This window comes from Paracoccus aminophilus JCM 7686 (assembly GCF_000444995.1).
Classification (GTDB): domain Bacteria; phylum Pseudomonadota; class Alphaproteobacteria; order Rhodobacterales; family Rhodobacteraceae; genus Paracoccus; species Paracoccus aminophilus.
Map to the genome: position 1 here is coordinate 2399877 of NC_022041.1, position 56645 is coordinate 2456521.

The window sequence follows — 56645 nt, forward strand, 5'->3', positions numbered from 1 at the left end:
CGAGACCAGACGCCGGGTATTGCCCTCGCTGTTTTGCGGCGCATAGCCAAAGCGCGCGGCGAATTCCGCGGTTTCCTCGGGGGTTTCGGTCAGGATCGTCACCGCCCGCACCCGCGTCGGCGCGATCGGATCGGGCAGAGGCGCCGCGGCAGGCAGATCGACGCCCACCAGCTTGACGATCACCCCATCGGGGTCGTGAAGACGCAGCACGGTCTCGCCGAATTCATGGCTCGGGCCTTCGACCGGGACATGGGCGCTCATCGCGCGGGTGAGCCAGGTGCCGATGCTGTCGGCGGGCACGGCCAGCGCGATCTCGCCGACCTGACCATGGCCAGTCCGCCCGGGCGCGCCGTCCTCCCAGACCAGAAAGGTCACGAGAGAGCCCGGGCTGCCCAGCTGGTCGCCATAGAAGAGATGCAATTGCTCGGCATCTTCATAACCGCCGGTCTGCTTGACCAGCCGCAGGCCCAAAAAGCCCGCATAGAAATCGACATTGGCCTGAACCTTGCGGGTGATCAGGGTCACATGATGGATGCCGGTGGTCATTGTGCTTTGCCTAGCTGTTCGCGGTTCGGGGCGGCGTTCCAGTCAAGGACCGGGCCGGTCGGCACGATGCCGCTGGGATTGATCGTCGGGTGGCTGCGGTAATAATGGTGGGTGATATGGCCGAAATCCACGGTCTCGGCGATGCCCGGCCATTGGTAAAGCGCGCGCGCCCATGCCCAGAGATTGGGATAATCGCGGATTTGATAGCGGTTGCATTTGAAATGGGTGTGATAGACCGCATCATAGCGCAGGATCGTGGTGAAGAGGCGCCAATCGGCCTCGCTCACCTGGTCTCCCGCCAGATAGAGCTTGCGCGACAGGATGTTCTCGATCCAGTCGAGGCTGTCGTAAAGCGGCGCGATCGCCTCGTCATAGGCGGTCTGGCTGGTCGCGAAACCGGCCTTGTAGACGCCATTGTTCACGGTCTCGTAGATGCGGGCATTCAGCGCGTCGATCTCGGGGCGCAGGGCTCTGGGATAGAAATCCGCGCGATTGCCAGTCAGCCCGTCGAAGGCCGAATTGAACATGCGGATGATCTCGGCGGATTCGTTTGAGACAATGGTCTCGCGTGCCTTGTCCCACAGGACCGGCACCGTGACCCGGCCCGAGGCGCGGGGATCGGCGCGCAGATAGAGGTCGCGCAGATAGGGCAGTCCGTAAAGCCCGTCTCCGGTCGCGCCGGGAAAGCCGGTGGCAAAGCTCCAGCCGTTTTCCAGCATGATCGGATCGACTACCGAGACCGAGATATGCGGCGCCAGCCCCTTGAGCGCGCGAAAGATCAGCGTGCGATGAGCCCAGGGACAGGCGAGGCTGACATAGAGATGATAGCGCCCGCTTTCGGCGGCAAAGCCGCCCTGCCCGCTTGGCCCGGCGCTGCCATCGGGCGTGACCCAGTTGCGCCAAGCCGTGACCGAGCGCTCGAACCGGCCGCCGCTCGCCTTGGTGTCATACCATTTGTCCTGCCATTGGCCGTCGACAAGAAGCCCCATCTTTCCTCTCCTCTGGCCGGAATGGCTCTCGCCCAATCTAGTCGGCCTTTCCGACCGGTCCAAGGCTGCGGCGACAAATGCGGCGTTCGCACGCGGCGAACAGCGCCCATGACGAAAGGCTCGAACTGGTCTATCCTGATGCCTGCGCGCCGCTACGTGACGCGGCCCGCTTCGAAAGGAGTGCAGCATGGCCAAGAACACCATCTGCTTGTGGTTTGACAAAGAGGCCGAAGCGGCCGCCCGCTTCTATGCCCAGACCTTCCCCGACAGCGCGGTCTCGGCCGTCCACCGCGCGCCCACCGATTTTCCCGGAGGCAAGGCCGGCGATGTGCTGACGGTTGAATTCACCGTCCTGGGCCTGGCCTGCCTTGGGCTGAACGGCGGGCCGATCTTCCCGCCATCCGAGGCCTTTTCCTTCCAGATCGCCACCGAGGATCAGGCCGAGACCGATCGTTATTGGGATGCGATCGTCGGCAATGGCGGACAGGAAAGCGCCTGTGGTTGGTGCAAGGATCGCTGGGGGCTCTCGTGGCAGATCACTCCGCGCGCGCTGACCGAGGGCATGGCAGCAGGCGGCGAAGAGGCCAAACGCGTCTTCACCGCCATGATGTCCATGCGCAAGATCGACATCGCGACCATCGAGGCCGCCCGTCGCGGCGGCTGATGATCGCCTGCGTGATGGGCGCGGGGCCTGATTACAGCCAGCCCCGCCGCTTGAAGTAGAGATAGGGCATCGCCGCCGACAGGATCATCAGGCAGATCGCCAGCGGATAGCCGAAGGAGAGCTTCAGCTCGGGCATGATCTCGAAGTTCATGCCATAGATCGAGGCAACCAGCGTCGGCGGCAGGAAGACCACGGCGGCGACCGAGAAGATCTTGATGATCTGGTTCTGCTCGAGGTTGATCAGCCCCAAAGTCGCATCGAGCAGGAAGTTGATCTTGCCCGACAGGAAATTCGCGTGCTCGCCCAACGAGGCTGCATCGCGCTGGATCAGCTTGATGCGCTGCTTGTTTTCCTTGTTGCCGCGCTCATTGCTGGTGGGGGCCGCGTGATAGGCGATCAGCCGCGAGATCGAGACAAGGCTTTCGCGCGTCGCCGTCAGCAAATCACCGCGCCGCCCGATCTGCTCGATCAGCGATTGCAGGTCGCGGGTCTTTTTCGTGACATTCGAGGTCTTCGAGCGGAAGACCTCACGCGAAACCCCATCGACATCATTGCCCACACGCTCGAGCACATCGGCCATGCGGTCGATAAAGGCCTCGAGCAGCCCGAGCATCACGCTTTCGCCCTGCTGACAGGCGAAGCTGCCGGGCTTTTGCGCCCGTGCCAGAAAAGCCGCGAAGGGTTTGGGCTCGGCATGGCGCACGGTGACCAGAAGCGGGCCCTTCAGGATGAAGGTCACCGGCAGCTTGATCGGATCCTCGCCGTCAAGCGCGGTCAGCGTGGTCGCGGTCATGAACTCGGCGCCGTCTTCGTTGTAAAGCCGGGCGGACAGTTCGATTTCGTCCATCTCGGCGCGGGTCGGGATCTCGATCCCGGTCATCTTGCGCACCAGCTCGCCCTCTTCGGGCGTCGGGTCCAGCAGATCGACCCAGACGATCCGGCCCGGATCGACCGCACCACCCGAGGTGAAAGGCTTGCCACGCACCGAAACCGGGGCGGGCGCGGGCGGCACAGCGGGATCGTCCTCAACCTCTGTCGAGTCGGTCCGGGACAGGGTGACCGAGGCAAGCCGGTTGGCGTGCCAGACATAGCTGTGCAGCATCTTTCTTCTCCTTTGGCAAACGCATCGCCGCCAAAGCGGAAAACTCAGGCGATGATCCGGTCTTTGTGCTGTGACGTCGAACTTCGACAGTCGGGGTTCATCTCTGGTTTCCTTGGTTCGCGTGACAGACGGGTGACGCGCCGCTGTCTTGCCCATTCTGCCGAAAGTTTCGGGCTGTCAAGCGCAATTGGATCAACATCCCGGGGCCGATTGCAGAGTGGGAAAATCCGCGCTTCCGTGGCATGATACCCGTAATCCACCACCCCTTTGCGGGAGGACATGATGCAGGAAGCGCCCGCCCGTCCCGAGCCTCAGGCAGAGGGCTACGCCACCCATGAGGTGACGAATCAACCCGGTGATCTGATCGGCTATAATGCCTATGCGCAGGACCCCGCGCTCTGTGCCGCGATGCGCGCCTTTGGCGGCGATTGGGCCGAGGACCGGCTGCGAGATTTGGGCGAAACCGTGGGCTCTGCGCGCATGGTCGCGCTTGCGCGCGAGGCCAATCGCCAGACGCCCGAGCTGCTCAGCCATGACCGGTTCGGCAATCGCATCGACCAGATTGCCTTCCATCCGGCCTGGCACGAGTTGATGGCAATCGCGCGGGGCTCGGGCGCGCATAGCCTCGCCTGGAGCGCGGATCGTCCGGGCGCGCAGGTCGCGCGGGCGGGGCTCTCCTATCTGCTCAATCAGGGCGAAAATGGGGTCTGCTGCCCGATCACCATGACCTTCGCCTCCCGCGCCGCCTTGAGCCAGGCCCCCGCCCTTTGGGCAGAGCTCGGCCCCGGCATTCTCAGCGAGGATTACGACCCGAGCCCCCGCCCCGCCGCCCAAAAGACCGCCCTCAGTGTCGCCATGGCAATGACCGAGAAACAGGGCGGCTCGGATCTGCGCCAGATCACGACCCAAGCGCGTCCGGGCGGCGGCGACCTTTGGCTGTTGACCGGGCATAAATGGTTCTTTTCGGTGCCGCAGTCCGATCTTGTCCTGACGCTGGCGCAGGCGCCCAAGGGCGTGACCTGCTTTCTCGCGCGCGGCTGGCTGGCTGACGGCAGACGCAATCACTTCCTTCTTCAGCAGCTCAAGGACAAATGCGGCAATCGCTCGAATGCCTCGGCCGAGGTCGAGTTTCGCGATCTTGAGGCCGAGATGGTCGGCGAGGAGGGCCGCGGCATTGCCACGATCCTTGGCATGGCCCATCTCACGCGGCTCGATTGCGCGATCAGCTCGGGCGCGATCATGCGGCAGGCTTTGCGGCAGGCGATCCATCACGCGAGCCACCGGCAGGCCTTCCAGCGCAGGCTGATCGACCAGCCGCTGATGGCCAATGTCCTGACCGATCTGGCGCTCGATGCCGAGGCGTTTCTGTGGTCGGGCCTGCGCATGGCTCAGACGCAAGACGGCGGTGAGGCCGAGCATCTTCTGGGCCGTCTGGTCATCCCGATGGGCAAATATCTCGCCTGCAAACGCGCGAGTGCTTTCGTCGCCGAGGCGCTCGAATGCCATGGCGGCAACGGCTATGTCGAAACCCATCTCATGGCTCGGCTCTATCGCGAGGCGCCGCTGAACGGGGTCTGGGAGGGTTCGGGCAATGTCATCTGTCTGGATGTGCTGCGCTCGATCGCGCAGCGGCCTGAAAGCCTGACGCTCTGGCGCGACGAGGTCGCTCTGGCACGCGGCCAATCGCGGGTCTTTGACGCCGCGCTTGAAGATTTGACTGCGCGGCTGCGCGACGCTCAAGGCATTGAAAGCCGCGCCCGCCAACTGGTCGAACACATGGCGCGGCTCTTTCAGGCGAGCCTATTGCTGCGCCATGCGCCAAATGACATGGCCGATCTCTTTTGCCGCGCCCGGTTGGGCGGCGAGGCCGGGCAGGATTACGGCACCCTGCCCGATCTGACCCACAGCCGCGCAATCCTTGCGCGGGCAGCTGTGGGCGAGATCTGAGCAGAGCCGCCGCAGAACCCGCGCTTACGGCAAAGGCGTCAGATCGTCATAGCTCAGAAGCGCCAGAACCGGGCGGTCCTCGTCATTGCGGATGATGCGCGCGACGATTTCGTAATCGTGGCCCGCGCGGAAGGCGACGGGCATCAGCTCGCGCACCTGACGCGCGACATAGACCACCAGATCATTGCCGTCCGAGGCGCGCAGAAGCATCGGCTGACCATAGGCCGAAGCCTCGTCGAGCCGCACGCCCGCAAGCCCCGCCGCTGCAGCGGGCCCGATGAGCTGGCCGCGCAGGCGCACGATCTTGCCCAGAAGCGCGTCCTTGGCCGGATCATAGGCCTCGCTTTTGGCCGCACGCTGCGCGGTTGCGGTCGCGCGCAGATCCATCAGCGCCTCGAAGCTTTGCGCCCGGATCGTCCAATCGGCATCGGCAAAGGAGGGTTTGCGCATGATGGCATGGGTCGCCTCGGTCAGCCCCATCGCCACCATCGGCTGTTTGGGATCGTCACCCTTGCTGATCGACTTGGTAAAGGCAGCCGCACGTTTGCCGAACTCATCCGCGCCGCTCGCCGCATCCGGCAGGCTGGTCAGCCCCGGCCCCAAAGCCGCGCCCCATTCGCCGCGCCCCGGCGCGATCACCAAAACCGCGCCATTGCCGAGCTCGAGCTGGCCAACCCGGCGCTCGCGCAGGATCTTTTGGGCATAGGCCTCGGCCGAGAGCCCGCCCAGATCGTTGCGCACCACCGTCAACACCTCGACCCCCGGCTTCTGGGCATAGGAAACCGCATCGCGTTCAAGCGAGGCCACTTCCTTTTCATTGATCAGCGCCGCCGGATCCTCGACGAAACGGTCGAATTTCAAGGGGATCGCCGCCGCGCGGCCAAGCTCGGCAGAGACTTCGCTGGCTTCTTCCGAGGGGGGCGGCGCGTGACCGCTCTGGCTGTGGCTGGCGATCTCGGCCTGAAGCGCGGCCAGCACCGGCTGGCGGGCGTTCTGCAACGGATTGGGCAGCGGATGCTCTTCCCCACCCGGCTGGGGCGCAGAATCGGGCGAGCAAGCCTTGACCTCGACACAGGCCGCAAGCCAGCCCGAGGCCAGCGCGGCAAGGCGCTCTGCCCGGCCCGGCACGGCGCCCGTCTGCTGTTCGGGCCACAGCGCGGCGGCGGTCTCGGAGACCGTCTTGAAATCCGCCCCAAGCCGCCCAAGCATCGCGCCCGCAAACTTATCCGCCGCCAGCGTCTGCGGCCCCCGGCTGCTTTCCGACAGCAGCGAATGGCCGCTCAGATGATGGCCGATGCCTTGCGAGAGCAGCAAGAGCGAGCTCCAATCTCCGCGCTCGATCGCGCCCGGCAGGCCCGACAGAAAGGCCGGATTGACCGCAAGCACCCGCTGCGCACCGCCATTTGGCAAAGCCACGATCACCGCGCGAACATCGCGCACCGGCGCTTCGGCCACGACGAAATCCTGCGGCAGACCGGCTTTCTTCATCAGCTGATCGAAAACCGGCTGGACCTCTTTGCCCAATGGCTTCTGCAAGGCCTCGGCACTCAGCGAAAGCGGCTCATCCTCATCCGAAAGCAGCGGCAAAGCGGCGGGCTGGGGGCGGTGCGGTCCCTTGGGCAAGGTCTCGGGCAGATGGGGCTGCTGGACGGCGGGAACCAGGGTCTCGGGAGCCGCCATGGGAGCCGCCGCAGGAACCTCTGTCACGGCTTGGGCGGAGACATATCCCGCAAGGGACAGGACGGCCACGATTGCAGCGACCGAAGTGGCCACCGTCGCGGTCACCAAGCTGGTCGTGCCGGCGACCCCGGCTTTGAATTTCGGCATGAGTAGTCTTTCTGTCGGTTCGCCCTGCTCTGGCGAAATTTTCTTGAATTTCTGCACGCTTGACCGGCAAGTTCAAACGCTTTCTGTCCCTTTTTGATGCCATTTTCGCGAGCAGGCCCCGACCGTTCCGGATGTCTCAACCTGCGGTCGCGCGAGCGCCCGTCCCTTCCCCCTTTCGCCACCGGCAGCCGCACCGATGAACACCCTTCGGGAAATATTTCTGACTTCGCGTCAGACAAGGACTCGCGCCCCTGTTTTTTGCATTCAGGCGGAATGTCAGAGGCTTTTTTGCACAGCACTGAAGAAGGATAGTTTTAATTTTCAGCATTCGCCGCAAAAGCTTGAATTCGGAGCAAAGTCCTGAGACCCTTTGCGCAACCCGGATCTGCGGGCCCTGAATTCTGACTGGCTCCGGAGGTTTTCGATGAGCTCGCTGCTGACCCGCCGTTTCTTCCTTGGTTCCTCGCTTGGCGCGACCGCCGCATTGCTGGTTTCGACCGCCTTGCCGCGCATGGCCATGGCCGCGGGCGCAGGAGGCAGGCTGGTCGTCGCCAATGACAGCGAGCCGCGCCAGCTCAACCCCGCGATCGCCGCCTCGAACGGCGTGTTCTTCATCGCCTCGAAAGTGATCGAGACTCTGGGCCAAGCCACTTTCGAAGGCGTCAAGCCGCTGCTCGCCGCCAGCTGGGCTGGGGGCGAGGACGGGCTGTCGATCACCTTCCGTCTGCGCGACGGGATCAAATGGCATGACGGCAAGCCCTTCACTTCGGAAGATGTCGCCTTCTCGGCGATGGAGGTGTGGAAGCCCCTGCAAAACATCGGACGCGAGCTTTTCGCCAATCTCGAAAAGGTCGAGACCCCCAGCCCCGACACCGCCGTCTTCCGCTTCTCGAAACCGACGCCCTTGCAGCTCATCGAAAACGCGCTGCCCGTGGTGTCGAGCGTGCTGCCCAAACATCTCTATGAAGGCACGGATATTGCGGCCAATCCCGCGAATAGCGCGCTGGTCGGCACCGGCCCCTTCACCTTCGCCGAATACAAGCCCGGCCAGTATTACCTGCTGAAAAAGAACCCGGATTACTGGCAAAAGGGCCAACCCCTGCTCGACGAGATCGTCTTTCAGGTCCTGCCCGACAGGGCCGCGGCGGCAAGCTCGCTCGAGGCGGGCGAGGTCCAGCTGGCCTGCTTCTCGGCGGTGCCGCTCAGCGATCTCGACCGGATCAAAAGCGTCGATGGGCTGGAGGTCGTCACCAAAGGCTATGAGGATCTGACCTATCAGCTCACCGTCGAGATCAACCACCGCACGAAAGAGCTTCAGGATCTGAAGGTGCGTCAGGCGATTGCTTTTGCCATCGACCGGAAATTCGTGCTCGATACGATCTTTCTGGGCTACGGCACGATTGCGACCGGCCCGGTGCCGGAAAGCGCCAAGACCTTCTACACCGCCGATGTCACGCGCTATGATTTCGACACCGATAAGGCCAATGCCCTGTTAGATGAGGCGGGCTACAAGAAGGGCGCGGATGGGGTGCGCTTCAAGCTGCGCCTGCTGCCCGCGCCTTATTTCAACGAAACCAAGCAGTTCGGCGACTATCTGCGTCAGGCGCTGAGCAAGATTGGCATCGACGCGACCATCGTCTCGAATGACAGCGCCGGGCATCAGAAGGCGGTCTATACCGATCACGCTTTCGATCTGGCGATTGCCCCGACCGTCTTCCGCGCCGATCCCGCGATCTCGACCACGATCCTCGTGCGCTCGGGCATTCCAGACGGCGTGCCCTTCTCGAACCAGGGCGGCTACAAGAACGCGGCGCTCGATCAGATCATCGACGAGGCGCTGGTCACGCTTGATCCGGCCAAACGCGTGGCGCTTTATCAGGACTTCCAGCGCAAGGTGACCGAGGATCTGCCGCTGATCAATGTCGTCGACTGGACCTTCACCTCGGTCGCCAGCACTGCGGTCAAGAATATCGCCAATACGCCGCGTTGGGCGGTCTCGTCCTGGGCCGATACGGAGCTTGACGGCTGATCCCATGCCGGTTCTGCGCCTGATCTCGCGGCGCCTGCTGACCAGCATTCCGGTGCTGGTCATCGTCATCGCCGGGACCTTCTTCCTGCTCAATGCCGCCAGCGGCGATGCGGTCGATGCCTATCTTGGCTCGATCGGCGGCGGCAGCGCCACGCTCGCGGCAGAGCTGCGCGCGCAATATGGGCTCGATGGTTCGGCCTGGGCGCGGCTGGGCTTCTACCTCGGCCAATTGGCGCAGGGCGATCTCGGCTATTCGGTGGCGCTGAACCGCCCGATTGGTGCGGTCATCTGGGAGCGCCTGCCGCCGACGCTCTGGCTGATGGGCAGCGCCGTGGCTTTGTCGTTTCTGCTTGGCTCGAGCCTTGGCATTGTCGCGGGGCGCCGCCCCGGCAGTCTGGCCGACCGCCTGCTCTCGACCGGCTCGCTCGCACTTTACTCGGTGCCGAGCTTCTGGCTTGGGCTGGTGCTCTCGATCCTGTTCGCGGTCAAATTGCGCTGGTTCCCGGTCTCTGGGTTGGAAACCATCGCCTCGGGCAAGACCGGCCTTGCGCGCGCAAGCGACATCGGCTGGCATCTGGCCCTTCCGGTTGCAGCCCTCGGCATGATCTATCTCGCGCTTTTCCTGCGGATGATGCGCGCGGGCATGGCCGAGGTCTGGGGCGAGGATTATGTGTTGGCCGCCCGCGCCCGTGGCCTGTCCGAGCGCCGGATCACGCTGAACCATGTCGCCCGAAACGCGCTTTTGCCGCTGATCACCATGCTGGGGCTGCAAGCGGCGGGAATGCTCGGCGGCAGCGTGGTCATCGAAAGCGTCTTCGCCATTCCGGGCTTTGGCCGGCTGGCGCAAGAGGCCGTCGCGGGGCGCGATTCCGCGCTGTTGATGGGGATCATCCTGACGAGCGCGCTTCTGGTCATCGCCGCCAATCTTCTGGTCGATCTGGCCTATGGCCTGCTTGACCCTCGCGTCGGCTCGGGCGCGGGAGGGCGCGATGCTTAGGCGGCTTCTGACCACGCCCGAGGGGATCGCGGGCACGCTTTTGCTGGCCCTGCTGATCGGCATGGCGCTTAGCGCCCCCCTGCTCTTTCCCGGAGACCCGCAGGCGATTGTCGCGAAACCGCTGATCCGCCCCTTCACCGATGCCGCCTTTCCCTTCGGCACCGACCGGCTTGGCCGCGACCTTCTGGCCGGGATCTTTCACGGCGCGCGCACCTCGCTTCTGGTCGGGCTGGCGGCGGCGCTGACGGCGATCGCGGCGGGGATGGTGGTCGGGACGCTCGCGGGTTTTGCCGGGGGGCTGGTCGATGAGGCGCTGATGCGTCTGGTCGATGCCTTCCAGATCGTGCCGGGCTTTTTGCTGGCGCTGGCCTTCGTCTCGGCGATGGGGCCCTCGCTTGGCGGGGTGATCCTTGCCATCGCGCTTGGCGCCTGGACCGGCCCCGCCCGGCTGGCGCGCGCGCAGGTGCTGCGGCTGCGCGAGGCCGAATTCGTCGCCGCCGCCCGCGTCATGGGCATGCATCCCGCCGAAATCGCCTTCCGCCAGATCATGCCGCTGGCGCTCGGCCCGGTGCTGGCGCTGATCTCGGTCATTGTCGCGGGCGCGGTTCTGACCGAAAGCGCGCTCTCCTTCCTCGGGCTCGGCGATCCCAATGCCGTCACTTGGGGCGGGATGATCGCCGAGGGGCGCAACCAGATCCGCTCGGCGGCTTACCTCTCGGTGATCCCGGGGCTCGCGCTGGTCGCGACCGTGATCGCGGTCTATCTCTTTGGCGAGGCGCTGTCGCAGGCGTTGATGGGACGGCGCAGATGAGCGCGCCTTTCGCCCAGATCGAGGCGCTGTCGGTGCGCTATCCGGGCGCGACGCGGCCCGCGCTCGACCGGCTGTCGCTGACCATTGCGCAGGGCGAAAGGCTCGCCGTGATCGGGGAAAGCGGCTCTGGCAAAAGCACTTTCGCGCGGGCGCTGGCCGGGCTTTTGCCGCAGGGCAGCCGTCAGTCCGGCGAGATCCATTGGACGCCTGAGCGCCCGCGCCCCGGTGCGGGCTATGGCTATGTCTTCCAAGATCCCGGCGGCAGTCTGAACCCGGTCCTGTCGATCGGGACCCAGCTGGTCGAGGTCATCCGCACGCATCTGCGCCTCTCCCGCGCCGAGGCCCGCGACCGTGCCGAGGCGCTGCTCGCGCGTGTCCAACTGCCCGATCCGCAGGCCGCGCTGGCCCGCTATCCGCATCAATTCTCGGGCGGGCAACGTCAACGCATCGCCATCGCTTTGGCGATTGCCGCCGGTCCCGCGCTGCTCATCGCCGATGAGGCGACCTCGGCGCTGGATATGCTGGTGCAGGCAGAGATCATGCGCCTCTTGGACGATCTCGTCCGCGAGATGGGGATGACGCTGATCTTCATCACCCATGACATGGCGCTGGCCGCCAGCCTCGCCGACCGGATCGCGGTCCTGCGCGATGCCCGGCTGGTCGAGACCGGCCCCGCGCGCCAGGTCATCGACGCTCCGCGCGAACCCTATACGCGCGAACTGCTGGCCGCCCATGTCGATCTGCGCTCGCCGGTGCTGATCGGCCAGACCTCCGGAGGGCGGGAATGAACCTTCTGAACGCCCAAGGCCTGTCCAAAACCTTTCCCGGCCCGCGTCCGGTCAAGGGGCTCGACAATGTCTCGATCTCGATTGCGGCGGGTGAGACGCTTGGCCTTGTCGGTCCCTCGGGATCGGGGAAATCGACGCTGGCGCGGGTGGTGGCGCGGCTGACACCGCCTGATCAGGGCGAGATCCGCTTTGCCGGGCAGGATTGGCTGGCGTTGAAAGGTGCCGCGCTGCGGCGCGCGCGGGCGGGGATGCAGATGGTCTTTCAAGACCCCGCCGCCGCCTTCCACCCCCGCGCAACTGTCGACGGGGCGATTGCCGAGGCCTTGCGCATCCACCGCATCGCGCCCCGCGCCGACTGGCCCGAGCGGATCGCCGCGCTTCTGGAGCAGGTCGGCCTGCCGCCCGATCTGACCCATCGCCGCCTGACCGAGATCTCGGGCGGGCAGCGTCAGCGCGTGGCTTTGGCCCGCGCCTTGGCCTGCGCACCCAAGCTCATCATTCTCGACGAGGCGGTCTCGGCGCTTGATGCCTCGGTGCGGGCGCGGATCGTCGAACTGCTGGTGCGGGTTCAAAATCAGACCGGGGTCGCTTATCTTTTCGTTTCCCATGATCTGGCCCTGATGCGCCAGATTGCCCATCGCACGGCGGTGATGGAGGCGGGCCGGATCATCGAGACCGGGCCGACGCTTGATTTGATCGCCGCGCCCCAAACCGAACTGACCCGGCGGCTGATCGCCGCCATCCCCGAACTGCACAAGGTGCCCTGATGCCCGACTGGTCCCCCCTTCCCGACGCGCCGCTCTTTCCGCCCGAGGGCTACGCGCCTTTGGCCGATGCGATTGCGGGACTGCTTGGGACGAAAAACGATGTCTTGCTGGTGCAGGGCGAGGCTGTGGTTGCCCTTGAGGCCGCCGCGAGCTCGCTTGGCCGCCCGGGGCTGCGCGCACTGAATATCGTGACGAGCCTTTATGGGCGCTGGTTTGGCGGCTGGCTGCGCCGCGCTGGGGCAGAGGTCGTCGATCTGACCGCGCCCCCCGGCCTGCCGATCGGGCTTGAGGCGGTCGAGGCGGCTCTGGCTCAGGGAAAATTCGATCTGGTCGCGGTCGTCCATGCCGAATCCGCAACCGGCATTCTGAACCCTCTCGCGGGGATTCTGGCGCTGGCGCAAGCGACAGGTGCGCTGACCGTGGTCGATGTCGTGGCCTCGCTTGGCGGCCATGCGGTCGAGGTCGATGATCTTGGCATCGACATTGCCGTGATGGGGCCGCAGAAATCGCTTGGCGGTCAGGCCGGGGTTTCGGCACTGTCGGTCTCGCCGCGGGCTTGGGCCGCGGTCCACCCGGGTGGCGAGGCGCCCTCGATCCTCTCGCTGGCCGATCAGAAAACGCTCTGGCTCGATCAGGGCCGCCACGCCCTGCCCGGCACGCCTTCGGCGCTGGAATTCCACGCCCTTGCCGCGGCCCTCGACCGGGTCCGGGCAGAGGGGCTTTCCGCGATCGAGCGCCGCCATGCCCGCGCCGCGAATGCCGCGCGCGCAGGGGTGCTGGCGCTCGTCGGGCGCAATTGGGTCGCCGAGGATCAGGCGTCCAATCTGGTGACCCCGCTGCCTGTGCCCGACAGCATGTCTGCCGACGATCTGCTGGCCGAGCTGCCCGAGGGCCATGCGCTAAGCGCTGGCGTCGGCCCCGCGGGCGACCGGCTTTTGCGGCTGAACCACACCGGCCCACGCGCAGCACTTGAGCCGGTGCTGAGCGATCTCAACGCCATCGCCCATGGGCTGCACCGGCTGGGCGTGCCCGCCGATCCCGGTCAGGCGCTTGGCGCGGCGGCAGAGGCCTTTGGCTGAGATGCTCTTTCCGCGCGCGATCATCTTCGACCTCGACGACACTTTGCTGACCGCCTATCGCACACCGGAAAAGACTTGGGGCGCGATCATCGCCGAACATGCCGAGGCTCTGGGCGAGCATGACAGCCGCTGGGTCACGGCTGAGGTGCTGGCCCGCGTGCTCGACTTTCTCGCCGAGGAAGAGCACCGCAAACTTTGGCGGCTCGAGGGTGACGAGACGCGGCGCCGGGTCGTGCGCTCGGCCTTTCACCGGCTCAATCTGCAACGCCCGCCCTCCTCCGAGCCCTTGCATGGCGTCGATGCCGACCGCATTGCCGACCGCTTCGAAAGCTTCCTCGAAGAGACGATCACGCTGAAACCCGACGCCCATGAGATGCTCGACGCGCTTGGCGCACTGGGGATCCGGCTGGGTCTGTTGACCAATGGCTCGGGGCCGCGCCAGCGCGGTAAAATCGCGCGGTTCGACCTCGCCCGCCATTTCGCGGCGATCCAGATCGAAGAGGAATTCGGCGAAGGCAAGCCCGACCCCCGCGTCTATGAAGCCATTTTGTCGGATCTGGAGAGCCCGGCACAGGACAGCTGGATGATCGGCGATGATCCGAATTGGGATATTGCCGCGCCAAAGGCTCTGGGTCTGGCCACGGTCTTTTATTCCGAAGATCCCACCGCCCCGACCCCGCCCGAGGCCGATGCGCGGGTCGCCAGCCTGAGCGCGATCTTGCCCTTGGTGCGCGCCGCCGCCTGAGCGCGCTCTGCCCGCCACCAACGCGCGACCGTCAGGGCACCCCCTCGCCTCTCTCGGGCAAAGAATCGAACGCTTGCTTTCCCTAAGGGCAGCCTTCACAAAGCCCGCTCGCGCCTCCTGCGGCAAATGCGCGCCTTCGGGCGATTTGCAGTCCTTGCCCCTCTCTTTTTCGTCATTTTGCGTGATGGAACCCGCCATTTTAACGAAACCAACGCTCACGCTACTTGACCCGTGGCGCGGATTGGGTTGCATCAGAGAGAGAAGAAACTTCAGACCTGGGAGGCCTTATGTCTTTTCTCTCGAAGCGGTTCCTCGCGACCACCGCTCTGGCCGTGATGGCCGCTGCGCCGCTCCACGCCAAAACCTTCGTTTATTGCTCGGAAGGCTCGCCCGAGGGCTTTGATCCCGCGCCCTATACCGCCGGCACGACCTTCGATGCCTCGGCCCATGCCGTTTATAACCGTCTGGCCCAGTTCAAGCCCGGCACGACCGAGGTCGAGCCCGCTCTGGCGGAAAGCTGGGACGTGTCCGAAGATGGCAAGGAATACACCTTCCATCTGCGCAAGGGCGTGAAATTCCAGTCGAATGACAAATTCACCCCGACCCGCGACTTCAATGCCGATGACGTGATCTTCAGCTTTGAGCGTCAGGGCAAGGCCGATAACCCGTGGCATGAATATATTCCGGGCCTGACCTTCGAGTATTACAGCTCGATGGAAATGGACAAGCTCATCAAGAGCATCGAGAAAATCGACGACAACACCGTCAAATTCACGCTGAACCAGCCTGAAGCGCCCTTCATGGCCAATATCGCCATGCCCTTCCTGTCGATCGTGTCGAAAGAATATGCCGATACGCTTGAAAAGGCCGGGACCAAGGAAGATCTGAACAACGCGCCGATCGGCACGGGCCCGTTCAAATTCGTCGCCTATCAGAAAGATGCGGTCATCCGCTATCAGAAGAACGCCGATTACTGGGGCGAAGCGCCGAAGATCGACGATCTCGTGTTTGCAATCACGCCCGATGCCGCCGTGCGTCTGCAAAAGCTCAAGGCCAATGAATGCCAGCTGATGCCCTTCCCGGCACCCGCCGACATCGCCGCGATCAAGGCCGATCCGAACCTCAAACTGGACGAACAAGCCGGTCTGAACGTCGGCTATCTCGCCTATAACACCACGATCGCGCCCTTCGACAAGCCGGAAGTCCGCAAGGCGCTGAACATGGCGATGGACAAGAAAGCGCTGGTCGAAGCGGTTTATCAGGGCTCGGGCGAAGTCGCCAAGAACCCGATCCCGCCGACCATGTGGAGCTATAACGACGCGATCAAGGACGACGAATACAACCCCGAAGCCGCGAAAAAGCTGCTCGAGGAAGCAGGCGTCAAGGATCTCTCGATGGAGATCTGGGCGATGCCGGTGCAGCGTCCCTATATGCCGAACGCCCGTCGTGCGGCCGAGATGATGCAGGCCGATTTCGCCAAGATCGGCGTCAAGGTCGAGATCGTCTCCTATGAATGGGGCGAGTATCTCAAGAAGTCGATGGACCCGACCCGCAAGGGCGCGGTGATCTTGGGCTGGACCGGCGACAATGGCGACCCGGACAACTTCCTCTCGGTTCTGCTCTCCTGCGCGGCGGCCAATGATGCCGGTGCGAACCGCGCCTTCTGGTGCAACAAGGAGTTCTCGGATCTGCTGGCCAAAGCCAAGGTCGCCAATGATCACGACGAGCGTGTGAAGCTTTACGAAGAGGCTCAGGTCATCTTCAAGGATCAGGCGCCTTGGGCCACGCTGGCTCACTCGACCCAATATGTCCCGATGGCGAAGAACGTGACGGGCTTTGTGCAGTCTCCGCTTGGCGACTACGCTTTCGATAATGTAGATCTCACTGAATAACAGACGAAATCGACATTTACACTGAACGGGCCGCGCGAGGGAGTCCCCCTTTGCGCGGCCCATCGGGCTAGGGTTCGATGCTCACATTCATCCTCAAGAAAATCCTCTATCTGATCCCGACCTTTCTCGGGATTACGATTGTCGCTTTCGGTTTCATCCGGCTGTTGCCCGGCGATCCCGTCCTGCTGATGGCCGGCGAACGCGGCGTCTCGGCCGAGCGTTACGCGGTGATTTCGGCACAACTCGGCTATGACAAGCCGATCTGGCAGCAATATCTGCTCTATCTGAACAACCTCTTCCACGGCGATTTCGGCAATTCGCTTGTCACGAAAAAGCCGGTCCTGACCGAGTTTTTCGCGCTCTTTCCCGCCACGATCGAGCTTGGTCTGGTCGCGATCATCCTCGCGACGGCGATTGGCGTGCCGATTGGCGTGATCGCGGCGATCAAGCGCGGCTCGTGGTTTGACCAGCTGTCGATGACCGGGGCGCTGATCGGCTTTTCGATGCCGATCTTCTGGTGGGGGCTGCTGCTCATCATCTTCTTCTCGGGCACGCTTGGCTGGACCCCGGTGTCGGGGCGCATCTCGCTGATGTATTTCTTCCCGCCCGTGACCGGCTTCATGCTGATCGACAGCGTGCTGTCGGGCCAGAAAGGCGCCTTCGCCTCGGCGGTCAGACACCTGATCCTGCCCTCTGTGGTGTTGGCCACGATCCCGCTTGCGGTGATCGCGCGCCAGACGCGCTCGGCCATGCTCGAAGTCATGGGCGAGGATTATGTCCGCACCGCCAAGGCCAAGGGCCTGAGCCCGACCCGTGTGATCGGCGTCCATGCTTTGCGCAATGCGATGATCCCGGTCATCACCACCATCGGCCTGCAAATCGGCGTGCTGATGGCGGGCGCGATCCTGACCGAGACGATTTTCTCTTGGCCGGGGATCGGCAAATGGATGATCGACTCGATCTCGCGGCGTGACTATCCGGTCGTGCAATCAGGCCTTCTGCTGATCGCCGCCATCGTGATGATCGTGAACCTGATCGTCGACCTGACCTATGGTCTCATCAACCCGAGGATCCGGCACAAATGACCGACGCAACCGTCAAAATCTCGGACAGCGCGATCCGTCGCCGGATGCTCAAGGAGTTCTGGTTCTACTTCAGCCAGAACCGGGGCGCGGTGGCGGGGCTTGTCGTCTTTGTCCTTCTCGTCCTGACCGCAGTCTTCGCCTCGGTCATCGCCCCCCATGACCCGACCCAGCAATATCGCGACGCGCTCCTCGTGCCGCCGATCTGGCAAGAGGGTGGTCGCGCGGGCTTCCTGCTCGGCACCGATGCGGTCGGACGTGATATCCTGTCGCGGCTGATCTATGGCGCGCAATATTCGCTCTTTATCGGCATCGTCGTTGTGGCCATCGCCCTGACCGGCGGCATCATCATCGGCCTGATCGCGGGCTTCTTCGGCGGCTGGGTCGATAACGTCATCATGCGCGTCATGGATGTCGTTCTGGCCTTCCCCTCGCTCTTGCTGGCGCTGGTGCTGGTCGCGGTGCTTGGCCCGGGCCTGACCAATGCGATGATCGCCATCGCCATCGTCTACCAGCCCCATTTCGCCCGCCTCACCCGCGCGGCGGTGATGGGCGAGCGCGAGCGCGAATATGTCGCGGCGGCGCGTGTCGCGGGCGCGGGCAATCTGCGGCTGATGTTCAAAACCATCCTGCCGAACTGCCTCGCCCCCCTGATCGTTCAGGCGACGCTCTCCTTCTCCTCGGCGGTGCTCGACTCGGCGGCTCTGGGCTTTCTCGGCATGGGCGCCCAGCCCCCGGCCTCGGAATGGGGCACCATGTTGGCCGAGGCGCGTGAATTCATCCTGCGCGCCTGGTGGGTCGTCACTTTGCCCGGCCTCGCCATCCTGATCTCGGTTCTCGCGATCAACCTGATGGGCGACGGGCTGCGCGACGCGCTTGACCCGAAACTGAAGCGGAGCTGAGGATATGGCACTTCTTTCCATCAGAAACCTCACCGTCCGCTTCGCGACCTCGACCGGTAGCTTCACTGCGGTCGACGGGATCGACGTGACTGTGGACAAGGGCGATGTGCTGGCCATCGTCGGCGAGTCGGGCTCGGGCAAATCGGTCTCGATGTTGGCGGTGATGGGGCTCTTGCCCGACACCGCCACCGTCACCGCCGATGAGATGCGCTTCGACGGCCGCGATCTTCTCAAGCTCTCCCCCAAAGAGCGGCGCAAGATCATCGGGCGAGAGATCACCATGATCTTCCAGGAACCGATCGCCTCGCTCAACCCCTCCTTCACGGCGGGTTATCAGATCGAGGAAGTCCTGCGCTTCAACGCGGGCCTCGACCGCCGCGCCGCCCGCGCCCGCGCGCTCGAGCTCTTCCGCCAGGTCGGCCTGCCCGACCCCGAGCAAAAGCTCAAAGCCTATCCGCATCAGATGTCGGGCGGACAATGCCAGCGCGTGATGATCGCCATGGCCATCGCGACCGAGCCGCGCCTGCTCATCGCCGATGAACCGACCACCGCGCTCGACGTGACCGTGCAAAAGCAGATCCTCGATCTGCTGACCGAGATTCAGGAACGCTCGGGCATGGCGCTGATCCTGATCACCCATGACATGGGCGTGGTCGCGGAAACCGCCGATCGCGTCGCCGTCCAGTACAAGGGCCATAAAATGGAAGAGGCCGATGTGCTGACGCTCTTTGAAAACCCGCAAAACCCCTATACCCGCGCGCTGCTTTCGGCCCTGCCGGAAAACGCGACCGGAGACCGCCTGCCGACGGTCGCGGACTTCATGGCCAAACCGGAGGTCCGCCCATGAGCGTCGTCGAAGCCCATAACCTCGTGCGCGACTATCTCATCCCCGGCTCGATGATGCGCGCGGCCAAGACGGTGCGCGCGGTCAAAGGGATCAGCTTCTCGGTCGAGCGCGGCCAAACGCTCGCCATCGTCGGCGAATCCGGTTCGGGCAAATCGACCCTCGCCCGGATCGTCGCGCTGATCGACCCGGCCTCGGGCGGCGAGATCCGCATCGAGGGCAAAGCCGTCGACATCTCGAAACACCGCCCCGACCGCGAGATGCGCTCGAAGGTGCAGATGGTCTTCCAAAACCCCTATGGCAGCCTCAACCCGCGCCAGAAAATCGGCGATGTGCTGATGGAGCCGCTTCTCCTGAACACAAATACCCCCGCCGCGGAGCGGCGCGAGCGGGCAGAAGCGATGCTGGTGAAGGTTGGGCTCGGGCCCGAGCATTTCAACCGCTATCCGCATATGTTCTCGGGCGGCCAGCGCCAGCGCATTGCGATTGCGCGGGCCTTGATGCTCAACCCGACGCTGCTGGTGCTTGATGAGCCGGTCTCGGCGCTCGATCTTTCGGTTCAGGCGCAGGTGCTGAACCTGCTGGCCGATCTGCAAGATGAGTTCAACCTCGCCTATGTCTTCATCAGCCATGACCTCTCGGTCGTGCGCTATATCGCCGATGATGTCCTGGTGATGCACAAGGGCGAAGCAGTGGAACAGGGCAGTCGCGAAGAGGTCTTCGCCGATCCCAAGCACCCCTATACGCGCGAGCTCTTCGCCGCGACCCCGGTCACCGATATCGAGGCGATCCGCAAACGGGTCGCCGCGCGCGCCGCTGCGCGGGCCCTGGCGGCAGAGGTTTGATCCTGTTCCGGGCGGTCTCCGCCCGGAACTCTGACGCCCTCAAGCGGTCGCAGCGATTGCCATGGCCTGCCGTTGCGAGATGATCGCGCAGGCAAAAAGCTTGGTGGTGTGGAAGAACATCAAGGGCAGCACGATCATCGCGACATCCTGTCCGGCAAAGAGCACCCCCGCCATCGGCAACCCCGTCGCCAGAGATTTGGTCGAGCCGCAATAAAACAGCGCCACCAGATCGCCGCGATCCATCCCGCCTGCTCGTCCCGCGAGCATCGAAATCGTCATCCCGGCGGCGAGCATGAAGGCGACCAGCAGCCACAGCCCGAACATGTGCTGGGCATCGACCACATGCCAGATCCCGTTAACCACGCCTGCGCTGAAGGCGGAGTAGACGATGAGCAGGATCGAGCCGCGGTCAACGATGCCGGTGATCTGCTTATGCCGATTGAGCCAGCCGCCAATCAACGGCCGACACAGCTGCCCGACCGCGAAGGGAAGCAGAATCTGTTGCAGGATTTTCCAGACCGCATCGGCGCCGATCTCGACCCCGGTGCTCGAGGGGATCAGCAGCGCGAAGAGCAAAGGCGCCATGAAGACGCCAAGGATATTCGAGACCGAGGCCGCGCAAACCGCGCCCGCGACATTGCCCTTGGCCACCGAAGTAAAGGCGATCGAGCTTTGCACGGTCGAAGGCAGGCAGCCGATATAGAGGATGCCGATCGCGAAGGCCGAGGGCAGATAAAGGCTCGCGATCGGCGCCAGCGCAAGGCCGAGCAGCGGAAAGACCGCATAGGTGCACATCAGGCAGGAGATCTGCAGCTTCCAATTCGACAGCCCGGCGAGAATCGTCGCGGTCGAGAGCTTCGCCCCATAGATGAAAAAGAGCAGCCCCACCGCCCAATAGGTGACCTGCGTCAGCACCTCGGCCGAGGCACCGCGCGCCGGAAGCAGCGTCGCCAGAACCACCATCAGGATGAGCAACATCATATAGCGGTCAAGGCCGACCCGCTTCAAACTCGCCTCAATTTGTGCAATCGCCATCTTATCTGCCAGTTTTGTATTTTCTGACCGCTAATTACCCCTATATTGCATACGATCCAAGGAAAGTTTTCCGGGACACATCAATCGGAGCCGAAAATGAGCGAAACCCATGCCTTGCGCCTCGCCGATTTTCTGAGCGAGGCCATTCTTGAGGGGCGGATCGCCCCGGGGGCGCGGCTCGACGAGAAAACACTGGCCGAATCGCATGGCCTCTCGCGCACCCCGGTGCGCGAGGCGCTGACCGAGCTATGCGGGCGCGGCCTTGCTTTGCGCAAACCCTATCGCGGGGTCGAGGTGATTGCGCCCGATCCCGCCTTTCTGGCGCAATCCTTTGAAGCTTTGTCCGAGATCGAGGCGCTTTGCGCCTCTCTGGCTGCGGGGCGTATCTCGATTTCCGGCGCGATTGCCTTGGAAACCCTGGTCGAGCGCATGGCTCAGGTGCGACAGGACGGCGATCACGATCTTTACCGCCGCTTGAACACTGACCTGCATGACCAGATCTGCAATGCCTGCGGCAATGCGCAACTGGCCGAGATTGCCAAGGATCTGCGTGGACGTTTCGAAATGTTGCGCCGGGCCCAGCTTGGCTCGGACGCGCGGGTTGGCGATTCTCACGACGAGCATCGCCAGATTGTTCAGGCAATCTGCGACCGCGACGCCCAAGGCGCGGCGCGCGCCATGCGCAGCCATCTGCGCCACGCCATGGCCGCCGCCTTGCCGCTGTTGCCGTCGTAAGGTGGTTTAGTTCGGGCGCGGTTCAGATCTGCGGTCTCGGCTCTGAAAAGCTGCCCTCCAGATCGCGGCTGCGCCCATAAAGCACCGCCCGCGCCCGCCCCTCTTTCTTGGCCTGATAGAGCGCAGTATCGGCATCGGCGAGCATCCGGGCCGACTCCGGAGACGCGTAAAAACTCGATTCCGAAAAGCCGATGCTCGCAGAGACATGAAGCTGCTGGCCCTCGAAACAGACCCCTTCTTCGATCCGGGTAATGATGCGCCGCGCGAGCTTTAGCAGATTGGGTGAGGCTCCCGGCGAGGGCAGGATCAGCACGAACTCATCCCCGCCAACGCGTGCGGCGGTGTCGCAAGAGCGTGTTTCTTCGCGCAAAATTTTCGCGACCCGCTGCAACACGAGATCGCCCGCGGCATGGCCATATTGGTCATTCGCTTCTTTGAAGTGGTCAAGATCGACATGCCCGACCGCGAAGGGCAGCTTTTCGGCCTCTCGCAACGCCGTGCCAAGCGCGACATCCAGGCCGCGCCGGTTGTAAAGCCCGGTCAGCGGATCGGTATAGGCCTGCACCTCGGCAGCCTTGCGCGCCTCTTCGAGGTTGAGATTGAACCGCGACAGCTCTCCTTGCACGGCGACATTGGCCTCGTGCAGAAACAAAAGCTCGAGCGCCAGATCGGAGGGCGCGAAATCGGCGTCCGAGAGTTTAAAGTTTCGCACGGCATCCGACAGCCCGACGCCAAAGCCAAAGTTTAACAGCGCGGCGCCATTGCCCATCAAAATGCCATGGCCGCGGATGATCGTCTCGGGATGCGCGGTCAACCGCAGGAAAATCCGCCCGCCCTCTTGCAGAACCGGATGAAGACCCGAGAATCCCGTGGTGATCTGACGTGGCCGATCGATCGAAAAAGCCATATCGAAATGCCGCGCGTTGCCGATCAAGCGGCGTAGCGTCGGCCCGGTGGTGAGAATCTCGCCCTCGGGCGAAAGATGCAGACTCATCGGCAGAAGCAGGCTCACCGAGGTCGTGTGAATGAATTCGGGGTGGATCATTGCGGGTGTCCCTGCTCCAATTGCGGCGAGAAATCGAAGGGCCGACTGTCTGTATATCCTTCCACGAGAACCTTCATCTCGACCGCTTCGACCCGCGCCTCGATGATGACGAGGACGCCGTAGTCATCGGCCATTCCGCGCAAGGCGCCAGCAAGCATCCATTGCAAACCAAATGGCCAATCCCGCCCAGAAATGCGGATATGATCGGGCCCCAGCCGGACGACGGTGACTGGCGGGAACGGAAGTCGCGGCACCGCCATGCGCGCGCGTCCCGGCAGCTCCTCGAGCGCGGCGACGAATTCGGCAAAATCGCTGCCACTGAAACGCAGCAGGCGCCGGATCGGCTCGAGGCGGACCAGCCAGGCGCCGGTATCCTCAAGGATGTCGAGGCTTGGTTTGCCGAGTTTTGCTGCCGCATTGCGCAACAAGGTCGTGGTCAGATCGTCCTTATATTCGCGCAAACTATTGAATCCCCGAACATCTATGGATGACTTTCGGGCAACCTCCTGCCACAGCGGCTCGCCATAGGTGGTGCGCAAAAAAACCTCGATCGAACGGTTAACCAGTCCAAGCATGGATCACCTCTGGGCTGAGAGAGGGGGAGTGAGATAGGTCGTCAATTCGGCCGCGAGCCGCTCGGCGGGCGCGACGCGTGGACGGTTCCACGGGCGTCGCCCATGAACCACGGTTGTCGACACGACCCGGTAGCTATCGCCCTGCCGAAACAGAGCCAGAGCTCCAGTCCGATCGAGCCGGCGCCGATCAAGGAGAAAACACGGTCCGCGCACCGGCCCGGAGCCAGTGAGAAGCTGATCGCTGACAATCACGGTTGCGGCTTTGCAGCGTTGGGGCAAAGCCTCTGCCGCGCCTTTTCCGGTCAAATGGATCACCGCAATCGGGTTGGCATCGGGGCCCGCTCGTGCGTCGCGCGCATTGGCGGGACCCGACCAGAGATCGCGCGCAGCGGCGGTCTTTTGAGACACGGCCTCGCCGTCATTGTGAAGCCAGTTCTCGACCGAAAAGCTACCGCCGCTCGGTTTGGACGGCACCCGGCCAGCGCCTCCGCGAATGCCGATCGCGGTGCCATCGGCCGAGATCAGCACCTCGGGGCGCTTCGACGAGATCCAAAGCACCGAGCCGACGACAAGCAAGCTCGCGGGCAGGCTGAAAATTGCCAGTTTTCTCATGAGTCCCGAGGGCTTTCTCATTTGCGGCCCAAGAAGTGCCGCCAGCATCATCCCGCTGCCGATCAGCGGCAGGACATTGGAGGGGGGCGCAGCGACGATAAGATCCGCCCCTTTCAGCCCAGCAATTGCCTCGGCAATATCCAGCATCCAGCTCGTGCCAAGCCCCATCAGCCAGAGCGCTGGTCCGGCGAGGCCAAAAGGCGCCAGAATGACAGAGATAACCCCCATTGGCATGACAATCGTGCCGACAATCGGAACCGCGAGCAGATTGGCGAGAATGCCATAGGGCGCGATCCGTCCGAAATGGGCGGCCGCGATCGGGCCGGTCGCCATGCTTGCGACCAGCGAGGTCAGCAGAAGCATGGCGGGTTGGTGGAAAATCATCGGGACGTAGCCCGACACCCGGCTCCAATAGCCATGGCCGATGACCAGGGCGACGGTGGCGGCGAAACTCATCTGAAAGCTGGGCGAAGTCAGCGCCTCGGGGCCCTTGAGCAGCACCGCAATCGCCGCCAGCGCGACGGTTCTCAGCGAAATCGCCCGTCGGTTCACCAAAATCGCGCAAAGCATCACGAGGACCATCAGATAGGACCGCTCGGTCGCAACACCGCCACCTGAGAGCAGCAGATAGGCGGTCGCGATCACGATTGCGCCGATCGCCGCGATCTTGTGCAAGGGCCAGAGCAGGCTTCCGCCAAGCGCAATCGCGCTGACCCCGATCAGCCGGATCGCCCCGTAAGAGAAGGCCGCAAGCATGCTCATATGCAGGCCGGAAATCGAGATGATGTGGTAAAGGCTAGAGATGCGCATGACCTCATTCGTCGCCTCGGAAATGCCCGAGCGATCTCCGGTGATCAGCGCCGAGGCGACCGCGCCCGATTGCCCGCCGATCTCCCCCTGCATCAGCGCCGAAAGCCGCATCCTAATCCGGAGCATGGCCAGCACGCCGCCGGGCACCGCCTCTGTCACGGTCATGACCGGGGTCCGGCTATAGCCAATCGCCCCGATCCCTTCGAACCAGGCGTTGCGGCGGAAGTCGAAATCATCAGGCTCTGACGGGCCGGGCGGAGGGCCGAGATGGCCGGTCAGCATCACCCGCTCACCCGGCATCGGCAGATCCGGCACGGTCATGAAGGAAATCCGCACCTTGTCCGGCGTCCGTTCGGGCGGGGTATCCTTGAGCTGGACCTCATCAAGAAACAGGCGGATGCGGTCGCGGGATGAGCGATCAATGTCGATCACCCGCCCTTCGATCGGCCCGTAATAGCGAAACTCAAGCACCGGCGCTGCAACCGCCGCCGAGCGCAGCCCGGCGCAGAGAAATCCGCCCAGAACAAGCGCCAGCGCCAATGATGCGATTCGCAGAATGTCGGCGCGAGCCCAATCGAGCCGCCCGGCTTCCGCAAGCCTGCGCGCTGCGGCGTGCAGGGCGAGGCACAACAGCACAGCTCCGGTTCCAACGCCGTAAGAAACCGGCCCCGGATCGGCGGGCAGCCAGAACCAGAGCCCGATACCCAGCGAGAGCCAGAACGGCACCCAGATGGTGAATCCGCCCCGTGTCACGGGCGACAGACGTGGGCGCGTGCCCTTGCGCGGCGCTGGCCGCGCAAGGCCCTGCTGGATCTTCCGGCGAATCCACGAAAGCGCCCGGCCTTCCTTTCCGTGGTCCGGCAGCTCGATAGAAACCACGCCGATCCTTGTCCTTGTCCCTGAGCTTGCGTATTTCAGGAACCGAGATTGGCACGTCCACCTTTATGGAACGTTAACAAATGCCAACTATCTTCAAGCTTCGTTACCAAGGCTTTCCCATGACCGCAGAAAAACCCGTCGTTACCCGCTTTGCCCCGTCGCCGACCGGGTATCTCCACATCGGCGGCGCGCGGACCGCATTGTTCAACTGGCTTTATGCCCGCGGCCGTGGCGGCAAATTCCTGCTGCGGATCGAGGATACCGACCGCGCGCGCTCGACGCCCGAGGCGACCGAGGCGATCCTCAAGGGCCTGACCTGGCTCGGCCTCGACTGGGACGGCGAGCCGGTCAGCCAGTTCGAGCGCAAGGACCGCCATGCCGAGGTCGCGCGCGAGATGCTGGCCAATGGCACCGCCTATAAATGCTTCTCGACCCAGGACGAGATCGAGGCCTTCCGCGAGGCCGCCAAGGCCGAGGGCCGCAGCACGCTCTTCCAGAGCCCCTGGCGCGACGCCGATCCCGCGAGCTATCCCGACGCGCCCTATGTGCTGCGTCTGAAAGCGCCGCGCGATGGCCAGACGGTCATTCAGGACGCGGTGCAAGGCGATGTGACCTTCCGCAATGACCAGCTCGACGACATGGTCCTGCTGCGCTCGGACGGGACGCCGACCTATATGCATGCTGTGGTGGTGGACGATCACGATATGGGCGTGACCCATATCATCCGCGGCGACGATCACCTGACCAATGCCGCGCGCCAGATCCAGATCTATCACGCCATGGGCTGGGATGTGCCGGTTTTCGCCCATATCCCGCTGATCCACGGCACCGATGGCAAGAAGCTCTCGAAGCGTCATGGCGCGGTCGGGCTGCATGAATATGCGGCTCTGGGCTATCCGGCAGCGGCGATGCGCAACTATCTGGCGCGGCTGGGATGGAGCCACGGCGACAATGAGCTCTTTGACGATGCTCAGGCGCTCGAATGGTTCGATCTCGGCGGGATCGGCAAGGCCCCGGCCCGGCTCGATTTCAAGAAGCTCGAACATGTCAGCGGCTTCCACATCGCCCGGATGGAGAATGACGCGCTGTTGGCTGAGATCGACGCCTTCCGCGCAGAAACCGAGGCTCCGGCCCTGACCAGCATTCAGAAAGAGCGCCTTCTGCCCGCGCTTGATGCCTTGAAAGCCAAGGCGAAAACCCTGCCCGCGCTCTTGGAACAGGGTCATTTCGCCCTGATCGAGCGCCCGGTCGAGCTTGATGAAAAATCACTCGCTGCGCTCGACTCGGTATCCCGTGGTATACTCGGAGAATTGACTGCTGCATTGCAGAATGTTAGTTGGTCTCGAGACGACCTTGAGGCGAGTGCCAAGGCCATCGGAGACGCGCATGGGCTGGGTCTGGGCAAGATTGCCGCACCGCTTCGCGCTGCTCTGGCGGGCCGCAGTTCGACCCCGAGCGTGTTTGAAATGATGCTGGCCCTCGGCCGCGACGAAACACTGGCCCGACTACAGGACCAGTTGGGCTGAGGCCCTTACAAACTGCCGGCTTCGGCCGGGTTCAGGTGAAAGGAAAACGGAATGGCAGATGCTAAATCCGCAACGGTCAAAGTGCATGGCAAAGAATATGAGTTGCCGCTTCTTTCTCCAACGGTAGGTCCCGACGCAATCGACATTCGCAAACTCTACAGCGATGCCGATGTCTTTACCTTCGACCCCGGCTTCACCTCGACCGCATCCTGCGAATCGACCATCACCTTCATCGACGGTGACAAGGGCGAGCTGTGGTATCGCGGTTATCCGATCGACCAGCTTGCCGCCAAGTCGAACCATCTCGAGACCAGCTATCTGCTGCTTTACGGCGAGCTGCCGAATGCCGAGCAAATGGCCGATTTCGACAAGCGCGTGACCCATCACACGATGGTTCACGAGCAGATGCACAACTTCTTCCGTGGTTTCCGTCGCGATGCGCATCCGATGGCCACCATGGTCGGCGTTGTCGGCGCGATGTCGGCCTTCTACCACGATTCGACCGATGTGAACGATCCCTGGCAGCGCGAGGTCGCCTCGATCCGCCTGATCGCGAAACTTCCGACGATCGCGGCAATGGCCTATAAATACTCGCTGGGTCAGCCCTTCGTTTATCCGAAGAACGACCTCGATTATGCCTCGAACTTCCTTCGCATGTGCTTTGCCGTGCCCTGCGAGGATTATGTGGTCTCGCCGATTCTCGCCAAGGCCATGGACCGCATCATGATGCTCCATGCCGATCACGAGCAGAACGCATCGACCTCGACCGTGCGTCTGGCGGGCTCTTCGGGGGCGAACCCGTTTGCTTGTATCGCGGCGGGCATCGCTTGCCTGTGGGGCCCGGCCCATGGCGGCGCCAACCAGGCGGCGCTGGAAATGCTGCGCGAAATCGGCACGGTTGACCGGATCCCGGAATTCATCGCCAAGGCCAAGGACAAGAACGACCCGTTCAAGCTGATGGGCTTCGGTCACCGCGTCTACAAGAACTTCGACCCGCGGGCGAAGGTCATGAAGGAATCGGCCGACGAGGTTCTGGACCTGCTGGGCATCCACGACAACGAAACGCTGAAAGTCGCCAAGGAGCTCGAGCGGATCGCGCTGGAAGACGAGTATTTCATCGAGAAGAAACTCTATCCCAACGTCGATTTCTACTCGGGCATCATTCTGGAAGCGATGGGCTTCCCGACCTCGATGTTCACCCCGATCTTCGCAATCTCGCGGACCGTCGGCTGGGTGGCACAGTGGAAGGAAATGCTCGCCGATCCGCAAAGCAAGATCGGCCGTCCGCGCCAGCTTTACGTTGGTGCCGAGCGTCGCAGCTACGTCCCGCTCAGCAACCGCTGAGCCTCGGACCGACCTCAGAAAAGCCCCGGAGTTCCGGGGCTTTTTCATGCCCTGCGTCCTCCTCTGGCCCCGGTCTTTGTCGCAGCCTGCGCCGCAGGGCTTGCGTGACAGAGCCGGCAATGCCAAAGGAGGACCATGACCGAAAACGCCCCGAACAACCCGACCAAAATCGCGCTGATCACCGGCGCTTCCCGCGGCCTTGGCGCGGCGCTGGCCGAAGGGCTGGCCGCGCAGGGCTGGCATATCATCGCCGTGGCCCGCACCACTGGCGCGCTCGAAGAGCTGGACGACCGCATTCGCGCGGCGGGCGGCTCGGCGACGCTGGCGCCGATGGATGTGACCAATCCCGAGGCGATGATCCAGCTTGCCAAATCGGTGCTGGGCCGCTGGGGCGGGGTCGATCTTTGGGCGCATACGGCGATCCATGCCGCGCCCTTGTCGCCTGCCGGTCATATCGACCCGCGCGACCTTGCGAAATCGCTTGATCTCAATGTCACCGCCGCAAGCGGGCTGATTGTTCTGCTCGAGCCCTTGCTGCGTGGGCGCGATGGCACCGGGCTCTTCTTCGACGACCCGCGCGCGGGCCAGAAGTTCTTCGGCGCCTATGGGGCCACGAAAGGCGCGCAGATCGCGCTGGCGCAGAGCTGGCAGGCCGAGAACGAAAAGCTCGGGCCGCGGATCGAGATTGCGACCCCAGCGCCGATGCCGACCGCGCTGCGCGCCCGCTTCTTCCCCGGCGAGGACCGCGCCGCGCTCTCGCCCTGCAAGGACGAAGCCCTGCGGATTCTGGCCGAGGTTCTTGCGCCAAAGCCCGCCGCGTAAAGTCGCGCCAAAGCCCGTCGCGTAATTCCCGCAGTGCGGGCCAGAGCGCGCTTGCCAACCCGAGTTCAGGCGACTAGATAGACCCGTCGCTTTTAGAAAGGCCCCGTTGTGGAAAACGTCGTCCTCACCGTGCACCTGATCCTCGCCGTGGCGCTGATCGCCCTGGTTCTGCTGCAACGGTCCGAAGGCGGTGGCCTTGGCATGGGCGGCGGAGGTGGCGGTGGCGTCATGACCGGCCGTCAGGCGGCCAATGCGCTGACTCGTATCACCTGGATCCTTGCGATCGCCTTTCTCGTGACCTCGGTCACGCTGACCATCATGGCCGCACGCGGCACCGCAGGCAGCTCGGTTGCCGATCAGCTTGACCTGAGCAAGCCGACCATGCCCGCGCCGTCGAGCTCGCTGCCGGCCGCGCCGAGCTATGCGCCGCCGCCGAGCGCTGGCCTGCCGGTGACGCCGCCGACTGCTGCCGCTCCGGCAGCAAACAACACCAGCGGCGCCGAGCCGGTCGTAACCCCTCCGGCGGAAACGCCCGCGGCCCCTGCCCCGGCAGAGCCCGCCACACCTGCTCCGGCGACACCTGCACCGGCCAGCAACTAATCACCATCACTAGGGGCGCCTCTGGCGCCCTTTACAATAACTTGCGGTCGGTTGCGGCCACGGGACGAATCGGTTATATCTTAACTCCCGTGATTGCCGGTCCAGACGGACCGCTTTTGATTTATAGCGAACACTCACGGGGGCCCAATGGCGCGTTACATCTTCATCACTGGCGGCGTGGTTTCCTCCCTTGGCAAAGGGCTGGCCTCGGCCGCGCTTGGCGCGCTGTTGCAGGCGCGTGGCTTCACCGTCCGCCTGCGCAAGCTTGATCCCTATCTCAACGTCGATCCGGGCACGATGTCGCCCTTCGAGCATGGCGAGGTCTTCGTCACCGACGACGGCGCGGAAACCGATCTCGACCTCGGCCATTACGAGCGCTTCACCGGCGTCTCGGCACGCCGCACCGATTCCGTCAGCTCGGGCCGGATCTATTCCAACGTGCTGGAAAAAGAGCGCAAGGGCGCCTATCTGGGCAAGACCATTCAGGTCATCCCGCATGTCACGAATGAAATCAAAGACTTCCTCGCCGTGGGCGAAGACGAGGTCGATTTCATGCTCTGCGAGATCGGCGGCACGGTCGGCGATATCGAGGGCCTGCCCTTCTTCGAGGCGATCCGCCAATTCAGCCAGGACCGGCCGCGCGGCCAATGCGTCTTCATGCATCTGACCTTGCTGCCCTATCTGGCGGCTTCGGGCGAACTCAAGACCAAGCCGACACAGCATTCGGTCAAGGAGCTGCGCTCGATCGGGCTGCAGCCGGACATCCTCGTCTGCCGCTCCGAGCAGCCGATCCCGGAAAAGGAACGCGCCAAGATCGCGCTTTTCTGCAACGTCCGCCCCGATGCGGTCATCCCGGCCTATGATCTCAAATCGATCTATGAGGCACCGCTGGCCTATCACCGCGCCGGTCTTGACCGCGCGGTTCTCGAAGCCTTCAGCATCAGCCCGGCGCCGCGTCCCGATCTGACGCGCTGGGAAGATGTCATGGACCGGCTGAACAACACCGAGGGCGAAGTTCGCGTCGCCGTTGTCGGCAAATACACCCAGCTGGAAGACGCCTATAAATCGATCGCCGAGGCGCTGACCCATGGCGGCATGGCGAACCGGGTCAAGGTCAAGGCCGAATGGATCGACAGCGAGCTTTTGGAGCGCGAAGGCGCGGCCAATCTGCTCAAGGACTTCAACGCGGTTCTGGTGCCGGGCGGCTTTGGCGAGCGTGGCACCGAAGGCATGATCGCCGCCGCGCAATATGCCCGCGAAAAGCAGGTGCCCTATATGGGGATCTGCTTGGGCATGCAGATGGCCGTCATCGAAGCCGCGCGCAATGCCGCCGGGATCGCCGATGCGGGCTCCGAGGAATTCGATCACGAGGCGGGCGAAACCCGCTTCACCCCGGTCGTCTACCACCTCAAGGAATGGGTGCAAGGCAACCACAAGGTCGAGCGCAAGCTCAGCGACGACAAGGGCGGCACCATGCGCCTTGGCGCTTATACCGCGATCCTCTCGCCCGGCTCGAAGATCGCCGGGATCTATGGCGCGACCCAGATCGAAGAGCGTCACCGCCACCGCTACGAGGTCGATGCCCGTTACCGCGAGCAACTTGAGGGCGCGGGCCTGACCTTCTCGGGCATGTCGCCCGATGGGCGTCTGCCGGAAACCATCGAGGTCAAGGGCCATCCCTGGTTCATCGGTGTCCAGTTCCACCCCGAGCTCAAATCGAAGCCCTTCGAGCCCGCGCCGCTCTTTGCCGATTTCGTGCGTGCGGCCAAGGACAGCGACCGTCTGGTCTGAGGCCTTTGTAAACCGATGATGACAAGGCGGCCCCAGTGGCCGCCTTTTGTCTTTCGAGACTCCTGCCTTTATGGAATGCTGTCGGCAGGCGGCAGAGGCAAAGTGCGAGGGGTGGGATGAAACTGCAGATCGCGGCGCTTTGGCTGATATGCGCGGGCCCGGTCTGGGCCGATGCACCGATCTTCGTGCTCGACCAGACCCAGCTGCCTTTTGATCTTGGTCCCGGCGCGCCCGCGAACTCGCCCGCGCGGCAGGGAAACTCCCCCTCTGCGGCCGCAAATTCCAGCGCGAGCGGCGCGAATTCCTCCTCGGCCTATGCCAATTCCCCGCGCAATCCCGAGAATGCGAAACGCGTGCTCTTCACCCGCGAAGGCGATGTCGTCGGCTATTACGCCGAGAACGGCAGCGGCACGTTGAACCTCTTCACCCTTGGCGGCAAGCGCGCGCTCTACCGGCCCAAGGGCACCAAAAGCCTCTTTTCCAGCACCGGCGATTGGTGCGGCACCGTGGCCGCCGCCGAGGCCGGAGGCTTCGCTTTCGGTGTCACGAGAAAATGTGCATCGCTCCTGTTGAACTGATCTCGGGCGCCACGAAATTGTCATATATTCCTGTATAGTGGCGGCGTAGTGGTTCCGGGACGGCGAACATGAATGAAATGCGCGACAATCCGTGGCTTCGGGCAGAGCTCGACGACACGCTCGACGAAGATATCGAGATCGAATTCGAGGACGCTGTCCTCTCGGAAGAAATCTCGCGCCTTTATCGCGACGCCCATCCCGAACAGATGGACCGCAAGACCTATTTCCGCGAGCTGCTGCGCCTGCAATCCGAGCTGATCAAGCTGCAGGATTGGGTCAGCTATTACAAAGAAAAGGTCGTCGTGATTTTTGAGGGGCGCGACAGCGCCGGCAAGGGCGGCGCGATCAAGCGCATCACCCAGCGCCTCAATCCCCGTGTCGCCCGCGTCGTCGCTTTGCCCGCGCCGTCGGACCGTGAAAAGACCCAATGGTATTTCCAGCGCTATGTGCCGCATCTGCCCGCAGGCGGCGAAATCGTCCTGTTCGACCGCAGCTGGTACAACCGCGCCGGCGTCGAGCGGGTGATGGGCTTTGCCAATGAAGATCAGGTCCAGCAGTTCTTCGACGACGTTCCCGAATTCGAGCGGATGCTGGTGCGTTCGGGCATCCGGCTGGTGAAATACTGGTTCTCGGTCACCGATGAAGAGCAGCAGATGCGCTTCCTCATGCGCATTCACGACCCGCTGAAGCAGTGGAAGCTGTCGCCGATGGATCTGCAATCGCGCATCCGCTGGGAAGACTACACCAAGGCCAAAGAGGAAATGCTCGAGCGCACCAATATCGACGAGGCGCCGTGGCATATCGTTCCGGGCAATGACAAGAAGCGGGCCCGCCTGAACTGCATGGCCCATCTTCTGACCCAGATCCCCTATACGCCAGTCCCGCACGAAGAGATCCACCTGCCCGACCGGGTCTTCAATCCCGATTACGAGCGGGAAACTCTGCCGCGCGATCTGTACGTTCCGCAAATCTACTAAGGCCGTCCTCCGGTTCTTGCCAGTTGAGCTGACCCGGTGCAGCGCGAAAGCGCTGCCCGGACGCGCGGCCTTTATCGGCCTTCGCAGCAAGCACGCGCGGCGCCTCTGCTCGAGAATCGGGGCAGCCGCGGCCCTTGCCATCCCCGCATGACGTTTCGCCGCGAGTTCCACAGCCAAGCTCGAAAGCGCTTGAGGCTGGCCGGAAAAAATCTAAGATTGTCCAGATTTTTTCAAGCGTAGGCCCATGTTCCGCAATCTCTTCAGCCGCCTCTTCCACGACGATTTCGCCTCGTCCCGACTGACCTCGCAAGATGCCGAGGTCGCGATCGCGGCGCTGCTCGTCCGTCTGGCCCGCTCGGATGACAATTACAGCGCCGTCGAGAAAAACCGCATCGACCAGATCCTCGCGCGGCGGCGCGGCATCGACATGACCGAGGCGGCCGAGCGGCGCATGGCCGCAGAAATGGTCGAGGCCGAAGCCCCCGACACCGTGCGCTTCACCCGCGCGATCAAGGACCGCATCGCGCTCGAGGACCGGATCGGGATCATCTCGGCTTTGTGGGAAATCGCCTATGCCGATGGCGTGCGCACGGCAGCTGAAGAATCCTTCCTGCGTCTGGTGGCCGGGCTCCTTGGCGTGACGGATGTCGATTCAGGTCTGGCGCGGCAGCGTGTGCTGCAAAGCCTTGGCCGCGCGAGCGACTAGGCCCGAAGGCGAGATGACCTTGCGCCATCTCGCCTCCTCCGCCGCGATCCCTGCGATGAAACCGTTGCAAATCGGGCGTGAATATCGCCACATGATGGAATGAATATGCCAGCATCCTCCTCCGATCCCGGCGCTCCGACCGGGGCGCCCGCGCAGACCCCGGTCATCGAGATCCGCGATCTCTACAAGGCTTACGGCGAGCACGAAGTGCTCAAGGGCGTCGGCCTTGTTGCGCCGCGCGGTCATGTCGTCAGCCTGATCGGCTCGTCCGGCTCGGGGAAATCTACCCTGCTGCGCTGCTGCAACCTGCTGGAAGATAGCCAGAAAGGCGATGTCATCTTCGAGGGCGAGGCGGTGAAATGGGCGGGCAGCGGTGCAGGCCGACGCCCCGCCGATCGCGCACAGGTGACGCGGTTGCGCACCAATCTGTCGATGGTGTTTCAGCAGTTCAACCTCTGGTCCCATCTGACCGTGCTGCAAAACGTCATGGAGGCGCCGGTCACCGTCCTTGGCCGCGACCCCAAGGCGACCGAGGACAAGGCCCGCGCGCTGCTGGCGAAGGTTGGCATCGGCGACAAGGCCGAAGCCTGGCCCGCGCAACTTTCGGGCGGCCAGCAACAACGCGCGGCCATCGCTCGTGCGCTTTGTATGGAGCCCAAGGCGCTGCTCCTTGACGAGCCGACCTCGGCGCTTGACCCCGAATTGCAGCAAGAGGTCGTCAAGGTCATCAAGGATCTGGCGGCCGAGCATCGCACCATGCTTTTGGTCACCCATGACATGCGGCTGGCGGCCGATGTCAGCGATCATGTCGTGTTCCTCCATCACGGCCGGATCGAGGAAGAAGGCCCGCCCAGCCAGATCTTTGGCGCTCCCCGCACCGAGCGGCTGCGCCAATTCCTAAGTGCAGGCAATGCACATTAAACCCGTCCAACAGGAGAGCAAAAGAATGAAAAAGCTTCTCGTCGCCGCCGCCGCTCTGGCGTTCTCGGCTGGCATGGGCCTTGCTGAAGGCCAAACCGTCCGCATCGCCTCGGAAGGGGCCTATGCGCCCTATAACCTCATCAACGACAAGGGTGAGCTGGACGGCTACGAAATCGAGCTCGGCAATGAGCTGTGCAAGCGCGCCGGCCTGACCTGCACCTGGGTCAAGAACGATTTCGACGCGATGATCCCGAACCTGCTCAGCTCGAACTTCGACGCGATCATGGCCGGCATGTCGATTACCGAGGAGCGCAAGAAGGCGATTGCCTTCACCCAGAACTACCTGCCGCCGGTGCCCTCGGCCTATGCGGCGCTGAGCCCGGATGTTGACGTGAAAACCAGCGTCGTCGCCGCCCAGACCGGCACGATCCAATCGACCTATGTCGCGGAATCGGGCGCGAAACTGGTCGAATTCCCGACCTTCGACGAAGCCGCCGCCGCCGTGCGCAACGGTGAGGCCGATGCAGTTTTCGCCGATAAGGAATTCCTCGTGCCGCTGGTCAAGGAAGGCCAAGGCTTTGCCTGGGTCGGTCAGGACGTGCCGCTTGGCGACGGGATCGGCATGGGTCTGCGCCAGTCCGACACCGAGCTTCACGACAAGTTCGACGCCGCCATCACTGCGATGAAGGCCGATGGCAGCATCAACGAGCTGATCAAGAAGTGGTTTGGCCCCGAAGCCCAGACCTACGCCCATTGATCTGAACATTCCTCGCCCTGTCCGCGCCTTCGGGCGGCGGGCGGGGCTTGTCCCGGTGACCGATGTTTGCATATTGCGCGGACCCCAAATCGCTTGAAGGGCTGACCTGGCTGTCGTGCTATCTGACATCCGGCACCCATATGCGCTTTTACCTCTCCTTCCTGACCGTGCTCGCCCTGCTGGCGGTCACAGCCCCGATCGCGATGCTCTTCGGCTTTGGCGGGGCGATGGCAAGCCGCTCGCGGATCACGCCGCTGCGCTGGTTTGGCAAGATCTACACCTCGATGGTGCGCGGCGTGCCCGACATCATCTTCTTCCTCTTCGTGCCGATCGCGCTCGATCAGCTCTTCGAATGGTCGAAAAGCCGGTTCGTCTGCGATCCGAGCGTGCCGGTCTGGCAGGGCAATGAATTCCGCGTCTGCGCGGCGGCCAAGATCCCGCTGTCGAGCTCGCCCGAATGGGTGCACCAGACCTATGGCTTCTTCCTCGCCGTGATTGCCTTCTCGATCGTCTTTGGCGCCTTCGCCGCCAATGTGCTGCGCGGCGCGATGGCCACGGTGCCGCGCGCCCAGCTCGAGACCGCCGAGGCTTACGGCATGAACCAGCGCCAGATCAACCGGCGCATCCTGATCCCGCAGATGTGGACCTATGCTTTGCCCGGTCTCTCGAACCTGTGGATGATCCTCCTCAAGGCCACACCGCTTCTGTTCGTCCTGGGCGTCGAGGATATCGTCTATTGGGCGCGCGAGCTTGGCGGCGCCAAGACCAGCGCCTTCACCTATCCCCATCCCGATTGGCGGATTTACTACTTCCTCGGCATTCTCGTCTTCTTCCTCGCCATGACCTGGATCTCTGAGCGGGTGCTTGACCGCATCCGAGCCCGGCTGTCGAAGGGTCAGGCGACAATGGCAGGCGAATCTCTGCGGAAGGCCGCGCAATGAACGAATGTCTCCAAACCATTCAGGACTTCGGCCTGCGCTCGATCGGCTTTGGCGAGCGGATGCTGCCGCGCACCGAATTCACGCTCTGTCAGGAGATGACGCTGATCGCCTCGGGGCTGATCTGGAACATCTATTTCGCCGCGCTTGCACTCTTCTTTGGCTTCTTCCTCGCCAATGTGCTGGCGCTGGCCAAAGCGAGCCCCAATCCCTGGCTGCGCAAACCCGCAGAATGGTTCATCTTCGTCTTTCGCGGCAGCCCGCTCTTCATCCAGTTCTTCGTCGCCTATGAGGCGCTGGTGCAGCTTCCGCGCGTCGGCATCGACATCTTCGGACTGACCGTGCACACAAGCTGGCTCACCAAGGCTTGGGCCGGTGCGCTCTTCGTGCTGACGCTGAACACCGCCGCCTATTCCGCCGAGATCTTCTATGGCGCGCTGCGCAATATCCCGAAAGGCGATATCGAGGCCGCCGACGCCTATGGCTTCACCGGCTGGAAGCGCTATCGCAAGATCATCTGGCCGATCACCATGCGCCTCGCCTGGCCGTCCTACACCAACGAGGCGATTTTCCTTTTCCACGCGACGACGCTGGTCTTCTTTTCAAGCTTCCCCGCCTATCAGCAGATGGGGGATTCGCTTTATTATGCCAGCTATCTCGCCGGAAAGACCTTCAACCCCTTCGTCGCCTATCCGATCGTCGCGGGCTATTTCATCTGCCTGACCTTGCTGCTCATCCTGCTTTTCGGCGCGATGAACCGGCGATTGAACCGCCATATTCCGGGCGCGGCGAAGAAAATCCGCTATAGACCGCAACTCTTGAGGTAATCATGGACTGGCTGCGCGAACATCCCGAAGTCAAGACGATCCGCGTTGCAGCGGCAGATCTGAACGGGGTGGCGCGCGGCAAGCGTGTGCCGTCGCGTTTCGCCGAAAAGCTGCTGACCGAGGGCACCAAATTCCCCTATTCCGTCCTCAATATGGACATCTGGGGCGAGGATGTCGAAGACAGCCCCCTCGTCTTCGAATCCGGCGATCCTGACGGGATCTTGATGCCGACCGAGCGCGGCTTCATGCCGATGCCTTGGCTCGATGCGCCGACCGGGCTCTTGCCGCTCTGGATGTTTCACGACGACGGCCGCCCCTATGACGGCGACCCGCGTCAGGCGCTCGCAAGGGTGGTCGACCGCTACAAAGCGGCGGGCCTGACGCCGGTGGTCGCGACAGAGCTTGAATTCTTCCTCATCGACGATTCCGGCGGGCAACTCCGCGTGCCGCCCTCGCCGCGTTCGGGCAAACGCCGCACCGGGGCCGAGACCCTCAGCCTGCGCGCCCTCGATGGCTTCGACCGCTTCTTCACCGCGCTTTATGACGCCTGCGAGGCGATGGACATCCCCGCCGATACCGCGATCTCCGAGGCCGCTCCGGGCCAGTTCGAGATCAATATGATGCACCAGCCCGATCCCTTGAAAGCCGCCGATGACGCTTGGCTTTTCAAGATGCTGGTCAAGGGTCTCGCCCGCCAATATGGCTTTGCCGGCTCCTTCATGGCCAAACCCTATGAGGAATGGAACGGCTCGGGCATGCATATGCATTTCTCGATCCTCGACGCGGAGGGCAACAATATCTTCGACAATGGCAGCCCCGAGGGTTCAGACGCGCTCCGCCATGCGGTTGCGGGCTGCCTTGCGGCCATGTCGGGCTCAACCCTCCTCTTCGCGCCGCATGAAAACAGCTATGACCGGCTGGTGCCGAATGCCCATGCGCCGACCGGCATCGGCTGGGCCTATGAAAACCGCACCTCGGCGATCCGCATCCCCTCCTCGGGCCCGAAAGCGCGCCGCATCGAACATCGCGTCGCGGGCGGCGATGTGAACCCCTATCTCACCGTCGCCGCCGTCTTGGGCGCGGCTCTGAACGGGATCGAGGACAAAGCCCCCGCGCCGCCCCCGATCCGCGGCAATGCCTATGAACAGGGTCTGGCTCAGCTTCCCGCCACCTGGACCGAAGCGATCGAGACCTTCGCGACCTCCCCCGAAATCGCCCGAATCTTCCCCGCCCATCTGATCGAGAATTTCGTGATGACCAAGCGGCAGGAACTCCACTACATGGCCGAGCTTTCCGACGACGAAACCGTCGAGCTCTATCTCGATACGGTTTAGGCACGAAAAAGGGGCAAGGCCGCAGCCTTACCCCTCCTTTCAAGTCCCCGTCTTTCATGACCAAATATCCCGGGGTCCGGGGCAGAGCCCCGGTTCCTTTTCAGGACATCACCGGATCAGGAATCGAGCTTCTCGACCGCTTTCGCAGGTTTCGCGATCTCGATCCGGCGCGGTTTCAGCGCTTCCGGGATCTCGCGGATCAGGTCGATATGCAGCATCCCGTCAACATGGCTCGCGCCATCGACGCGGACGTGATCGGCCAGAGTGAACTTGCGCTCAAAGGCTCGGGTGGCGATGCCGCGATGCAGGAAGGTCCGGCCTTCGTCATCGGCAGCCTTGCGCCCGGCGACGATCACCGCACCGTCCTTGACCTCGACCGAGAGCTCATCCGCCGAGAAACCGGCGACGGCGATCGAGATGCGATAGGTGCTCTCGCCGGTCTTTTCGATATTGTAGGGAGGATAGCTGTGCTGGGGCAGATCAGCCGCCAGAGCACGGTCCAGAACATCCGCCATCCGGTCAAACCCCACCGAAGCACGATAAAGCGGGGTCAGGTCAAAATTTCGCATTTTCGCATCCTTTTCAAAGCGATACTGAAGTTGCTCCCCGTCATTCGGGCAAGCAGCCTGCCGACGCCACTTGGGGCCGCCGACAGGATTCAGATGGGATGCGAATTTTCGCCTTTCAAGGGTGCGCGGCCAATGCGGGCGGTTTCGGCCCGCCGCTCGCCCAATCCAGAAGCTCGACGGTATGGATCACCGGCACGTCCATGCCCGAGCCGATCTGCATCATGCAGCCGATATTGCCCGCCGCAATCACCTGCGGCGAGACCGCCTGCAACGTGTCAATCTTGCGCTCTTTCAACTCGGCCGAAAGCTCGGGTTGCAAGAGATTATAGGTCCCGGCCGAGCCACAGCAGAGATGCGGATTGGCGGGCTCCAGCACGGTAAATCCCGCCTCAGCCAAAAGCTCTTTCGGCACGCCTCGGATCTGCTGGCCGTGTTGCAGCGAGCAGGCCGAGTGATAGGCCACCCGCAGCCCTTCACCGGGTCGGGTGATCGCGGGAAGGCCGTGGCTTGCGAAAAACTCGGTCACATCGCGGGCGAGGCCTGCCACCTGACGCGCCTCGGCCTCCATCGGATCGCCGGCAAAGATCGCGGCATAATCCTTGATCGTCGTGCCGCAACCCGAGGTGTTGATGATGATCGCATCCAGATCTCCAGCCGCCAGAAAGCTGCGGATCGTCTGGCGCGCCGAGGCCAAGGCGTCCTTCTCGCGGCCCATGTGATGGGTCAGCGCGCCGCAGCAGCCGAAGTCCTGCGGGATCACCACCTCGCAACCCGCCCGCCGCAACAGCCGGATCGTCGCATCGTTGATGTCGGTATTCAGCGCGCGCTGCGCACAGCCCGGCATCAAGGCGACCCGCGCGCGGCGCGGCCCCTCGGGCGCGAAAACTTGCCCGTCATCATTGCGGCTGACCGGCGGGATCGCCTTGGGCACCATCTCGAGCATCGCGCGCAGCCGCGCATCAGGCACCAGCCCGGAGAAGGGTTTGGCAAGTTTCGCGCCCAGAAGCGCCAGCCGGAAGCGTTTGGGATAGGGCAAAAGCCGCGCGAGCAGCCAGCGCAGGGCGCGGTCGCGCCAGGGGCGGCGATAGGTTTCCTCGACATGGACGCGGGCGTGATCGATCAGATGCATGTAATTCACGCCCGAAGGACAGGTCGTCATGCAAGACAGGCAGCCGAGGCAGCGATCGAGATGCTTGACCGTCTTTTCATCCGCCGGACGCCCGGCTTCGAGCATGTCCTTGATCAGATAGATCCGCCCCCTCGGGCTGTCGAGCTCATCGCCCAGGACCTGGTAGGTCGGGCAGGTCGCTGTGCAGAAGCCGCAATGAACGCAGGTCCGCAGCACCTTGTTCGAGCGCGCGGTGAGCGGGTCCTGCAACTGCTCGGGCGTGAAATTCGTCTGCATCTCAGGCGGTTTCCTTCTGCGCGGACAGAATGCCGCGCGGGTCGAATTTCTGGCGGAGATCGGCGTTCAGCTTGGCGATCACCGGATGGGGCGCGGGCAGAACCAGAGGCGTCGCGCCAGTCGCGCGCGCGGCATGGCCGTTGAAGAGCGGCAGACGCGGCACCTCTCCGGCAGGCAGCGAGACCCAGAGCAGCCCCCCGCCCCAATCCATCGCCAAAGGCGCGGGAAGGCTTTTCAAAAGAGACGCAACTTCAGAGGGATGGCAGATGATCCTCCAAAGATCGCCCTCGGCCTCACGCGGTACCATCTGGGTCCAAAGCGCGCTTTCGACCTCGGAGATCTCGCCAAAAGCCCGCAGCCGCTCGCGCAAGGAGGTCATGCGCAGATCGACCGATCCTTCGAGCCCCTCGACCCGGATCAGCGCGCCCTGCCCCGGCAACCAGCCCGCCCCGCTGACATCATATGGCCCGGTCAGGGCCGAGGTCAGCGCCGCGACCGCCGCCTCCGGACCCAGCCCCGGCAGCGCCAAGGTGCGCGAGACCGGCGGGATCGGCGCGGTCTTCAGCGCGACCTCGGTCAGGACGCCAAGCGCGCCGCGCGATCCGGCCAGAAGCTTCACCAGATCATAGCCGGTGACGTTCTTCATCACCCGCCCGCCGTTCTTCACGATCTCGCCCGCGCCGGTCACAAACCGCAGCCCCAGCATCGCATCGCGGCAGGCCCCCGCCTGCACCCGGCGCGGCCCAGAGCTGTTCGTCGCCGCGACCCCACCGATGGTCGAGCCCGGACGCGCATCGGGTTCAAAGGCGAGCATTTGGCCCTCAGTGGCGAGCACGCGGCGCACCTCTTCAAGCGTCGTGCCCGCGCGCACGACCAAGGTCAGTGCCTCGGGTTCGTAAAGCGTCAACCCCGACAGTCCGGTCATGTCGATGCGCGCGCCCTCGCCCTCGCCGGGCCAAAGTCGCGTGCCGCCGCCGATGGCCGACACCGGAGCCGAGGCCGTCCGCAGGATGTGCGCCAGTTCTTCTTCGCTCTCAGGCCGCATTGCGCTGCCCCTTTCCATGCGCGCCTTCGCGACGCGGGGCAGAACTCGCCAGCGGAAAGACCTTGGCGGCATTCAACAGCCAGAACGGATCAAAGGCATCCTTGATCCGCATCTGCGCCTCCAGATCCTCGGGCGCGAATTGCGCGACCATCAGCTCGCGCTTTTCGACACCGACGCCATGTTCGCCGGTCAGGCAGCCGCCGACCTCGACGCAGAGCCGCAGGATATCTGCGCCGAAAGCCTCACAAAGCTCGAGATCGCCGGGTTTGTTCGCATTATAGAGGATCAGCGGATGCATATTGCCGTCCCCGGCATGGAAGACATTGGCAACGCCAAGCCCGTATTGGCGCGAGAGCTCGGCAATCCCCGCAAGCACTTTCGGCAGGGTCGAGACCGGGATCGTGCCGTCCAGACACATGTAGTCATTGATCTGACCCATCGCGCCAAAGGCCGATTTGCGCCCAAGCCAGATGCGGCGGGATTCGTCCTCGGATTTGCTTTCGCGGAATTCGACGGGATCGAAGCGCTCGGCAATCTCGCGGATGAGGGCAAGCTGCTCGGCGATCTCGGGCTTGGTGCCTTCGACCTCGATGATCAAAAGCGCCTCGCAATCGGGGTAACCGGCATGGGCAAAGGCCTCGGTCGCCTGAATGCAGGGGCGGTCCATGAATTCGATGGCGACGGGGATGATGCCCGCGCGGATGATCGCGGCGACGCAGGCCCCGGCGGTCTCGCTGGCCGAGAAGCCGACCAGAACCGGGCGCGCGCCAACGGGTTTGGGCAGGATGCGCAGGCTCGCCTCGGTCACGATGCCAAGCTGGCCTTCCGAGCCACAGACGACGCCCAGAAGATCGAGCCCCGCCGCCTCGCCCATCGGCCCGCCGAGATCAAGGACGGTGCCGTCCATCATCACCATGCGCAGGCCCAAGAGGTTGTTGGTCGTGACGCCATATTTCAGGCAATGCGCGCCGCCGGAGTTCATGCCGATATTGCCGCCGATCGCGCAGGCAAGTTGGCTTGACGGGTCGGGCGCATAGAAGAAGCCGTCGCCATCTACCGCGCCAGAGATCGACAGGTTCGTGCGCCCGGCCTGCACGCGGATGTAACGGTCGGGATAATTCGTCTCGAGCACCGCATTCATCCGCGAGAGCCCGATCACCACCGCATCCGCCGTCGGCATCGAGCCGCCCGCAAGGCTTGTCCCCGCGCCACGCGGCACGACCGGCACGCGCTCCTCGTGGCAGATGCGCAGGATGGCCGCGACCTCTTCGGTGGTTGCGGGCAGCACCACCGCCAAAGGCGGGCAGCGATAGGCGGAAAGCGCGTCGCATTCATAGGCGCGCGTTTCGGCCGGATCGTCGATCACCGCATCGGGCACGGCGGCGCGCAGCCTTGCGGCAATCGCCGCCTTGCGCGCCAGAATGCCCGGATCGGGAACTGGCATCTCCATCGTCTCTCCCCCCGAAGGCGCGCTTTGGCCGCTTTGCCCCGTCGCCCGCCCCAAAGAGGCGGCTTTGGGCTGCAAAGGCGCATTGCGCGCTTTCCCATTACCTGCGAACCTGCCTGCACTCTTGGCCGCAAGCCCTTGAAAGCCACAGGTTATGCAAAACGAAGACCCCGAATCGAGCCTGCCGTACCCCTTCCTCCCAGAAGGGTCCGGCGGCGTGGGATCGGGACGGGTCGTCCTCCTGCGTAACCGTTCCCCTCAATGGATAGCGGGCGCGGCGGGCGCAGGCAACCGCAGCAAAGGGACGAGACGTGGCGCGGCTTTGGGCAAGCCGCAAAGGGAGGGCCAAAGATGAACAATGCGCTTGATGCGATCATCCGCTCGTTCAGCTATTGGGATCTGCTTGCCGTGGTCTGGCTGATCGCCAGTTGGGGCTGGATCGGCTGGCGGACCGAGCATCCGCCTGCGGGCAAGCCCTCGGTCTCGGTTCTGATGAAAGAGCTGCGCCGCGAATGGATGCGCCAATTCGTCCATCGCGAGCCGCGCATTTTCGACGGCAATATCCTGTCCAACCTGCGCGAGAGCACGGCCTTCTTCGCCTCGGCCTCGATGATTGCGATCGGAGGCGGGCTTGCGCTGATTGGCAATGCCGACCGGCTCTCGCTGCTCGCCCGGCAGTTCGAGATGGATTACATCCCGACGATCAAATGGGAGATCAAGATCCTTGTCCCCCTGCTGCTCGTCGTCGATGCGTTTTTGAAATTCGTCTGGTCGAACCGGCTTTTCGGCTATTGCGCGATCATCATGGGCTCGGTTCCAAACAGCCCCACGGATCCCCGCGCCATGCCGCGCGCGTTGCAGGCCGCCGAGATCAATATCCGCGCCGCCCGCAGCTTCAATGCGGGCCTGCGCAATGTCTATTTCGCGCTGGGGGCGCTGGCTTGGTTGGCCGGGCCACTGGCGCTTTTTGTCGCCGTGGCCTTCGTGCTCTTCATCAGCTGGCGGCGCGAATTCGCCTCGGGCTCACGGCGTGTGCTGCTGGAAGAGGCTGCCACTGAGGCGCGCATGATACCAGGCGAGGCCCAGCATCAAGAGCCCCGCGGCTGAGAGGCCGACGCCGACCAGCCCCGAGGAATGCCAGCCCCAGCCCGCCGTCAGCGCCATGCCCGCAAGCCAGGGGCCAAGCGCATTGGCGGCGTTGAAGGCCGCGTGGTTCATCGCGGCGGCCATGCTTTGCGCCGAGCCCGCGACCTCCATCAGCCGGGTCTGAAGCGGCACCACCGTGCCCGAGCCCAGCCCCATCAGGAAGGATGTGATCAGCATCAGGGGCCAGCTTCCGACCGCGAAAGAGGCCAAGGCCTGCGTGATCGCCATGAAGAGGATCAACCGGAAAGCCGCGCCGAAGACGCCGATACGCACGGTGAGTTTCCCGGCAAAGATGCTGCCAATCGTGCCACCGACGCCAAAGACGCACAGCGTCAGCGGGATGACCCAGCCGGGCGCATCCGTGGTCGCCAAGATCGCCGCCGACAGGTAGGCGTAGACCGCGAACATGCCGCCAAAGCCGATCGCGCCGACCAGCAGCGTGAGGATGACATCGGGATTGCGCAGAGCTTTGAGCTCTTCGAGCGGGCGCGCATTCGGATCGACGCCGACGCGCGGCGCCAGCTTGAGGATCAAGAGCGCCGTCACCAGCGCGATCACGCCCGGCAGCGCAAAGCCCCAGCGCCAGCCAAGGCCTTGGCCAATGGCTCCGGCCAAAGGCACGCCGAGGATATTGGCGACGGTCAGACCGAGCAGGACCTGCGTGACACCCTTCGCGCGCTGCTCTTTGGGCAAAGCGTCGGCGGCGAAAAGCATGCCCACGCCAAGAAAGCCGCCATGCGGCAGACCGGCGAGAAAGCGCATCGCGGCCAGCGTGCCAAAGCCGGGCAGCACGGCAGCGAGCAGGTTCATCACGCCGTAAGCGGCGATCAGCCCGGCCAGATAGCGCCGCCGCGGCAGGCGCGCGCCAAGGATCGAGGTCAGCGGCGCGCCGACCACCACGCCCAAGGCATAGGCCGAGATGACATGACCGGCCTCGGGCTCGGTCACGCCAAGATCGGCGGCAAACCACGGCAAGAGGCCCATGGCGGCGAATTCGGAAGTTCCGATGGCAAAAGCACCAAGGGCAAGCGCCAGAACGGCAAGGCGAGTATTGGGACGCGGCGACAAGGGCGGCACCTCGGGCAGGCAGATTTCAGGAATGGGGTCTGGTTGCGTTAACATCCCCAGACCGCGGTGTCAGCAGCCTTACCTCGCAAATCAAGCATTCCTGTGACGCAAGGCTCGCGCCCGGTTCAGCTTTGCCACGGCGGCGGGCGTTTGCCGAAAAAGGCGGCAAGTCCGGCTTGCGCCTCATCGCCGTCCCAGACCGCGACGAGGTCCTCGACCGTCTGCTCGATCACCGCCGCGTCGATCTGCGCGCCAAGCCGGTGACAGAGCCGCTTGGCCGCCGCCACGGCAGCGGGGGCGCAGTGCAGATAGCGCTCGACCTCGGTCTCGACCGCCGTGTCGAGGTCGCGGGCTGGCAGAGCTTCGGCCAGCAAGCCCAGCCGCACCGCCTCGGGCGCGCCAAAAATCTGCCCCGAGAAGAACATCCGTCGCGCCTGCCCCGCGCCGATCCGCGCCAGCACATAGGGCGCGATCGTCGCGGGAATGAGGCCAAGGCGCACTTCGGTCAGGCCAAAGCGCGCCTCCTCGGCGGCGAACGCAATGTCGCAGACCGAGATCAGACCGAGCCCGCCCCCGAAAGCATTGCCCTGAACCCGGCCGATCAGCGGCTTGGGGATCTCGTTCAGCGCCTTCAGCATCAGCGCCAGCGCGCGGGCGGCGCTGCGCCGCGTGGCGCTGTCCGCCGCCATTTGCTCTTGCATCCAGCCAAGATCGCCGCCCGCGCAAAAGCTTGGCCCTTCCGCCGCCAGCACGACGACACGGATCTGCGGATCGGCGCCCAGCATCTGCGCGGCTTCGGTCAGCTCGGCGATCATCTGGGCCGAAAGCGCATTGTGTTTGGCGGGCCGCGCCAGCTCAAGTCGCGCCAATCCGCGATCCTCTCGGGTGATGCGGATCGTCTTAAACATGCCCGTCCCCTCTCAGCGCACGGGCCAAGCTCGCGGCGCGGTCGATGATCGCGAGGTCGAGCCCGGTCGCATAGCCAGACGCCGCGAGATGGGCCGCGACCCGCTCGGTCGCGACATTGCCCTTGGCGCCCGGCGCGTAAGGACAGCCGCCCAGCCCGCCGACCGCCGCGTCAAAGACCCGCAGCCCGCGGGCCAGCGCCACGTCGATATTGGCAAGCGCATGGCCAAGCGTGTCGTGGAAATGCCCGGCGAGCCGTTCCGGCGGCAGCTCATCCAACACCCGCGCCAGCATCCGATCCACGCTTTCGGCCCGGCCATGGCCCAAGGTCTCGCCCAGACTGATCTCATAGCAGCCGAGATCGCGCAAAGCCGCGGCGACCCGCGCGACCTGATCGGGCGGCGTCGGGCCGTCGAAGGGGCAATCGGTCACGACCGAGACATAGCCGCGCAGAGGCACGCCGTCACGGCGCGCCGCCTCGGCCACCGGCGCCATTCGCGCCAAGCTTTCCGCGATCGAGGCATTGAGATTGGCGCGCGAAAACCCTTCCGAAGCGCTGGCAAAGATCGCGATTTCCGAGGCGCGGGCGGCGCGCGCCCGGGCATAGCCGGTCATATTCGGGGTGAGCGCGGCATAGCTCACCCCCTCGTGGCGCGAGATCCCGGCCATGACCGTCTCGGCATCGGCCAGCTGCGGCACCCATTTCGGGCTGACGAAACTGGTAACCTCGATGCGCCGAAACCCCGCCGTCGAAAGCAGATCGACCAGAGCGATCTTGTCCGCCGCCGGGATCAGCCGCTTTTCGTTTTGCAGCCCGTCGCGGGGGCCGACTTCGAAGATTTCCGCGCGCTCAACCATGCGCCTCCTTCTCCTCAAGCCGGATCAGCGCCGCCCCGGCCTCGACCTGATCGCCGGGCGCGGCCAGAACCTCGGCCACGCGTCCGTCGCGGCTGGCGCTGAGCATATGCTCCATCTTCATCGCCTCCAGTAGCGCGAGGCGCTCGCCCGCCTTGACCTCTTGCCCCGGCGTCACGAAAATCTCGCGCACCAGCCCCGGCATCGGCGACAAGGTCAGCCCCGCGCCGGAAACCTCGGTCTGACGCGCCAAGGGATCGAGCGGTTTGAGCGTGACCGGCACGGTGCCGAAGACGCTGACCGCCGCCGCGTGATGGACGAGCCGCAAGGGCGTCGGCGCGCCATCGACCCACCAGCGGTCATTCGCAAAGCGCAGCTCATGGCTGACTTCGTCCAGATGCAGCCGGAACAGGCCGGGCGCCGGGATCTCGACATGGGCATGACCGCCCTCCCAGTCGATGCGCTGGCGCAAAGGTTGCCAGAGCGCGAAACCTTTGGTCCAATCGGGCGGATCAAGTCCGGCATCATCAAGTCCGGCGAGCCCCAAGGCCGCCAAAGCCACGGCGCGGCTGTCGGGGCTGAGTGGCTGGGTCAGCGCCGCGAGATCGCGTGTGATCAGCCCGGTATCGACCTCGCCCCGGCGAAAGCCCGGATGGCGGGTCAGCGCGATCAGGAAATCGAGATTGGTGATCGTGCCCGCGACCTCGGTCGCCTCGAGCGCGCCTTGCAGCGCCTGCAAAGCCAGCGCGCGGGTCGGGCCCGAGGTGATGATCTTGGCGATCATCGGATCATACCAAGGCGAGATCTGATCGCCCGGCCGCACTCCGGTTTCAATCCGCGCCGTCGCCGGGAAAGCCAGATGGGCGAGCCTGCCGGTCGCGGGCAGAAAGCCCGCCGGAACATCCTCGGCATAGAGACGCGCCTCGAAGGCATGGCCCGTCGCGTGGATCTGGTCCTGATTGGCGGGCAAGGGCTCGCCTGCCGCGACGCGGAGCTGCCATTCGACGAGATCAATGCCGGTGATTGCCTCGGTCACCGGATGCTCGACCTGAAGGCGGGTGTTCATCTCCATGAACCAGAAGCCCTCCGGGCGCAGGCCCGCACTTGCGTCCACGATGAACTCGACCGTGCCCGCCCCGGCATAGCCAATCGCCTCGGCCGCGCGCACCGCCGCCGCGCCCATGGCCGCGCGCATCTCGGAGGTCATGCCGGGGGCCGGGGCTTCCTCGATGACCTTCTGGTGGCGGCGCTGGAGCGAGCAATCGCGCTCATAGAGATGGAGCGCGCGGCGGCCATCACCGAAGATCTGCATCTCGATATGGCGCGGGGTGAGGATGTATTTCTCGATCAAGACGGCGCTGTTGCCAAATGCGGTCGCGGCCTCATTTTGCGCGGAGGCGAGGCGATCGGCGAAATCAGCGGGCCGCTCGACCAGACGCATCCCCTTGCCGCCGCCACCCGCCACCGCTTTGATGAGCACGGGATAGCGAATGCGCGCGGCCTCATCGGCGAGCCGCGCGGGGCTCTGATCGGGGCCGTGATAGCCCGGCACGACCGGCACACCCGCCTCCGCCATCAGCGCCTTGGCCGCATCCTTGAGCCCCATCTTGCGGATCGCGCCCGCCGAGGGACCAATGAAGACGAGCCCGGCTGCCGTCACCGCTTCGACGAAATCGGGGTTTTCCGAAAGAAAACCATAGCCCGGATGGATTGCCTGCGCCCCGGTCTGCAAGGCGGCCGCAATCAAACGGTCGCCGCGCAGATAGCTGTCCTTGGGTGCGGGCCCGCCGATCGGCACGGCCTCATCGGCCAAAGCGACATGGCGCGCCTCGGCATCGGCTTGCGAAAAGACCGCGACCGTGCGGATGCCGAGGCGGCGCGCGGTCTGGATGATGCGGCAGGCGATTTCACCGCGATTGGCGATCAGGATCTTGTCAAACATGGCGATGCCTTTTGCGGGCGGGTGAGGTGCTTGTGGCGCGACCGGGGGCTTCGCGCCCCCGGACCCCCGCGGGATATTTCGGCATGAAAGACGGGTGTGGGTGGTGATGGGCTGGGGCGAAGGCGGAGTTGGACAATGGCAGGGCGGCGGCGGCGCGTTGGGTCATCGGCTACATCCGGAAGAGGCCGAAGCGGGTCGGCGCGATCGGGGCATTGAGGCTCGCACGCAGCGAGAGGGCGAGGACGGCGCGGGATTTGCGCGGATCAATGATGCCATCGTCCCAGAGCCGGGCCGAGGCATAGAGCGGATCGGACTGGCGGGCGAACATCTCGATCGTCGGGCGTTTGAACTCGGCCTCTTCGGCGGCGGACCACTGCCCGCCCGCGCGCTCGATCCCCTCGCGCCGAACGGTGGCGAGCACGCCTGCCGCCTGTTCGCCGCCCATGACCGCGATCCGGGCATTGGGCCAGGTCCAGAGGAAACGCGGGCCATAGGCGCGTCCGGCCATGCCGTAATTGCCTGCACCGAAGGAGCCGCCGACCAGCATGGTGATTTTCGGCACATTGGTGGTCGCAACCGCCGTCACCATTTTCGCGCCATGCCGCGCGATGCCTTCGCTTTCATATTTGCGCCCGACCATGAAGCCGGTGACGTTCTGGAGGAAGATCAGCGGGATATTGCGCTGGCTGCAGAGCTCGATGAAATGCGCGCCTTTTTGCGCAGCCTCGGAAAAGATCACGCCATTGTTGGCGATGAGGCCGACCGGGCAGCCCTCGATATGGGCAAAGCCCGTCACCAGCGTTTCGCCGAAGCGGGCCTTGAACTCGTCAAAGCGCGAGCCGTCGGTCAGCCGGGCGATGAGCTCGCGGATGTCATAGGGGGTTTTCAGATCGGCGGGCACGAGGCCCAGGATCTCTTCGGGATCATAGGCGGGCGGCTCGGGCGTTTGCCATTGGACCGTGCCGGGCAGATCGCGATTGAGATGGGCGACGGCGCGGCGGGCAAGCGCCAGGGCATGGGCGTCATCCTCGGCCAGATAATCGGCGACGCCCGAAAGCCGCGTATGGGTATCGCCGCCGCCGAGATCCTCGGCGCTGACGATCTCGCCGGTCGCCGCGCGCACCAAAGGCGGGCCCGCGAGAAAGATCGTGCCCTGCCCTTTGACGATGATCGTCACATCCGACATCGCCGGGACATAGGCCCCGCCTGCCGTGCTTGATCCCATGACCACCGCGATCTGGGCGATGCCTTTGGCCGACATCTGCGCCTGATTGTAGAAAATGCGGCCGAAATGGTCGCGGTCGGGGAAGACCTCGTCCTGATTGGGCAGGTTCGCCCCGCCGCTGTCGACGAGATAAAGGCATGGCAGGCGGCATTCTTCCGCGATTTCCTGCGCGCGCAGGTGTTTCTTGACCGTCATCGGATAATAGGTGCCGCCCTTCACCGTCGCATCATTGGCGAGCACCATGACCTCTTGCCCGTGCACCTGCCCGATCCCGGCGATCAGCCCGGCGGCAGGGGCCGCGCCCTCATACATGCCATGGGCCGCGGTCGCGCCGATTTCGAGGAAGGGCGAGCCGGGATCCAAAAGGTTCGCGACCCGTTCGCGCGGGGGCATTTTGCCGCGGGCGACATGGCGCGCCATCGCCTTGTCGCCGCCCCCTGCCGCGGCAAACTCGGCCGCCGCCCGGACGCCCTCTAGCAAGGCCAAATGAGCCGCGCGATTGGCGCGGAAGAGCTCGGATCCGGGCTGAACGGCAGAGGAAAGCTTCATCGGAGGCGCCTTTGCAATGGACCGGGAGAGCGGCGGGCGGGACGGTTTCTGCGGGCGCTGGGGCGGGCTGCCGCCCCGGGCTGGGCTTTACGCGGCATGGTGGCGGGGGGCTTTCGCGGTGCCTCCCCGTCGCCGTGCGGGCTCAGTTTTCCTGACGCTCATCGGCGAGATAGGTTTCGAGCAGCAGGGTCTGGCGCGCGGTCAGCTGCAACATGCAGCTTTCGACCGAGGGGCCTTGCTGGCTGCCGCCTTCCCATTGCGTCGCGTCAAAGGCGCAGGCGGAATCACGAAAGGCGATCCAGTTCTTTTCCATCTGCTGCAGCTTCGCAACCCGGGCCGGGGTCGATGCGGGATCATCGGCCTTTTGCGCGTCATCGGCTTTGCGCTGCTCATCCTGAAGCGATTTATAGGTATCGTTGAGCAAACCGTCCCAGCTCGAGCGCTCGAGCCCGAGGCATTGCACCATGCCCACTGTGGTCTGGCCCTTGGCATCCGACATGCATTTGTCCGAGGCCTGCCCGATACAGGCGGCGCGATCATCATAGCCCTTGTTGTGGTCGAGACAGCTCGACAGGATCTCCGGGTTGTAATCCGGCATGTCCGGGCCCTCGGCAAAGGCCGGAATGGCGAAGGCCGGGGTGGCAATGGCAAAGCCCGCGATCAAAAGTGCTTTCAACATCAGATCAACTCCAGAAGTTCACGCCCTATCAACATGCGCCGGATTTCCGAAGTTCCCGCGCCGATCTCCATCAGCTTGGCATCGCGGAACAATCGGCTGACGGGCGCATCATTCAGATAGCCCGCACCGCCCAGGGCCTGCACCGCCTGATGGGCCTGAACCATCGCCTGCTCGGAGGCGTAAAGCACCGCCCCCGCCGCATCCTGCCGCGTCACCCGGCCCGCATCGCACGCGCGCGCGACCTCGTAGACATAGGCACGCGCGGTGTTCAGAGCGACATACATGTCGGCGATCTTGCCCTGCATCAGCTGGAAGGAGCCGACCGGCTGGCCGAATTGGTGGCGGCTTTTGACATAGGGCATGACCTCGTCGAGACAGGCCGCCATGATGCCAAGGCCGATCCCGGAAAGCACGACCCGCTCGTAATCGAGCCCCGACATCAGGACGCGCACGCCGCGTCCGGGGTCTCCCAGCACATTTGCCGCCGGGACCGCGCAATTTTCAAAAATGAGCTCGCCGGTGTTCGAGCCGCGCATCCCTAGCTTGTCGAAATGCGGCGAGGTCGAAAAACCCGCCATGCCGCGCTCGATGATGAAGGCGGTGATGCCTTTCGCGCCGGCCTCGGGGTCGGTCTTGGCATAGACGACCAGCGTCTCGGCATCCGGGCCGTTGGTGATCCAGTATTTCTGCCCGTTGAGGATATAGTCCCCGCCGCGCTTCTCGGCGCGCAGCTTCATCGAGACGACATCCGAGCCCGCGCCGGTCTCGGACATGGCCAGCGCGCCGATCCGGCTGCCCGCGCACAGATCGGGCAGATAGCGCGCGCGCTGCGCATCCGTGCCGTTCAGCTTGAGCTGATTGACGCAGAGGTTCGAATGCGCGCCATAGGACAGGCTGACCGAGGCCGAGGCCCGCGCGATTTCCTCGGTCGCGACGGTATGGGCGAGATAGCCAAGCCCGGCGCCGCCCCAAGTCTCGGGCACGGTGATGCCCAGAAGACCAAGCGCGCCCATCTCGGGCCAGAGCTCGTTGGGAAAGGCATTCTCGCGGTCGATCCGGGCGGCGATCGGGGCGAGGCGTTCCTGCGCCCACCGCCGGACCATATCGCGGAGCGCATTGACCTCGTCGCCCAGATCGAATTCCAGAGCCGCCGTGAACATCGCCGCACCCTCCCGGGGAGTTATCGAACACTCGTTCATTTAAACTATGGACCAGTCATCTCTGAGGCGTCAACGCCGATCTTCGCCGAAAGATGCGGCGGCCCGACAGACACCTGAACAGACAGCCCCCCGGATCGGCGAAAAGCCTGCGGTGACACGGCGCGCGATTGACAAAAGAGCCCGCGCGGGCCACGCGGAAGCCATGACCCTGCCCGCTCGTTTCCCCTGCCGATCTGACCACGCATGGCGGCTTTTCCGGTGCCCGCGATGAAGCTTTGCCTTTTGCGCCATGCGCCGCTGCCGCCCGGCTCGGGCCTTGCCGGTCGCCGCGATCTTGCGGCGGTTCTCCCGCTCGCGCCCGAGCTTGCCGCTTTGCAGGCCCGCCTTCAGGCGCTTGCGCCGACGCGGATCTGGTCGAGCCCGGCCCTTCGCTGCCGCCAGACCTGCGCGGCGCTGGGGCTTGAGGCCGAGACCGATCCTCGCCTTTGGGAGCAGGATTTCGGCGCATGGGAGCAGCCCGGCACCGCAATCCCCGATCTCGGACCGCTGCCGCTTGAGGAGCTCGCCCGCCACCGCCCGCCCGGCGGCGAGAGCTTCGCCGATCTGGTCGCGCGCACCCGCCCCGCGCTTGAGGCGATGACCGGCACCGCGCTGATCATCGCCCATGCCGGAACCGTGCGCGCGGCGCTGTCGCTGGTGATCGGGCCTGCCGCTTTGTCCTTTGCGGTCGCGCCGCTGTCGCTCACTGTGATCGAGGGGAGCCCGGGCCAGTGGTCGGTCAGTTTCGTCAACTGGACCGCCCCGGAGCTAGTGCCCCATCCGCAGACCTCATAACCAACGTCCCATGAGCCCCCGATGAGCTTTCTTGCCGCCACGCTGACCACCGCTTTGACCGCCCTTGTGGTCGATGCCCTTTTTGGCTGGCCCGATGCGCTTTACCGCCGGATCGGCCATCCGGTCACTTGGCTCGGTCGCCTGATCTCGGCACTAGACCGGCGCTGGAACCAAGGCGACAACCGCCGTCGCAAGGGGTTGATCGCGAGCCTCGTCACCATCTTCGCCGCCGTTCTGCCTGCCGTCCTCTTGACGCTGCTGCTCGCTCCCCTGCCGGGCGGCGCGGTGCTTTTGGGGATCCTCGCCTGGCCGCTGGTGGCGAGCCGCTCGCTTTACGACCATGTCGCCGCCGTCGCCCGCCCGCTGGAGGCCGAGGACAGCGCAGGCGCGCGTCAGGCGGTGGCGATGATCGTCGGGCGCGACCTCGACGACCGCCCCGAGCCGATTGCCCGCGCCGCGCTGGAAAGTCTCGCCGAGAACGAATCCGATGGGGTGATTGCGCCGCTGTTCTGGGCGGCTTTGCTCGGGCTGCCCGGGATCGCGGCTTACAAGGCGATCAATACGCTCGATTCGATGATCGGCCATCTCAACCCGCGCTATGGCGATTTCGGGCGCTTCGCGGCGAAGCTTGATGATATCGTGAACCTGCCCGCCTCGCGTCTGAGCGGGGTGCTGATCGCTGTGGCCGCGCCCTCGCTGAGGGCCTTTGCGGTGATGCGGCGGGATGCGCGGCGCCACCGCTCGCCCAATGCCGGTTGGCCCGAAACCGCGATGGCGGGCGCGCTTGGCGTCCGGCTGTCGGGGCCGCGCAGCTATGGCGGGCGCGAATCATCCGAGCCGTGGCTGAACGAAAATGCCCGCGACCCCGGTCCGGCGGACCTCAGGCGCGGGCTGCAGATCTATCGTCGCTCGGTCGTCTTGATGGGGCTTTTGCTCGCCGCCAGCCTCGCCGCCGTGCTTTAGCTTTCCTCGAAGAAATCCGCAGGCGCGCGGCCACGCAGCTCTTGCGCCAGATCGCGACCCATCGCGGGACCTTCGCTCGCCGGACCACGCCGCTCAGCCGAGATCACTTCGGAACCGTCGGGGCGCAAGATCTCGCCGCGCAGCCACAGGCTTTCGCCCTCAAGTACGGCGAGCCCCGCGATCGGCGTCTGGCACGAGCCGTCAAGCTCGGCCAAGAAGGCGCGTTCCGCCGCGACCCGCAATGCGGTCTCGTGATGGTTGATCGCCCCGAGCAGCCTTGCCATCAGCGCATCGTCAGCACGGCGCTCGACCCCGATGCAGCCCTGCGCGACGGCGGGCAGCATTTCATCGGCGGAAATCGCGCCGCGCGCGGCATCGGTCATCTCCATCCGCGCCAGCCCGGCCATCGCAAGGAAAGTCGCAACAGCCACGCCGTCTTCCAGCTTTTTCATGCGGGTCTGAACGTTTCCTCGAAACTCGACGAGCGTCAGATCGGGGCGCACTGCCAAAAGCTGCGCGCGACGGCGCAGGCTCGACGAGCCCACGACCGCGCCTTGGGGAAGCTCGGAAATCGTGCCATAGGTCAGGCTGACGAAAGCGTCGCGGACATCTTCGCGCGGCAGGTGGCAATCGATCACCAGCCCCTCGGGTTGCAGCGTCGGCATGTCCTTCATCGAATGGACCGCAATGTCGATCTCGCCCGACAGAAGCGCATCCTCGATCTCGCGGGTGAAAAGCCCCTTGCCGCCAATCTCTTTCAGCGCGCGGTCGAGAATGCGGTCGCCGGTCGTCTTGATGACGACAATCTCGAACGCATCCTCGGCCAGACCATGCGCGGCCATCAGCCGGTCGCGGGTCTCATGGGCCTGAGCAAGCGCAAGCACCGAGCCACGCGTGCCGATGCGAAGGGGGCGGGAGGAGGAGGGCATCTGTTCCATGCGCCTGCCATATCGCCCCCCCGCGCCCTTGACAACCGGGACGGTCTGGCGATGAAGGACAGGCAAGGAGACACCATGACCCAGAAGACCATCCTGCGCGCCCTTGCTGGCGAGCGCCTGCCCGTCCCCCCGATCTGGATGATGCGTCAGGCCGGGCGCTATCTGCCCGAATATCGTGCGACGCGCGCTCAGGCGGGCGATTTCCTGTCGCTGTGCTATAACCCCGAGCTTGCCGCCGAGGTGACGCTGCAGCCGATCCGCCGCTATGGCTTCGATGCCGCGATCCTCTTTGCCGATATCTTGCTGTTGCCGCAGGCTTTGGGCGCGGATGTCTGGTTCGTCACCGGCGAAGGCCCGCGCCTCTCGACCATCACCGAGGCGGCGGGCGTGGCCGCGCTTAAACCAGCCGATGCGGTCCATGAGAAACTCTCGCCGGTCTATGAGACCCTGCGCATCCTGCGCCGTGAGCTGCCCTCTGAGACGACGCTGATCGGTTTTGCCGGCGCGCCCTGGACGGTCGCGACCTATATGGTCGCCGGTCGCGGCACGCCCGATCAGGCCCCCGCCCATGCCTTCAAAGCCGCCGATCGCGTGGCCTTTTCCGCGCTGATCGACAAGATCGCCGATGCGACGGTCGAATACCTCTCGGCGCAGGTCGAGGCGGGCGCCGAGGTCATCAAGCTCTTCGACAGCTGGGCCGGCTCGCTCAAGGGCCAGGATTTCGACGATTTCGCGCTGGCTCCGGCGAAAAAGATCATCGCGGCGCTGAAAGCGCGCCATCCCGGCCTGCCGATCATCGCCTTCCCGCGCGAGGCCGGTCCGCGCTATGTCGGCTTTGCCAAGGCAACCGGCGCCGATTGCGTGGCGCTCGACCAGTTCACCGATGCGAGCTGGGCCGCGGCGGAGGTCCAGAAGGACGGCTGCGTGCAGGGCAATCTCGACCCGCGCCTGCTGATCGAGGGCGGCCCGCGTCTGGTCTCTGAGACCAAGCGCATCGTCGAGACCTTCTCGCAAGGGCCCCATATCTTCAACCTCGGCCATGGCATCACGCCCGAGGCCGATCCCGAGAATGTCCATCGCATGATCGAGGCAATCCGGGGCTGAACCCAAGGCCGGGCCATGCGCCCGGCCTTTTCCATTCCGCGCCACCTTCCAACCAGAGGCTCCTTCCCATCAGAGGCGTCTCTCATTCCAAAGCACCTTTGCGCAAACCGAGGATATCATGGGCTGGATCCTTGCCACCCTC

Annotated in this window: 53 protein-coding genes (2 of these 53 cut by a window edge); 33 read left to right on the forward strand and 20 right to left on the reverse strand. The window is 64.4% G+C overall.

All coding sequences use genetic code 11. The features are described 5' to 3' along the window. Positions 1–546, reverse strand: partial view of a VOC family protein gene (locus JCM7686_RS11660; RefSeq protein ID WP_020951025.1) — the 5' portion only. Its footprint begins 1011 nt before the window's first position; only the first 546 of its 1557 coding nucleotides appear in the window; the start codon lies at positions 544–546; the stop codon falls past the left edge of the window. Then, positions 543–1535 (reverse strand): glutathione S-transferase family protein, encoded by a 993-nt coding sequence (locus JCM7686_RS11665; RefSeq protein ID WP_020951026.1) that lies wholly within the window; start codon positions 1533–1535, stop codon positions 543–545. The genes JCM7686_RS11660 and JCM7686_RS11665 overlap by 4 nt, the downstream gene beginning before the upstream one ends. Positions 1536–1722: 187 nt before the next feature. On the opposite strand from JCM7686_RS11665, the gene JCM7686_RS11670 reads away from it, so the two are divergent. After that, complete coding sequence (locus JCM7686_RS11670; RefSeq protein WP_020951027.1) at positions 1723–2199, forward strand: VOC family protein; 477 nt, start codon at positions 1723–1725, stop codon at positions 2197–2199. A 31-nt stretch (positions 2200–2230) separates the two neighbouring features. Here JCM7686_RS11670 and JCM7686_RS11675 read toward each other — a convergent pair whose 3' ends face one another. After that, positions 2231–3301 carry a magnesium transporter CorA family protein gene (locus JCM7686_RS11675; RefSeq protein ID WP_020951028.1) on the reverse strand — a complete coding sequence of 357 codons (1071 nt, stop codon included), beginning with the start codon at positions 3299–3301 and terminating at the stop codon, positions 2231–2233. A 282-nt stretch (positions 3302–3583) separates the two neighbouring features. On the opposite strand from JCM7686_RS11675, the gene JCM7686_RS11680 reads away from it, so the two are divergent. After that, positions 3584–5248 (forward strand): acyl-CoA dehydrogenase family protein, encoded by a 1665-nt coding sequence (locus JCM7686_RS11680; protein ID WP_020951029.1) that lies wholly within the window; start codon positions 3584–3586, stop codon positions 5246–5248. 24 nt (positions 5249–5272) lie between these two features. On the opposite strand, the gene JCM7686_RS11685 is transcribed toward JCM7686_RS11680, so the two are convergent. Continuing rightward, on the reverse strand, positions 5273–7075 hold the full coding sequence (locus tag JCM7686_RS11685; protein WP_020951030.1) for a TPM domain-containing protein: 1803 nt from the start codon (positions 7073–7075) through the stop codon (positions 5273–5275). Positions 7076–7499: 424 nt separating this feature from the next. Here JCM7686_RS11685 and JCM7686_RS11690 point away from each other — a divergent pair, with 424 nt between their 5' ends. The 12 genes from JCM7686_RS11690 (at position 7500) to JCM7686_RS11745 (ending at position 19856) form a co-directional block, all read left to right on the forward strand. Next, the gene (locus JCM7686_RS11690) at positions 7500–9104 is read left to right on the forward strand and encodes an ABC transporter substrate-binding protein (protein ID WP_020951031.1); all 1605 of its coding nucleotides are present in this window, start codon (positions 7500–7502) and stop codon (positions 9102–9104) included. 4 nt (positions 9105–9108) lie between these two features. Continuing rightward, on the forward strand, positions 9109–10101 hold the full coding sequence (locus JCM7686_RS11695) for an ABC transporter permease (protein WP_020951032.1): 993 nt from the start codon (positions 9109–9111) through the stop codon (positions 10099–10101). Beyond that, entirely contained in the window at positions 10094–10912 is an 819-nt protein-coding gene (locus tag JCM7686_RS11700; RefSeq protein WP_020951033.1) for an ABC transporter permease, read from the forward strand. Before JCM7686_RS11695 ends, JCM7686_RS11700 begins: the two co-directional genes overlap by 8 nt. Then, a complete protein-coding gene (locus JCM7686_RS11705) occupies positions 10909–11700 on the forward strand; it encodes an ABC transporter ATP-binding protein (RefSeq protein WP_020951034.1) in 792 nt (263 codons plus the stop codon). Before JCM7686_RS11700 ends, JCM7686_RS11705 begins: the two co-directional genes overlap by 4 nt. Further along, positions 11697–12467 carry an ABC transporter ATP-binding protein gene (locus tag JCM7686_RS11710; RefSeq protein ID WP_020951035.1) on the forward strand — a complete coding sequence of 257 codons (771 nt, stop codon included), beginning with the start codon at positions 11697–11699 and terminating at the stop codon, positions 12465–12467. The genes JCM7686_RS11705 and JCM7686_RS11710 overlap by 4 nt, the downstream gene beginning before the upstream one ends. Continuing rightward, positions 12467–13546 carry an aminotransferase class V-fold PLP-dependent enzyme gene (locus tag JCM7686_RS11715; RefSeq protein WP_020951036.1) on the forward strand — a complete coding sequence of 360 codons (1080 nt, stop codon included), beginning with the start codon at positions 12467–12469 and terminating at the stop codon, positions 13544–13546. Before JCM7686_RS11710 ends, JCM7686_RS11715 begins: the two co-directional genes overlap by 1 nt. Position 13547: 1 nt before the next feature. Continuing rightward, the gene (locus JCM7686_RS11720; RefSeq protein ID WP_020951037.1) at positions 13548–14291 is read left to right on the forward strand and encodes an HAD family hydrolase; all 744 of its coding nucleotides are present in this window, start codon (positions 13548–13550) and stop codon (positions 14289–14291) included. Positions 14292–14578: 287 nt separating this feature from the next. Beyond that, complete coding sequence (locus JCM7686_RS11725; protein ID WP_020951038.1) at positions 14579–16183, forward strand: ABC transporter substrate-binding protein; 1605 nt, start codon at positions 14579–14581, stop codon at positions 16181–16183. Positions 16184–16260: 77 nt separating this feature from the next. Continuing rightward, positions 16261–17268, forward strand: a complete 1008-nt coding sequence (locus tag JCM7686_RS11730) for an ABC transporter permease subunit (RefSeq protein WP_020951039.1) — start codon at positions 16261–16263, stop codon at positions 17266–17268. Continuing rightward, entirely contained in the window at positions 17265–18167 is a 903-nt protein-coding gene (locus tag JCM7686_RS11735) for an ABC transporter permease subunit (protein WP_020951040.1), read from the forward strand. The genes JCM7686_RS11730 and JCM7686_RS11735 overlap by 4 nt, the downstream gene beginning before the upstream one ends. A gap of 4 nt (positions 18168–18171) precedes the next feature. Continuing rightward, on the forward strand, positions 18172–19014 hold the full coding sequence (locus JCM7686_RS11740; RefSeq protein WP_020951041.1) for an ABC transporter ATP-binding protein: 843 nt from the start codon (positions 18172–18174) through the stop codon (positions 19012–19014). Continuing rightward, a complete protein-coding gene (locus tag JCM7686_RS11745; protein ID WP_020951042.1) occupies positions 19011–19856 on the forward strand; it encodes an ATP-binding cassette domain-containing protein in 846 nt (281 codons plus the stop codon). The genes JCM7686_RS11740 and JCM7686_RS11745 overlap by 4 nt, the downstream gene beginning before the upstream one ends. A 39-nt stretch (positions 19857–19895) precedes the next feature. Here JCM7686_RS11745 and JCM7686_RS11750 read toward each other — a convergent pair whose 3' ends face one another. Further along, complete coding sequence (locus tag JCM7686_RS11750; RefSeq protein WP_020951043.1) at positions 19896–20891, reverse strand: bile acid:sodium symporter family protein; 996 nt, start codon at positions 20889–20891, stop codon at positions 19896–19898. Between the two features lie 96 nt (positions 20892–20987). On the opposite strand from JCM7686_RS11750, the gene JCM7686_RS11755 reads away from it, so the two are divergent. Further along, entirely contained in the window at positions 20988–21626 is a 639-nt protein-coding gene (locus JCM7686_RS11755; RefSeq protein WP_020951044.1) for a GntR family transcriptional regulator, read from the forward strand. Between the two features lie 22 nt (positions 21627–21648). On the opposite strand, the gene JCM7686_RS11760 is transcribed toward JCM7686_RS11755, so the two are convergent. From JCM7686_RS11760 to JCM7686_RS11770, 3 genes are read right to left on the reverse strand one after another with little or no spacing between them, the layout of a single operon-like run. Then, positions 21649–22671, reverse strand: a complete 1023-nt coding sequence (locus JCM7686_RS11760) for a GGDEF domain-containing protein (RefSeq protein WP_020951045.1) — start codon at positions 22669–22671, stop codon at positions 21649–21651. Next, positions 22668–23246 (reverse strand): heme NO-binding domain-containing protein, encoded by a 579-nt coding sequence (locus JCM7686_RS11765; RefSeq protein WP_020951046.1) that lies wholly within the window; start codon positions 23244–23246, stop codon positions 22668–22670. Before JCM7686_RS11765 ends, JCM7686_RS11760 begins: the two co-directional genes overlap by 4 nt. A gap of 3 nt (positions 23247–23249) precedes the next feature. Further along, complete coding sequence (locus JCM7686_RS11770) at positions 23250–25547, reverse strand: ComEC/Rec2 family competence protein (RefSeq protein ID WP_020951047.1); 2298 nt, start codon at positions 25545–25547, stop codon at positions 23250–23252. Positions 25548–25666: 119 nt separating this feature from the next. Between JCM7686_RS11770 and gltX the strand changes: the two genes are divergently transcribed. From gltX to JCM7686_RS11835, 13 genes are all read left to right on the forward strand, one after another. Further along, positions 25667–27073, forward strand: a complete 1407-nt coding sequence (gene gltX / locus JCM7686_RS11775; protein ID WP_041527319.1) for a glutamate--tRNA ligase — start codon at positions 25667–25669, stop codon at positions 27071–27073. A 51-nt stretch (positions 27074–27124) separates the two neighbouring features. Further along, complete coding sequence (gltA, locus tag JCM7686_RS11780; protein WP_020951049.1) at positions 27125–28417, forward strand: citrate synthase; 1293 nt, start codon at positions 27125–27127, stop codon at positions 28415–28417. Positions 28418–28552: 135 nt separating this feature from the next. After that, positions 28553–29239 carry an SDR family NAD(P)-dependent oxidoreductase gene (locus tag JCM7686_RS11785; protein WP_020951050.1) on the forward strand — a complete coding sequence of 229 codons (687 nt, stop codon included), beginning with the start codon at positions 28553–28555 and terminating at the stop codon, positions 29237–29239. A gap of 108 nt (positions 29240–29347) precedes the next feature. Further along, a complete protein-coding gene (gene secG, locus JCM7686_RS11790) occupies positions 29348–29839 on the forward strand; it encodes a preprotein translocase subunit SecG (protein WP_020951051.1) in 492 nt (163 codons plus the stop codon). 147 nt (positions 29840–29986) lie between these two features. Then, entirely contained in the window at positions 29987–31630 is a 1644-nt protein-coding gene (locus JCM7686_RS11795; protein ID WP_020951052.1) for a CTP synthase, read from the forward strand. A 116-nt stretch (positions 31631–31746) separates the two neighbouring features. Further along, positions 31747–32208 (forward strand): hypothetical protein, encoded by a 462-nt coding sequence (locus JCM7686_RS11800; protein ID WP_020951053.1) that lies wholly within the window; start codon positions 31747–31749, stop codon positions 32206–32208. Positions 32209–32276: 68 nt separating this feature from the next. Next, positions 32277–33185 (forward strand): polyphosphate kinase 2, encoded by a 909-nt coding sequence (ppk2, locus tag JCM7686_RS11805; protein WP_020951054.1) that lies wholly within the window; start codon positions 32277–32279, stop codon positions 33183–33185. A gap of 244 nt (positions 33186–33429) precedes the next feature. Continuing rightward, positions 33430–33891: a tellurite resistance TerB family protein gene (locus tag JCM7686_RS11810; RefSeq protein WP_020951055.1), complete on the forward strand. Its 462-nt coding sequence runs from the start codon at positions 33430–33432 to the stop codon at positions 33889–33891. A 105-nt stretch (positions 33892–33996) separates the two neighbouring features. Continuing rightward, entirely contained in the window at positions 33997–34812 is an 816-nt protein-coding gene (locus JCM7686_RS11815) for an ABC transporter ATP-binding protein (protein ID WP_041527871.1), read from the forward strand. Positions 34813–34837: 25 nt separating this feature from the next. Beyond that, positions 34838–35569, forward strand: coding sequence for a transporter substrate-binding domain-containing protein (locus JCM7686_RS11820; RefSeq protein ID WP_020951057.1), 732 nt, complete (start codon positions 34838–34840; stop codon positions 35567–35569). A gap of 62 nt (positions 35570–35631) precedes the next feature. Further along, positions 35632–36510, forward strand: a complete 879-nt coding sequence (locus tag JCM7686_RS11825) for an ABC transporter permease (RefSeq protein ID WP_020951058.1) — start codon at positions 35632–35634, stop codon at positions 36508–36510. After that, the gene (locus tag JCM7686_RS11830; RefSeq protein WP_020951059.1) at positions 36507–37334 is read left to right on the forward strand and encodes an ABC transporter permease; all 828 of its coding nucleotides are present in this window, start codon (positions 36507–36509) and stop codon (positions 37332–37334) included. Before JCM7686_RS11825 ends, JCM7686_RS11830 begins: the two co-directional genes overlap by 4 nt. Next, positions 37334–38668, forward strand: a complete 1335-nt coding sequence (locus JCM7686_RS11835) for a glutamine synthetase family protein (RefSeq protein WP_041527320.1) — start codon at positions 37334–37336, stop codon at positions 38666–38668. The genes JCM7686_RS11830 and JCM7686_RS11835 overlap by 1 nt, the downstream gene beginning before the upstream one ends. A 116-nt stretch (positions 38669–38784) precedes the next feature. On the opposite strand, the gene JCM7686_RS11840 is transcribed toward JCM7686_RS11835, so the two are convergent. The 4 genes from JCM7686_RS11840 to JCM7686_RS11855 form a co-directional block, all read right to left on the reverse strand. After that, positions 38785–39237 (reverse strand): Hsp20 family protein, encoded by a 453-nt coding sequence (locus JCM7686_RS11840; protein WP_020951061.1) that lies wholly within the window; start codon positions 39235–39237, stop codon positions 38785–38787. A gap of 115 nt (positions 39238–39352) precedes the next feature. After that, entirely contained in the window at positions 39353–40642 is a 1290-nt protein-coding gene (glcF, locus tag JCM7686_RS11845) for a glycolate oxidase subunit GlcF (RefSeq protein WP_020951062.1), read from the reverse strand. 1 nt (position 40643) lies between these two features. After that, complete coding sequence (locus JCM7686_RS11850) at positions 40644–41687, reverse strand: FAD-binding protein (protein WP_020951063.1); 1044 nt, start codon at positions 41685–41687, stop codon at positions 40644–40646. Further along, entirely contained in the window at positions 41677–43137 is a 1461-nt protein-coding gene (locus tag JCM7686_RS11855; RefSeq protein WP_041527321.1) for an FAD-linked oxidase C-terminal domain-containing protein, read from the reverse strand. The genes JCM7686_RS11850 and JCM7686_RS11855 overlap by 11 nt, the downstream gene beginning before the upstream one ends. A 348-nt stretch (positions 43138–43485) precedes the next feature. On the opposite strand from JCM7686_RS11855, the gene JCM7686_RS11860 reads away from it, so the two are divergent. Further along, positions 43486–44241, forward strand: coding sequence for a DUF599 domain-containing protein (locus JCM7686_RS11860; protein ID WP_020951065.1), 756 nt, complete (start codon positions 43486–43488; stop codon positions 44239–44241). Here the strand turns inward: JCM7686_RS11860 and JCM7686_RS11865 are convergent. The 7 genes from JCM7686_RS11865 to JCM7686_RS11895 all read right to left on the reverse strand — a co-directional run bounded on the left by JCM7686_RS11865 (position 44158) and on the right by JCM7686_RS11895 (position 52664). After that, positions 44158–45402 carry an MFS transporter gene (locus tag JCM7686_RS11865; RefSeq protein ID WP_020951066.1) on the reverse strand — a complete coding sequence of 415 codons (1245 nt, stop codon included), beginning with the start codon at positions 45400–45402 and terminating at the stop codon, positions 44158–44160. The two genes, JCM7686_RS11860 and JCM7686_RS11865, sit on opposite strands and share 84 nt — an antisense overlap. Before the next feature lie 71 nt (positions 45403–45473). After that, positions 45474–46256, reverse strand: a complete 783-nt coding sequence (locus JCM7686_RS11870) for a crotonase/enoyl-CoA hydratase family protein (RefSeq protein ID WP_020951067.1) — start codon at positions 46254–46256, stop codon at positions 45474–45476. Continuing rightward, entirely contained in the window at positions 46249–47112 is an 864-nt protein-coding gene (locus tag JCM7686_RS11875; protein WP_020951068.1) for a hydroxymethylglutaryl-CoA lyase, read from the reverse strand. Before JCM7686_RS11875 ends, JCM7686_RS11870 begins: the two co-directional genes overlap by 8 nt. Next, a complete protein-coding gene (locus JCM7686_RS11880) occupies positions 47105–49051 on the reverse strand; it encodes an ATP-binding protein (protein WP_020951069.1) in 1947 nt (648 codons plus the stop codon). Before JCM7686_RS11880 ends, JCM7686_RS11875 begins: the two co-directional genes overlap by 8 nt. Before the next feature lie 169 nt (positions 49052–49220). Further along, complete coding sequence (locus JCM7686_RS11885) at positions 49221–50825, reverse strand: carboxyl transferase domain-containing protein (RefSeq protein WP_020951070.1); 1605 nt, start codon at positions 50823–50825, stop codon at positions 49221–49223. Positions 50826–50967: 142 nt separating this feature from the next. After that, entirely contained in the window at positions 50968–51504 is a 537-nt protein-coding gene (locus JCM7686_RS11890; protein ID WP_020951071.1) for a lysozyme inhibitor LprI family protein, read from the reverse strand. Then, the gene (locus JCM7686_RS11895; RefSeq protein WP_020951072.1) at positions 51504–52664 is read right to left on the reverse strand and encodes an isovaleryl-CoA dehydrogenase; all 1161 of its coding nucleotides are present in this window, start codon (positions 52662–52664) and stop codon (positions 51504–51506) included. The genes JCM7686_RS11890 and JCM7686_RS11895 overlap by 1 nt, the downstream gene beginning before the upstream one ends. Before the next feature lie 243 nt (positions 52665–52907). Between JCM7686_RS11895 and JCM7686_RS11900 the strand changes: the two genes are divergently transcribed. Both JCM7686_RS11900 and cbiB read left to right on the forward strand, forming a co-directional pair. Further along, entirely contained in the window at positions 52908–53498 is a 591-nt protein-coding gene (locus JCM7686_RS11900; protein WP_041527323.1) for a histidine phosphatase family protein, read from the forward strand. Positions 53499–53519: 21 nt separating this feature from the next. Next, complete coding sequence (gene cbiB, locus JCM7686_RS11905) at positions 53520–54461, forward strand: adenosylcobinamide-phosphate synthase CbiB (protein ID WP_020951074.1); 942 nt, start codon at positions 53520–53522, stop codon at positions 54459–54461. Here cbiB and hemC read toward each other — a convergent pair. Next, positions 54458–55399, reverse strand: a complete 942-nt coding sequence (hemC, locus tag JCM7686_RS11910; RefSeq protein WP_407946425.1) for a hydroxymethylbilane synthase — start codon at positions 55397–55399, stop codon at positions 54458–54460. The two genes, cbiB and hemC, sit on opposite strands and share 4 nt — an antisense overlap. Before the next feature lie 75 nt (positions 55400–55474). Here hemC and hemE point away from each other — a divergent pair, with 75 nt between their 5' ends. After that, entirely contained in the window at positions 55475–56503 is a 1029-nt protein-coding gene (gene hemE / locus JCM7686_RS11915; RefSeq protein ID WP_041527324.1) for a uroporphyrinogen decarboxylase, read from the forward strand. 118 nt (positions 56504–56621) lie between these two features. Next, a protein-coding gene (locus JCM7686_RS11920) for a DMT family transporter (protein ID WP_020951076.1) crosses the window boundary here: on the forward strand, positions 56622–56645 show its beginning. The gene runs 852 nt beyond the window's last position; 24 of the gene's 876 nt are visible here — the first part of the coding sequence; the start codon lies at positions 56622–56624; its stop codon lies off the right edge, out of view.

Coding starts and splice junctions, on each gene's coding strand:
- JCM7686_RS11800 (WP_020951053.1), top strand. CDS start 31,747: ATGAAACTGCAGATCGCGGCGCTTTGGCTGATATGCGCGGGCCCGGTC.
- JCM7686_RS11670 (WP_020951027.1), top strand. CDS start 1,723: ATGGCCAAGAACACCATCTGCTTGTGGTTTGACAAAGAGGCCGAAGCG.
- JCM7686_RS11870 (WP_020951067.1), bottom strand. CDS start 46,256: ATGTTTAAGACGATCCGCATCACCCGAGAGGATCGCGGATTGGCGCGA.
- gltX (WP_041527319.1), top strand. CDS start 25,667: ATGACCGCAGAAAAACCCGTCGTTACCCGCTTTGCCCCGTCGCCGACC.
- JCM7686_RS11665 (WP_020951026.1), bottom strand. CDS start 1,535: ATGGGGCTTCTTGTCGACGGCCAATGGCAGGACAAATGGTATGACACC.
- JCM7686_RS11675 (WP_020951028.1), bottom strand. CDS start 3,301: ATGCTGCACAGCTATGTCTGGCACGCCAACCGGCTTGCCTCGGTCACC.
- hemE (WP_041527324.1), top strand. CDS start 55,475: ATGACCCAGAAGACCATCCTGCGCGCCCTTGCTGGCGAGCGCCTGCCC.
- JCM7686_RS11830 (WP_020951059.1), top strand. CDS start 36,507: ATGAACGAATGTCTCCAAACCATTCAGGACTTCGGCCTGCGCTCGATC.
- JCM7686_RS11705 (WP_020951034.1), top strand. CDS start 10,909: ATGAGCGCGCCTTTCGCCCAGATCGAGGCGCTGTCGGTGCGCTATCCG.
- JCM7686_RS11880 (WP_020951069.1), bottom strand. CDS start 49,051: ATGTTTGACAAGATCCTGATCGCCAATCGCGGTGAAATCGCCTGCCGC.
- JCM7686_RS11785 (WP_020951050.1), top strand. CDS start 28,553: ATGACCGAAAACGCCCCGAACAACCCGACCAAAATCGCGCTGATCACC.
- JCM7686_RS11850 (WP_020951063.1), bottom strand. CDS start 41,687: ATGCGGCCTGAGAGCGAAGAAGAACTGGCGCACATCCTGCGGACGGCC.
- JCM7686_RS11885 (WP_020951070.1), bottom strand. CDS start 50,825: ATGAAGCTTTCCTCTGCCGTTCAGCCCGGATCCGAGCTCTTCCGCGCC.
- JCM7686_RS11740 (WP_020951041.1), top strand. CDS start 18,172: ATGGCACTTCTTTCCATCAGAAACCTCACCGTCCGCTTCGCGACCTCG.
- hemC (WP_407946425.1), bottom strand. CDS start 55,399: ATGGAACAGATGCCCTCCTCCTCCCGCCCCCTTCGCATCGGCACGCGT.
- JCM7686_RS11685 (WP_020951030.1), bottom strand. CDS start 7,075: ATGCCGAAATTCAAAGCCGGGGTCGCCGGCACGACCAGCTTGGTGACC.
- JCM7686_RS11745 (WP_020951042.1), top strand. CDS start 19,011: ATGAGCGTCGTCGAAGCCCATAACCTCGTGCGCGACTATCTCATCCCC.
- JCM7686_RS11750 (WP_020951043.1), bottom strand. CDS start 20,891: ATGGCGATTGCACAAATTGAGGCGAGTTTGAAGCGGGTCGGCCTTGAC.
- JCM7686_RS11855 (WP_041527321.1), bottom strand. CDS start 43,137: ATGGAGATGCCAGTTCCCGATCCGGGCATTCTGGCGCGCAAGGCGGCG.
- JCM7686_RS11680 (WP_020951029.1), top strand. CDS start 3,584: ATGCAGGAAGCGCCCGCCCGTCCCGAGCCTCAGGCAGAGGGCTACGCC.
- JCM7686_RS11710 (WP_020951035.1), top strand. CDS start 11,697: ATGAACCTTCTGAACGCCCAAGGCCTGTCCAAAACCTTTCCCGGCCCG.
- JCM7686_RS11895 (WP_020951072.1), bottom strand. CDS start 52,664: ATGTTCACGGCGGCTCTGGAATTCGATCTGGGCGACGAGGTCAATGCG.
- JCM7686_RS11765 (WP_020951046.1), bottom strand. CDS start 23,246: ATGCTTGGACTGGTTAACCGTTCGATCGAGGTTTTTTTGCGCACCACC.
- ppk2 (WP_020951054.1), top strand. CDS start 32,277: ATGAATGAAATGCGCGACAATCCGTGGCTTCGGGCAGAGCTCGACGAC.
- JCM7686_RS11795 (WP_020951052.1), top strand. CDS start 29,987: ATGGCGCGTTACATCTTCATCACTGGCGGCGTGGTTTCCTCCCTTGGC.
- JCM7686_RS11730 (WP_020951039.1), top strand. CDS start 16,261: ATGCTCACATTCATCCTCAAGAAAATCCTCTATCTGATCCCGACCTTT.
- JCM7686_RS11840 (WP_020951061.1), bottom strand. CDS start 39,237: ATGCGAAATTTTGACCTGACCCCGCTTTATCGTGCTTCGGTGGGGTTT.
- JCM7686_RS11825 (WP_020951058.1), top strand. CDS start 35,632: ATGTTTGCATATTGCGCGGACCCCAAATCGCTTGAAGGGCTGACCTGG.
- JCM7686_RS11720 (WP_020951037.1), top strand. CDS start 13,548: ATGCTCTTTCCGCGCGCGATCATCTTCGACCTCGACGACACTTTGCTG.
- JCM7686_RS11860 (WP_020951065.1), top strand. CDS start 43,486: ATGAACAATGCGCTTGATGCGATCATCCGCTCGTTCAGCTATTGGGAT.
- gltA (WP_020951049.1), top strand. CDS start 27,125: ATGGCAGATGCTAAATCCGCAACGGTCAAAGTGCATGGCAAAGAATAT.
- JCM7686_RS11700 (WP_020951033.1), top strand. CDS start 10,094: ATGCTTAGGCGGCTTCTGACCACGCCCGAGGGGATCGCGGGCACGCTT.
- JCM7686_RS11875 (WP_020951068.1), bottom strand. CDS start 47,112: ATGGTTGAGCGCGCGGAAATCTTCGAAGTCGGCCCCCGCGACGGGCTG.
- JCM7686_RS11690 (WP_020951031.1), top strand. CDS start 7,500: ATGAGCTCGCTGCTGACCCGCCGTTTCTTCCTTGGTTCCTCGCTTGGC.
- JCM7686_RS11735 (WP_020951040.1), top strand. CDS start 17,265: ATGACCGACGCAACCGTCAAAATCTCGGACAGCGCGATCCGTCGCCGG.
- JCM7686_RS11725 (WP_020951038.1), top strand. CDS start 14,579: ATGTCTTTTCTCTCGAAGCGGTTCCTCGCGACCACCGCTCTGGCCGTG.
- JCM7686_RS11865 (WP_020951066.1), bottom strand. CDS start 45,402: ATGTTAACGCAACCAGACCCCATTCCTGAAATCTGCCTGCCCGAGGTG.
- JCM7686_RS11760 (WP_020951045.1), bottom strand. CDS start 22,671: ATGATCCACCCCGAATTCATTCACACGACCTCGGTGAGCCTGCTTCTG.
- JCM7686_RS11890 (WP_020951071.1), bottom strand. CDS start 51,504: ATGTTGAAAGCACTTTTGATCGCGGGCTTTGCCATTGCCACCCCGGCC.
- JCM7686_RS11715 (WP_020951036.1), top strand. CDS start 12,467: ATGCCCGACTGGTCCCCCCTTCCCGACGCGCCGCTCTTTCCGCCCGAG.
- JCM7686_RS11820 (WP_020951057.1), top strand. CDS start 34,838: ATGAAAAAGCTTCTCGTCGCCGCCGCCGCTCTGGCGTTCTCGGCTGGC.
- JCM7686_RS11755 (WP_020951044.1), top strand. CDS start 20,988: ATGAGCGAAACCCATGCCTTGCGCCTCGCCGATTTTCTGAGCGAGGCC.
- JCM7686_RS11695 (WP_020951032.1), top strand. CDS start 9,109: ATGCCGGTTCTGCGCCTGATCTCGCGGCGCCTGCTGACCAGCATTCCG.
- JCM7686_RS11900 (WP_041527323.1), top strand. CDS start 52,908: ATGGCGGCTTTTCCGGTGCCCGCGATGAAGCTTTGCCTTTTGCGCCAT.
- cbiB (WP_020951074.1), top strand. CDS start 53,520: ATGAGCTTTCTTGCCGCCACGCTGACCACCGCTTTGACCGCCCTTGTG.
- JCM7686_RS11810 (WP_020951055.1), top strand. CDS start 33,430: ATGTTCCGCAATCTCTTCAGCCGCCTCTTCCACGACGATTTCGCCTCG.
- glcF (WP_020951062.1), bottom strand. CDS start 40,642: ATGCAGACGAATTTCACGCCCGAGCAGTTGCAGGACCCGCTCACCGCG.
- JCM7686_RS11815 (WP_041527871.1), top strand. CDS start 33,997: ATGCCAGCATCCTCCTCCGATCCCGGCGCTCCGACCGGGGCGCCCGCG.